Raw genomic sequence first — 54522 nt, forward strand, 5'->3', positions numbered from 1 at the left:
CCAACTAGATTTAAAGCCTATTGGAAGCACATACCCTCTTTTTTCTGCCTCTAATAAAAAATGTCCTGCGTAGGTTGTTCCCCAATCGTTGGCTTTATTTTGCCCTGGCCAGTAGCCTAAACCTCCATTGGATAATTGAAAACCTCCTAATCTTTTTATAGCACTTTCTACATTCTGTTGAATTCGTTTTTTCTTATTAGAATCTACATCAAATATGGTAGATAAAAACAACTGAGGGAAAGCCCCAGAAGTAGTCTGTTCTACACAACCATGAGGGTAACGAATAAGCTGTTGCATACGACCATTGAAATTCATGGCTGGTAATGTGGAAAACTCTAAATCTACCGAGTTACTTCCTTTAACTCCAAAAGATTCCAAAGAAACCGTTTGTTCTCCATTAGCGTCTAAAACAATATATTCCGTTTTAGAGGTCATAGGGTTTGGATTCACTACATCAATAGGAATTTCAAAAGATGCTTTTTCTCCGTTACCAGAAGCTTCTACAACGACTTTGCCTATTCCTTTAAAGTTGGACACATTTAAAGTAAAATAAGCCATCTTTTCATCTGGATCAGAGAAACTCAAAGATTGCGAATTTCCACCTTCTACTGTAAATGCTTTGTTTTGTTTTATTTTTAAAGTAACCTTTTTAATTTTCTTTTCCATAGCAAATACAGTAACAGGTAGTATTACTTTTTCGCCAGGTGTAATTTTTCTAGGTAAAGATGCCAATATCATTAGAGGCTTGCGAACTGGTGTTGTTTTTTCTGCTATTCCATACGCTTCTTTAGTTACATCACCTGCAACTAGCATAGTACGAACAGAGCCTACATATTTTGGAATCTTTATTTTATGCGATTTCGATTTTCCTGCCTTTAACTCGAACGGCCCTAAATGAACCACCATAGGCTCGAACCTATTCGCTTTCTTATTTTTTGCTCCTGCCAACTCATCATCTCCACCAATAGCGAATACCTGATTTATTTTTCCTCCAAAAGCTCCTATAACATCATCATACACATCCCAAGTTTTTACTCCTAATGCTTCCTTAGCATAAAAGGTGTTCCATGGGTTAGGGGTTTTAAATCTGGTTAAATCTAGCAGGCCTTCATCTACAATAGCAATACTATAGGTCATGGCTTTACCGTTAGTTTCTTTTACCGTTAGTTTTATTTCTTCCTCTGGTCTAAGAACATCTGGCATGGTAACAACAGGCTGTAATTTAGTTTCTGGGTTTTCTACACTAATTGGCACTAATCCATACAAACGAATAGGGTTATCATTCAATGTACTTGCATGCGGTTGTAATAACGTAATATGAATAAATACATTTGGCGTGTACAATTCTGTTATTGGCAAGGTAAACTTGGTTTCTCCTTCAGTAGCATCTACCCAAAGGGATTCTAAAACTTCACTTCCATTCTCTATAGTAACTAAAGCTCTACTACCCTCCGAACTTGGGAAAGAAACTATAGCATTTTCTCCTACTTTATAATTTTCTTTATCCGTAGAAAAAGATAACATAGTAGCTGCAGAAGGATCGTTCTTTTTAGATTTTCCTGCCCATCCTGGCCAATCTACATAAATAGTTTTCCCTGTGGCATGACCCCCTTTAGTATCTTCTACGCGTACCAAATAACGCCCCCAATCTGGGTATTTAAGTTCAAAATTAAAACTTCCTTTTCCCTTAGAATCTGTACTAATTGTTTTGGCGAAAATTTCTTCTCTATACTGGCTGCTACTATAGGAGGATAGGTTATCTGCCGATGTATCCCACCACCATCTCCAATTTACTTTATGGACTGTAACCTTAAGGTTTTTGGTTGCTTTTGGTTTTCCATTTTCATCAACAGAAACAACTTCGAATTTATGGGCGACATCTGTTAAAAGCATTCCTCTTGTTTTATCCCCTTTAGGAGAATTTAAACCAACATACGTAGCGTAAGGAGAGTAAGGCTTGGTAAAAACATCTGTACTAAAATCGCCTCCATTTTCGTAAACCTTAGTAATAAATGCGGCACTTAACATTCCTGGTGCTTTAGCATCTAATTGTGGGTTTACATTGAATTTTGCTTTTCCTTCTCCATCAATTTTACCATTATATATTACTTGCTCCTCGCTAGAAAAACTACGAGAAGGGTCATCGAAAATATAACCTGGAAAGGTTTTAAAAGTTGTGGTTTTAGAATTAAATTTTCCTGTAATATCTGCTTTTAAATTCTTTGCAATAGCTCCATGTAACCATTTTACTTCTATTTCCCCATCTACTGCAGATTTACTAGATAGAACTTCTTTATTAAACGCTGTTTTTATTTTTAACCGATTAGGTTTTATTGTCTCTATCTTAATAGTCTTGGTAAAAGAAGCCCCACCGACAGAAACCTTTGCCAACCAATTGCCTGTTACAGCATTCTCATCGGTCTTTAAATTAAAATGATAAAAATTTTGCGTACCGCCTGTTTTAACTTCTCTATGAACAACAGTATTATAAGGGTCTAAAAGTTCTAATTTTACAGGATGATTTTTAGGTAACTTATTAGCATTATCATTTAGCATAAAAGAAAGATAAATTTTATCTCCTGGACGCCAGACTCCTCTTTCGGCAAAAATAAATCCTTTAATACCCTTTTGTAATTGAGCTCCAGAAACATTAAACTTACTTACAGAAAGTGCATTACCATCATTAAGCTTTATATAGTTTTTTTGACCTTTGCTCTCTACAATAGCAAAAAATGGAAGTTTATCCGCATCGAAAAATGAAATACCCTCTTGGTCCGTAGTAACATTCCCTAATGGTTGTTGTTGGTAATTATAAAAAGTAACCTTAGCCCCAGCAATAGGGGTAGTGCTTACAATATCATTTACAGCAACAAAATAGCTTTTATTTAATCCTTTTTTTATGGTAACGCCTATATCGGTTGCTAATACATTTATACCCACCTTTTTATTATGATAATAGGACGTATTACATGGGTTCTCTCTCTCTGACCAATTATAGTCGTAGTAATAATTATCGTAGTAATCTTCTACGCCGTCCCAAGAACTATCCTCTTGCTCTTCATCAAAATTATCATTTGTATTTTCCTCATCCTCAAAATTGGTAGAACTACAGGTATATAAACTATACGCTCCTTTATAATTAAATTCTACTCTATAAATAGCACCTATTTCTGGAGAAATGATGGTCTTTAAATCCAAAGCATGGGCTGTCCATTTACCATGATTACCAGAAAGTTTACTTACAAGCTTTATCTTTTTAGTAATGATTGGCCTTGCAACACTCCTTAAATTACCTTGTCCGTTAAGGTTATTATTTTGTAGAAATTGTAAAATATTGTTTTCATAAATCTTAAGTATGGTAATGTCTACTGCTTTTAGATTTACCGCTTCAAAATTAATTTTAAGATTGCTAGAAGATGGTAAGATAGTTCCGTTAGATAATAGTCTTATTTGCGGTTTTAACTCTTCAAAAGCAATACGTTCTGTAAATTTAGATTTTAGCTTATAACCATCTGTACTTTGTATTCCATCAAAAACCTCTAACTGCGCTGTGCCATTCATTTCTTTGGAAGGGTAGACTTTTAAAGTATTACCATCCACAGCATATTTACTTTTATCATCCCCTTCTAGAACTACTAAACCTTTAAAGTTTTGTCCTTTTTTAATTGGGTCTGAAAAATTTACTAAGACAATTTGATTTTCGGAAGTATCTAACGTAGCATCTAGTATCGTAAAGTTATTTTTACCAGCTATAGTTATAGTGTTTTCTCCAGAACTCTCTATACCTAAATTTTCCCCGCTCCACGTAAATTGTAGTTCGCTATCGGCATCCAAACGTTGAATACTATCTACAATAAAAGAAAATTGAGTTCCTTCTTTTACTCCTTCTTCAAATTTTGGAATTATTTTTTTCCCTTCGTGGCTAATCGTTAATAAGGTTTTTGCTTTTTCTAAAGAAAGAACATCCGAACTTCTTAATTGCCCATTTATATATTGCAACTCCTTGGAATACGATTGTACCGCATTGGTATAAATATTAAACTGTTGTTTAAGCGTCTTTATACCAAAAGTCATTTGGCTTAATTCTTTTGGTAAATTGGGTAGTATGGTCTCTAAATCTAATGTAAAAGAATACTCCGTATCTTGCTTTAAAGCAGCTTCTGGTATAAAAGAAATAGTACGGTTGTCTAACACCATAACTTTACCAGGTACTTTTGGAGTAATTGTAAATACGTCTTTATCTAGCTCTAAACCATTTTCCCAACCTTCTATAGGCTCGTTGAAAACAACTCTAACATCTGATTTTACAGAAACTATACCATGACTAACTTCAGAGACATGTTCCTGATATATGCTTAAATCATCAAAATTAGACGAATCTACTTTCCCTTTAGGATTACATCCTATGAATAGCATTAAAAGACTTAAGGAAGGAATTACGAACCTGATTCTCATATGTTTAAATTTTATGTAAATGTAATAGTGTTCAAATTATAATGCATCCCTGTTTACCATGAAAAAATAAAATTTTACCGTTTCTTAAATTATAAGCAATACAGAGACTATGCAACAACGTGTTATTCGTCGCAAAAAGTATAAATTTTGACTAAAAGGTGGTATTTCATCGAAAAAAAACAAATTTTTACCTTGGCGACACAATAATTCTTTAATATTACGACCGTTGCATTCCCCAAAGCAATAATCAGAACAATAGAATCCCCATTCTTTCTACCTACTTATTAGAAAAACACCTACTTACAAATAGAACATTGTATGAAAATGAGTGTGCAAAAAGCATTCTTAGTTTTATTTGTATTTGTAGCTTTCTCTTGTAGTAAGGAAACCATTGCAGATACAAATATTGAAGCTGAGAATATTGAAGTAGTAGAATCGGAGTTACTAGAAATAGTAAACGAATATAGAGCGTCCTTAGGTCATAGTTCATTAGTATATAACAGCATAGCTTATGAGCAAGCGAATAAGCATAATGACTACATGATTTCTAAAGGTAATTTAAGCCACGATAACTTTAGCGCAAGAGCATCTACAATATCTGTAGAGTTAAACGCAGAATTTGTAGCCGAGAATGTAGCTAAAGATTATTTTACTGCCAATGACGCCTTTAAAGGTTGGCTGGCAAGTACTAGTCATAAGAAAACTATAGAAGGTGAATTTACACATACCGCAGTAAGTGTAAAAAAAGACAGTAATAACAAACTATATTTTACACAACTATTTTTTAGATAGTTACTATAAAGACATTTTGTTTAAATTTGAAAACATCAACCTTTGGTTGGTGTTTTTTTATATTTACAAAACAGTAAAAACAACACTTCATGGCTATAGCTCCTCCCTTTAACTTAACAAAATGGATTGCGGAAAACAGAAATTTCCTAAAACCACCAGTAGGAAATAAAAATTTATATAAAGAATCCGGAGATTATATTGTAATGATAGTTGCTGGCCCAAATGCAAGAAAAGATTATCATTATAATGAAACCGAAGAACTTTTCTACCAGTTAGAAGGGAATATAGAAGTTCATATTCAAGAAAATGGAGAAAAAAAAACTATGAAATTAGGCCCCGGAGATATGTATCTGCATCCTGCAAAAGTGCCACATTCCCCCGTAAGGTATAAAGATTCTATAGGATTAGTAATTGAACGGAAAAGAGTAGATTTAGAGGCAAATGACGGTCTTTTATGGTTTTGCGATACGTGCAACCACAAATTGTACGAGACCTATTTTAGGCTAAATGATATTGAAAAAGATTTTCTAGGTCATTTTAAACATTTTTATAGCTCTCCAGAATTACTTTGCTGTAACAATTGCGGCACAAAAATGCCAGTAGATGAAAGATTTACAAAAGAAGAATAAATGGGTCTTTCTATAAAAATTCTTATTGGGATAATTGCACTGCTACACTTCTATTTTTTATGGTTAGAGATGTTCGCTTGGACCACCAAAGGAAGAAAAGTATTCAAAAAATTTCCTCCCGATTTGTTTGAGTCGACCAAATCTATGGCAGCGAACCAAGGGCTATATAATGGTTTCTTAGCTTCAGGGCTTTTATGGACTTTTTTCATCTCGGACATGCAATGGGGGCATAACATTGCTCTTTTCTTTTTAAGCTGTATAGCTATTGCGGGTATATATGGGGCATTCTCTGTAAGCAAAAAAATATTTTATATACAGGCTCTACCAGCTATTGCAACTATACTACTTATTTTGATCTAGCTCCCATTTAAACACAAATAATTAACTTCTAGAATAAACCAGTTTTATTCGTAGATTTGCTAAAAAATACAACAATAAGTATTTAAAAAGTTATAAAATGTCAAAAACAGCAGAAGCATTCGGGATACAGGAAGCACTTAAACAATTAGGTGTAAAGGAAATTAATGAAGGAACTTCTACAGGTTCACATCATTTTTCTAATGGAGATTTAATTGAATCTTATTCCCCAGTCGATGGTAAATTAATTGGAAAAGTAAAAGCTACTACCCAAGAAGATTACAATAAAATGATGCAAACTGCAACTGCAGCATTTACGGAATGGAAAACAAAACCAGCGCCACTTAGAGGAGAAGTAGTGCGCCAATTTGGAGAAAAGTTAAGAGAAAAGAAAGAAGCTTTAGGTAAACTTGTTTCTTACGAGATGGGAAAAAGCTATCAAGAAGGCTTAGGGGAAGTGCAAGAAATGATAGATATCTGTGATTTTGCAGTTGGTCTTTCTCGTCAATTACACGGTTTAACCATGCATTCCGAACGTCCTGGACATAGAATGTACGAACAATATCATCCTCTTGGAGTAGTAGGGATTATTTCTGCTTTTAATTTTCCTGTTGCCGTATGGGCATGGAACACAGCATTAGCATGGATTTGTGGTGATGTTTGTGTTTGGAAACCATCTGAAAAAGCTCCTATTTGTGGAATTGCTTGCCAAAATATTGCTGCTGAAGTATTTAAAGAAAATGGCTTACCAGAAGGAATATGTAATCTAATAAATGGAGATTATAAAGTAGGAGAAATGATGACTAAAGATACTAGAGTACCATTAGTATCGGCTACAGGTTCTACCAGAATGGGTAAAATTGTAGCACAAGAAGTTGCAGGTAGATTAGGAAAATCATTATTAGAGTTAGGTGGTAATAATGCCATTATTGTAACTCCAGATGCGGATATAAAAATGACCGTAATCGGAGCCGTTTTTGGCGCTGTAGGTACAGCAGGACAACGTTGTACTTCTACACGTAGATTAATCATCCATGAAAGCATGTATGACACCGTTAAAGATGCCATAGTAAAAGCTTATGGTCAATTACGAATTGGTAACCCTTTAGATGAAAATAATCATGTAGGTCCTATTATAGATAAGGATGCTGTAAAAATGTATGAAAATGCATTAGAACAAGTGGTTGCAGAAGGCGGAAATATAATTGTCGAAGGTGGCGTTCTTTCTGGTGAAGGTTACGAGTCTGGATGTTATGTAAAACCAGCAATTGCGGAAGCGAAACCAAACTATAAAATTGTACAACACGAGACTTTTGCACCTATACTTTACTTATTAAAGTATTCTGGAGATGTTCATAATGCTCTTGCAATACAGAATAACGTTGCACAAGGGTTAAGCTCTGCTATAATGACTAACAATTTAAGAGAAGCAGAAGCTTTCTTATCGGTACAAGGTTCCGATTGTGGTATTGCTAATGTAAACATAGGAACTTCTGGAGCAGAAATAGGTGGTGCTTTTGGTGGTGAAAAAGAAACTGGCGGCGGTAGAGAAAGTGGCTCTGATGCTTGGAAAGTATATATGAGACGCCAAACCAATACTATTAATTATACTACTGAGTTACCTTTAGCTCAAGGTATAAAGTTCGATTTATAGACTAACAAAAAACAATTCATTTTTAAAGACCCTAATGTTTCAAAGCATTAGGGTCTTTTAGTAACTAAACAAATTTATTTAGAATATTTTATGCTTAACCCAATGCCAGAACTTAGTTGGGAGAGTCAAAGACTTAAAAATAATTCCATTATAAAATTACTTACTCTAACCATAAAAAGTATGCAAATTTATATAGTTAGATAGAAAATCTGTGTATTTAGTTAATCTTACCCTACAAATAGCAAATCCTTACTCCCTTGATTTTTAGTGTTTAATAAGAATATTTTAAGATATTTTTAATACATTGTAGTCTAAACACTAAATGATTATTAACAATGACAAAAACAACTACGAATCTGCTAGGGATTCTTATAACCATTCTAGCAGGCACTTATTTTTACATTACGTACTGTAGCGAATGCGGTGCAGTTGTAAAAGAAGAACCTGTCACAGAAGCCGTAATCACAAAAGAACCAAACGTTACGTCTTATCCTTTTGCTTTTAGCGATGGAGATTATACGTACAGCAACAATGACAATTACAACTTTAAAATAGCAACATCTTCCATTCTTATGCCAATATCAGGTAAAATAGAGGAAGGTATTACCAGTCTTAAATCTTTTTTAGGAAACAATACCTCTAAAGTTATAAATATCACTGGATATTATAAAAGTGATGAAACCAATGCTTCTGCCTTTCCTAATTTGGGTTTGGCAAGAGCAAATTCTGTTAAGAACCATTTAGTAGCTAATGGAATATCTTCCACCCAAATAAATACTATTGGTAACCTAAGAGATGAAATGGTTGCTAAGGACGAAATTTATTTAGGCCCCATTACTTATAGATTAGATAGTAAAGCTGAAAACGCTGATGATGAACTACAAGCTCTTTATGAAAAACTAAAGGCTAATCCTTTAGTTTTTCATTTTAATACCGCACAGACCTCTATTAACCTTAATGCAGAGCAACGACAAAAGGTTGCTGATATCTCTAGATACTTAGATAAGGTAGATGGTGCTTCTGCCAATGTTATTGGGTATACAGATAATACCGGAAATCGTAATACCAATATTACTCTAGGGCAAGAACGTGCTGATTTTGGAAAAGCCTATTTGGTAAGAAACGGAATTTCTGCAAATAAAATAAATGCATCTTCCAAAGGTCCTGATAGCCCCGTTACAACTAATGCAACTGAGGAAGGTAGGGCAGAAAATAGAAGAACAGTAATTACACTAAACTAAATAATTAACACTAAAAAAAATAAAAAATATGGATTTTGCAAATATGAATATCTGGTGCTGGCTAATTCCTTTATTAGTAGGAGCAATTTGTGCTTACTTAGGATATCTTATCGGAAAAGGGAAAACAACTACAATAGATAACAGTGCAGATTTAAAATTACTAGAAAATAAAAACGCAAAATTACAAGCAGATTTAGATACTTGTAACGGCAAACTATCCATGAAAATTACCGCTCCTGTAGCATCCTTTGCTACTGGTGCCGTCGTTGCTTCTATCCCCTTTGACTCTGCTGCTGTAAAAGCTGCATTTGGCAAAACTGTAAAAGAAAATGATTTAAAAATAGTGGAGGGTATTGGTCCAAAAATTTCAGGAATGTTTATTGATTCTGGTATTAAAACATGGAAAGCATTATCTGAAGCTACTGTTGCAGAATGCCAGAAAGTTTTAGATGGTGGCGGAGACCGCTATAAAATACACGACCCAGCATCTTGGCCTATGCAATCTAAAATGGCTTATGAAGGTAAATGGAAAGAGCTTGCTAAGTGGCAAGATAAGCATGATCACGGAAAATTATAATACAACCCAACCATACCTAAAAAAACCCAATCTAAATAAATAGATTGGGTTTTTTACTTTTATAATACTTTTCTATAACCTTCCGTTTGCTTGTACCCACTTAAAAGTAAACTCGTCTTCTGGTAATTTCATTCTTTCAGAAATACGTGTTAAACGCGCTGGTAATTTCAATAAATAATCACGAGCTTTTTCTGCCTCTTCATTCAATGAACGAATACTTTCTAGGTCCCAGAATTTATTTAGTTTAGCAAGTATCTCCACATAATCATTAGCGGTATATACTCCTAAACGCTGTGCACAATTAGAGAAATTTTCAAAAGCAACTCCCATACTTTCTCCAGACTCTCTTAAGAAGTGTGCTGGCATAACAATTTTCTTTTTCATCATATCCGCAAAAGCAAGCATCATACCTGATGGGTCTTCCACAAAAATATTCTTTACAAATTCTCTATACGCTAAATGGTGCCTCATTTCGTCACCAGCAATAATAGTACACATTTTCCCTAATAAAGCATTACCTTTTTTCTTAGCCATTTGCCCCACACGTTTATGTGAAACTTGTGTTGCTAGCTCCTGAAAAGAAGTGTACACAAAATTCTTATAAGGGTCTCTGTCCGTTCCAATATCAAAACCATCCGAAATTAAATGTTGCGTGGTAATTTCTATTTCGCGCATATTTACACGTCCAGAAAGATATAAGTATTTGTTTAAAACATCTCCATGTCTATTTTCTTCTGCTGTCCAAGCTCTTACCCATTTAGACCAACCATTATTCTTGCCTTCTTGTTGGTTTATACCTTCTACATCCATTAACCAAGATTCGTAAGTTGGCAATGCTTCTTCCGTAATCATATCGGCAACCATAGTTACCCAAAAATCATAACCTAAGTCTTTAGATTCTTCTCTTAGTTGTTCTACATCTTGTAAAAAAGTATCAGATTCAGAATCTGGTAAAAAATCTGACGGCTGCCAAATTTTTTCAACAGGAACAAGAAAGGATTCCATAAAGCTATCTACTTTATGTTCCAAAGCTTGCATTACTTCTAATCTAATGTTCTTGATAACCATAATATATAATTATTTTTTTGCAAAGTTCGGTAATAATATAGTCTTTTTAAGATTAAAACTACATCTATTTTTAATTTCTTCCTTTTTCTTTAGGGTAAAAAGTGTAAACTGGCTCACTTTGCCAGGTTTTTTTACTGTCTACATCTAAAATAGTTAGCGGACCTTTGAAAGCTGCTCCAGTATCAATATTCCATACGTTGGCAAAATTTTGAGGTGTTGTTTTTCCCATTTTTGTAACTGGTGTATGGCCAATATATATTTCTTTATAATGCTTTAAACGCATAGGATAGTTTGCATCCTCTGGGCTTAAATTTGGATTTAAACAAACCGCCAATTCCCAAAGAGTACGGTCCCAATAAAGCGTCTTAGTAAAATACTCGCTTTCTATTCCTTTTAAACTTGTAAATCCCGCATGAAGAAAAAGCCTATTCTTTTCCTCTAAATAATAGTTCTTTAATTCTTTGTAAAACTGTATATGCCTTTTTTTAGTTTCATCACTAACCTCCGCATAGGAATTAGCCGTTGCTCTTCCTCCATGTTGTAACCATACAGAGTTATGTTCTTCTTTCACAAGCCAATCCGAGCAAAGTTCATCGTGATTTCCTCTTAAAAAAATGCAATTATGTGTCTTTTGCAGGTCTAATAAAAATTCTACCGTTTCTACAGCCTCACTCCAACCGTCTACATAATCTCCTAAAAAGATTAATTGGTCCTTAGGAGTGACCTCAGCTCTTTTTAATACCTGCTGCAATGCCTTTAATCCGGAATGAATATCTCCAACAACTAATGTTCTCATTGCGCAAAAATCGCAATTACTACAATGATTGCAATAATAAAAAGCGTTAAAAAAAATATTTTCCAAAAAGAATAAGGTCTCGTACCGCTTAACACCCCTGTTTGTCCATTAATATAAAAACGATATTCTTGACCATTATAACTATATGAACTTATATAAACTGGTAATAAAATATGTTTAAAAGTTTCATTAGACAGCTTAATATCGGCATGAGCAATACGTTGGGTATCCCCACCAATATCTCGACGAATCCAACTATAAGCTACCTGTTTTGCTTCTTTAAAAGATTGATGATGCCCCTCTTTTAAAGAAATCGTATATTTTTCAGTAACAAAACCAGAAAGGTATTTAGAATTAAAAGGAACTAATTCTTTTAGATTCCAAAACGTAATTTTTTTAGGAATGTCTCTCCTCTTTTTTTGAGATGCATTTATTAATATATCATCCACAAAACCATTTACAGAACCATTTACAGAAGACCATCTTGTTTTTCTAACTCTTCTATTTTGAGTTCCGTTTTTTGTTCTTATCCTTTGGTTTTCGTAATAATAATCTCCTCTTTGTCCTTGGTATGATGCTTCTAAATTGCTGTCAAATGTCCAATAGGGGATATACAAACCATGCAACCCCTCTGGATCCAGAGCTGCTCTTTTTAGCTTATTAGGGGCGAACCAAATACTGCCAACCCATTGTTTAAAAATTATTCTTGCCTTTTTAGTATCTAACTGAAAAGGAACCAAGGCTCCTGGTAAAATCCAACCTTCCTTTTCAATATCTTCTCGAATTAAAGGCTCACTACAATAAATACAATCGAGGGACTTATAATTTTCCTCTACATGCTGATTAGCACCACAGTTTTTACAATGCAACAGATCTATAGTTTCTGTATAAGCATTTTCACCAACAACTTTTAAATAGTGTTGTAGCTCTAGCTCCTCAAAACTACTTTTGGCTTGCTCAATAAATTCCTCGTAACCGCAATACTCACATTTTAATTGATTAGAGCCTGCCTTAAATTTAAGCTCGGCTCCACAATTTGCACAAGATTTTTTATGTTCTGTTTTAAGCGTATCCTCCATATAAAATTTGGTATTTCCTAAAAGCGGGAAGTACTATTCTAAAATTAATGAATATGCCTCTAAGCTATTGGTAATGGTGGCGGTGTACTACCTCCAAGAAATGCTTTTAACTCCTCTACGTCTTTTAAGGAAGACCAATTAGCCATTCCTTGTTTCCAAACAAGGGAATCTTTATTGATAGTTCTACTTGCAAATAATTCTTTTAAACGATCCAAAGAAACGGGTCCCATTTGTTGATTATTTACAGCATAATGATACATAACTTGGGTAGGCATTGGCGGAGGAACCATAGCATTTTGTTGTGATTGCTGCACCCCTGTTTGCCCCATTAGGCCTCCCATTTGTTGTGCCAAGACAAAACCCATTCCCATTCCCATTCCTGCTCCTGCAGTTCCTCCTTCATTCTTTGCTGCTGCTTCCATAGCTTTTGCTGCCTTAAATTGAGCAAGTTTGGTCATATCTAACTTATCCAAACGGCTATATTCAAATATCTCTTTTTTTAGCTCTTCTGGCATAGAAACATTCTCTATGTAGAATTTTTCTAACTCTATACCAACCCTATCGAACTCTGGTTGCATTACTTCTTTGCAAGTTTCAGATAATTCTGTGGCATTTGCTGCATATAGTTCAATAGGAAGGTTGGCCTCGCCAACAGTATCTGTAAAACGAGTTACGATTAAGCTTTTAAGATGCTCATTAACTTCGTAGTTGGTAAAATGTCCATCTGTACCTACTATATCTACAACAAATTTTCCTGCATCATTAATTCTAAAACTATACGTTCCAAATGCCCTTATTTCGACCAATCCAAAACGCTCATCACTAAGCATGAACGGATTTTTAGTTCCCCATTTTTCATCTGTAAATAAATGTGTATTTACAAAGTATACTTCCGCCTTAAATGGACTGTTAAATCCATATTTCCACCCTTTAAGGGTGGTTAATATAGGAAGGTTTTTAGTGTCCAAAGTATAGGTTCCTGGAGTAAAGACATCGGCTAATTGACCCTCACTAATGAATACTGCTGTTTGTCCTTCTCTAACGATAAGTTTAGCGCCGTTTTTAATTTCATTCTGATACCTTTCAAATCTATAAACAATAGTATCATTGGTATTATCTAGCCACTCAACTATATCAATAAATTCATGACTTAGTTTATTTTTTATCTCTTCAAATAAATTCATATTTTCTCTTCTTTAATTGTAAAAAGGTAAGCATTTCCTAATAAGATAACAAAGTAGTTTCGATAATTTATCCGATTCAAAAAAATTATCACTTTTTATCAAAAGCCATCATAAAATCTTCTTATTTTTAAATACCTGAAATAAATAACACCCGAAAAACATAGGCTGTCTATATAATACTTTTTTTCCGATCAAGTCTATGATTTTTATCATACAATTCACTTTGCTCTATTAGATAATTTTACACTTTCATAATACATTTCTTAACAATAACCCACACAAAATGGCTACAACAAAAACTTCCCAAAAGACAAAAATATACACCCAAAAACAAGCTTTTGAAGCTAGCCAAAAATATTTTAAAGGAGATGATCTAGCAGCTCAGGTCTGGGTAAATAAATATGCTTTAAAAGACTCTGATGGCAACATATATGAGCAATCTCCAAACGATATGCATAGGCGTATAGCTAAGGAAATAGGTAGAATAGAAAATAAATATGCCAATCCTTTAACAGAAGAAGAAGTTTTTAACCTTATTAAAAATTTTAAATATATAGTTCCGCAAGGAAGCCCTATGGCTGGTATTGGCAATCCGTACCAAATCGCTTCTCTTTCTAATTGTTTTGTTGTCGGGAATGAAGGCACATCGGATTCTTATGGAGGCATATTAAAAACAGACCAAGAGCAAGTACAATTAATGAAACGTAGAGGTGGCGTTGGTCATGACCTTTCGGGTATACGCCCTAAAGGGTCTGCTGTTAAAAACTCCGCACTTACGTCTACAGGGTTGGTTCCTTTTATGGAGCGTTATTCTAATTCTACAAGAGAGGTGGCGCAAGATGGCCGTAGAGGCGCATTGATGTTATCCGTATCTATAAACCACCCAGATGCAGAAGATTTTATTGACGCAAAAATGGAGCCAGGGAAAATTACTGGCGCAAATGTTTCTGTTCGGATAGATGATGATTTTATGAATACGGTGTCTAATGAAACTAATTACACTCAAAAATTTCCGGTTCATAGCAAAACACCTAAAATTACTAAAGAGATAAAAGCAAAATCGCTTTGGGATAAAATTGTGCATAATGCTTGGCAATCTGCCGAACCAGGAATTCTATTTTGGGATACTATAATTAAAGAATCTATACCCGATTGTTATGCAGATTTAGGATATAAAACGGTATCCACAAACCCTTGTGGAGAAATACCTCTTTGCCCTTATGATTCTTGTAGATTATTAGCCATAAACTTATTCTCCTATGTAGAAACCCCTTTTACCAAAAATGCGACTTTTAATTTTGAATTATTCCATAAACATATTGCTGCTGCACAACGCATTATGGATGACATTATAGATTTAGAATTAGAAAAAATAGATGGTATTTTACACAAAATACAATCGGATCCAGAGTTAGAAGAAACCAAAGCTGTGGAAATTCGACTTTGGGAAAAAATAAAAGAAAAAGCTACATTAGGAAGACGTACTGGTATTGGCATAACAGCAGAAGGCGATATGCTTGCTGCATTAGGCTTACAATACGGTAGTGAAATTGCTAACGAATTTTCTATCCAAGTACACAAAACAATGGCTATTGAAGCTTATAGAGCCTCTGTGCAAACCGCCAAAGAAAGAGGTGCTTTTCCAATTTTTGATTTAGAAAGAGAAAAAAATAACCCTTTTATTCTCCGATTAAAAAAAGCAGATAAAAAACTATACCATGAAATGCTAGAGCATGGTAGAAGAAATATAGCACTACTTACTATTGCACCAACAGGAAGTACAAGTTTAATGACGCAAACATCTTCTGGGATAGAACCTGTTTTTATGCCTGTGTACAAAAGGCGCAGAAAAGTAAATCCTAATGACAAAGATGTACATGTAGATTTTGTAGATGAAATTGGCGATTCTTGGGAAGAGTACCAAGTGTTCCATCATAGGTTTAAACAATGGATGGAAGTAAACAGATATGATATATCTAAAAAATATAGTAATGAAGAATTAGATAAATTAGTAAAAAAATCTCCTTACTACAAGGCAACCTCTAACGATGTAAATTGGCTAAGTAAAGTACAATTACAAGGGGCTGTTCAAAAATGGATAGATCATTCTATTAGTGTTACTGTAAACCTACCAAACCAAGCCACAGAAAAACTAGTAGGACAGCTATATTTAGAAGCCTGGAAAGCTGGTTGTAAAGGAGTTACTGTTTACCGAGATGGCTCAAGGTCAGGAGTTTTACTTGCCAATGATGATACCAAAACCGAAACTAATTTCCCTACCAAACGGCCACAAACTTTAGAGGCTGATGTAATACGTTTTCAGAATAACAAAGAAAAATGGATTGCTGTAATTGGCTTAATTGATGAAAAACCTTATGAGATTTTTACAGGATTAGCAGATGATGAAGATGGCTTAGTAATTCCGCGCTGGGTAAATGAAGGGCTAATTATTAAGGATAGCGATGAAAATGGCACCTCTAGATATGATTTTCAGTATAAAAATAAAAGAGGGTACAAAACCACCATTGAAGGATTATCGCATAAATTTAATCCAGAATACTGGAATTACGCCAAGCTCATATCTAGTACTCTGAGGCATGGAATGCCTATTGAAAATGTGGTAGAATTAATAAACAGTCTACAATTAGACGGAGAATCTATAAATACATGGAAAAACGGAGTTGCAAGAGCCCTTAAAGGCTACGTACAAGATGGCACCAAAGCGGAAGGTCAAAAATGTACTAGTTGCCAGTCTATCAATATTATTTATCAAGAAGGTTGTTTAACCTGTACAGATTGCGGATCTTCTAAATGCGGGTAATTCCACAAATTAAGAATAAGAATCCTCTTTCAATTATTGAAAGAGGATTTTTTTTAAACCCTGTTTTCTACGCTATCTAAGCCAATTTTTTACACAAATACATTGAATATCAGTACTATATAATTCAATAAAAAATTACAATTGGATTACATTTTTAACTTTTTATTCTTATTTTGTAGACGACTAATTAAATAAACTATATGAAAACAAAACTACTCAAAAAACCTACTTCTTCTTTTTTAACATGCATGCTCCTATTTTCGGTTACATTTTATTCTTACTCCCAACAATTAAAAAAATCTCATGATGATGCTCCTCAAAAAGGACATGCCCTTTACAAACAATCTAAAATTTACGACAACAAAACGGGTCCTGTGGGCATAAAGCCCAGAGCTACGGGGGATCGCGCTATGGATCGCTGGAACTATGAACAAAAAATGCTAAGGAATCCTTTTACTAAAACTATTCCTGCAAGTATTATTAAACTAGAAGCCGAGTTTGCTAAAAATATTAAAGAAAGAAATTTAGCAACGGAAGCAACTAATAAATCGAGCGAAACAGCACTTAATAGTAAATACTCTAAATGGAAAAATCGAGGTCCTGGAAATGTTGGAGGACGAACTAGAGCGCTAGCAATAGATCGTAATAATGAGAACATCATATTTGCAGGCGGTGTTTCTGGGGGACTATGGCGGTCTACAAACCAAGGTAAAACTTGGAACAAAGTGACTAAAAAAAGGCATTCTCCTAGTATTACCTCTATTGTACAAGACCCAAGACAGGGCAAAGGTCATATTTGGTATTACGCATCTGGAGAAAGGTTTGGAAATTCAGCATCTGCTGGTGGCGCATTTTATACTGGTACAGGGATTTTTAAATCGACTAATAACGGACGCTCTTGGTCTAATTTAAAAAACTCTAATGACCAAGACCTAACCACCATAACCTCATTAGATATAATTAACAGCATTGCGGTGGATCCTAAAAACGGAGAATTATATGCCGCAACTTTTGATGGTTTATATAAACTTGAAAAAAGGAAACGTAAATTCTCCGAAGTACTACCAAGTGCTAGAGACAGTCAAACAGAAGTTATGATTACTCCAAACGGTAAAATTTATGCTACTGTTGATATTTACGGTGCTGAAAATGCTGGCTTCTATACCTCCGATGATGGTATCACATGGACCAACATTACCCCATCAGAAATAATTCCTAGTTGGGGAAGAACAGTAATGGCATACGACCCATCCGACGAAAATAAAGTTTATTTCTTTTCGCATAATGCTGCTATTCCTACACAACCATTTCTTTGGAAATACCAAGCAAATGCTGAAGCGCCAGCAGGTCTATGGGAAGATTTAAGTTCTAATTTACCCATTAATATCGGCGGTAGAGCAGGAAACTTAAATTTACAAGGAGCCTATAATATGATTATAAAAGTACATCCAACTAATCCTGATATTGTTTTCTTAGGCGGAACCAACTTATACCGATCAACTACAGGATTCACTACTCCAACTGGATATGAAGGTTGGATTGGGGGTTATACGAACCTTAGTGATAGTTATGCTTTATACCCAAACCATCATCCAGACCAACACAATTTAGTCTTTTTACCTTCTGACCCTAACAAAGCTATTTCCTCTAATGATGGCGGAGTACAATGGACTGATGATATAACAACAACAGAACAATTTGTTGCTTGGAATTCTTTAAACAATGGTTACATAACTACACAACCTTATGCTATTTCTTTTGATCCCGAAGGGAATAGTGATGATCTATTAGCTGGTTTTCAAGATAACGGCACCTGGTATACTAATTCTAAGGATGTAAACATTCCTTGGATTGAAGATTTTAGTGGAGATGGCTCTTATAATGCTATTGCAGATGGTGGGCTTACACGCTATGTATCCTCTCAATTCGGTAATCTTTATCGATTAAATTTTGATGAAAATGGAGAGTTTTCAACATTTACAAGAATTACCCCAGCCGGAGCTAGCAATTTCGATTTTGTTGCTCCATTCCTATTAGATCCAATAAATGATAACGTAATGTACATGCCTGCTGGGGATCGTATATGGAGAAATAACAATTTAGATGAAATACCTCTTTTCTCAAATGCTCCCGCTTCTGTAAATTGGGTAGAGCAAAACCAAACAGCAACTACAGATGGGTCTTATATAACATCTTTAGATATTTCTAAATTCCCAATTGCTAGTAGATTATATTATGGCACAGATACTGGAAAAATATACAAAGTAGATCATGCCAATTTAGATGATCAAGAAGCCGTAGACATTTCAACAGGTAAAGGCTTACCAGAAGGGAATATTAATAATATTTATGTGGATCCTAAAAACCCGGATAGAGTATTTGCTGTATTTTCTAACTACGGAATACCAAGTTTATTTATGACTAAAAATGCAGGAGATTCCTGGAAAAATATCAGCGGAAATTTAGAAGAGAATAAAGACGGGTCTGGCAATGGCCCATCCCTTAGATGGTTTGCTATGAACGGTAAAAATGATGGTTACTTTGTGGGCACAAGTACCGGTTTATACTTTACGGACCAAATACAAGGTAAAAGAACGTATTGGTATAAAGAACCTATAAAAATAGGTAGTGGTGTTGTCGCTCAAGTAAAAACTAGAGCAGACGGTTTCGTTGCCGCAGCAATCCATGGTAACGGTGTTTATAGTGCTAACTATTATGTAAGACCTCGACCAGAACCAAGATTAAGCGTAGCCTACCTATTAGCAGACCAAACTGTTGCAATTAATACAGAATCTTTTGAAATAGACATTACAGATTTATTTGTAAGCACTAAAAAAAGAGCAGAAATTAATATAGAATTAACCAATAGTAATCCAAGCCTTATTTCAGCTGTATTAGATGGCAACATCCTTATCATGTCTGTATTACAAGCAGATACCAAAGGCAAAACCGCAATAGGCCTTATTGCTACATCTGGTAGAGAGGAAGTATCCGAAGGTTTCACAGTTAACGTAATTGAACCTGCCATTTATCAGCAAAATGATGTAGTCTCTGGAAGTAGTCCTTCTCAAAATTTTATTGATTTTGGTGGTGCTACGGCGCAATCTGCAGATGATTTTTATATTCCTGAAGGGTATAGTTGGAAAATAAAAAGTATAATTGCTAGTGGTGCGGCAAACAGTGCTCCTTCCATAACAGATGCAACTATTGTATTTTTTGAAGACAATAATGGCATTCCTGGGCAGGAAATCTACAACAGTGGTTCCATTACTCCAACATCCGAACCAGATGATTATACTTTAAACTTAGAACTGGCAGAAGAAGTTACTTTAAATAGTGGCAATTATTGGCTATCTGTTTATACTAATTTAGAATTTGGTAGCACACAACAACAGTGGTTTTGGTTTACACAAACTAATATTGTTGGTAATGAATCTATTTTTAAGGATAATGCCGATTTATTTGGAACAGGCGCTACCGATTGGACACCACATTCTTTAGCTCTAGGCGGAGAAGCTGAAGATTTAGTATTTCAAATCTTTGGAAACGTAGAAGATGCTAACAATACTTCTACCCCAGAAGAAACTATGATTTCTGATATTAAAATGACCAATGAAAATCTATTAGAAGTTAAGCCAAATGTGGTTACTTCTGTTTGGCCAAACCCATCTATATCCTCCTTCAATTTTTCTATTATAGAAGAGTCTAAAGAACCCGTTTCTATTTCTGTTTATAATTTAATGGGACAATTAATTTATACTAAAAGCAATGTAGATGCGAATAAACCTATCTCATGGGATGCCTCATTATGTCCTTCGGGAATGTATGTTGTAAAAATTATGAACACAACAAGCACCAAGAATTTCACTGTTGTAAAAAAATAAATAAAATCCATTTACTAAAAGAGGAGCAAGTATATTTGCTCCTCTTCTATTATAAAAAATAATGAAATATATTATTTTAATATCCCTATTATTTTTTAGCACTCAATGTAAAACAATACATGCTAAATCTTATCCTAAAAATAACGCCAAAGAATCTTCTTTATTTTTGGAAGAAAATAAGATTGCAGAAAATTCAATGCCCTTACAAGGGCGTGATGATATTAAACTGAAATTAAAAATTATAGAATCCTACAGCGAAAATCATGAAGTTTGCGGTACTCAAAAAAAAAACACCTCTTTAGTTAAGGTTATTAAAATTATCTCTAGAGGAAAAAACCGAGGTAGCACCCCTCATATAAATGATGAAATTTTAGTTACTTTTCTTATTCTTCCAAAGGGCCTAAAAAAAGGAGTTGTTTATATGGTTTCTGCCCGCGAATCTTTGTGCTCAAACTCTTCTAAAACTTATTTTACAATCCATTCCTCTAAAATTTCCGAATGATTTTAATATTCTAATTATTTTAGTCATTCATAACCCCATAGAATATTATGCAAAATGTTTTTTGTATTGGAGAAGTACTCATTGATTTTATTGCAGAAAAGCAAAAAAATGATTTAAGTAATGCCCAAAATTTTACCAAAAAACCAGGTGGAGCACCTGCAAATGTAGCTTGTGCTATTGCCAAACTAGGCGGAAATAGTAAATTTATTGGTTGTGTTGGTAACGACTCTTTTGGCAAATATCTACTAAAGGTTTTAAAAGAAAATAACGTAGACATTTCTCTTACCCAGACAAGTAAAGCATTTACGACTTTGGCTTTTGTTTCTTTAGATACAAATGGTGAACGCGATTTTATTTTTAATCGTGGGGCAGATAAAAAATTAACGTACGATTGTACAATAAAAAAAGATTTTAATACCAATATAGTGCACTTTGGTGCTGCCACAGCTTTCTTGGGTGGTAGGCTAGAAGACGCATATAATCGCTATTTTTTTGATGCACTAACTCAAAATGCATTCATCTGTTTTGACCCCAATTATAGGGAAGATCTTTGGTCTGATAACAAAGCTATTTTTACAAAAAAATGTATGCCATTTATTCAAAAATCGCATCTCTGTAAATTTAGTTTAGAAGAGGCACAACTACTTTCTGGAGAAACGAATGCTATTGACTGTTGTATTAAATTACATGACGTTGGCGCAGAAGTTATTGCTATAACTTTGGGTAGTAAAGGTACTCTATTAAGCACTCCTCAAAAGCAACAAATAATACCAAGCATTTTAGTAAATACGGTAGACACTACAGGTGCAGGCGATTCTTTTATTGGGTGTTTGCTATACCAATTAGCATCTACAAGGAACCCTTTTAATGTAATTAAAGATTTTAATTTACTAGTAAAAATGGTTGCCAAAGCAAATATTGCTGGTGCTTTTACAACCACTGGGTATGGAGCAATTCCTTCCTTACCAACTTACAAACAGGTTTTTTAATTATACTTCACTTTTCGTAAAATTCTAAGGGAGGCTTTTAGCACCCCATATATTTTTTTATCCGCATTTTTAAGCAATGGTCTAGCGTCTTCCATTTTTTCTTTAGCTTCTTCGAAACCATTTAAATAGCAAATAAGATACGTTGCTGGCAAAAGTTCTAAATCTTTTTTTTCTTGTGCAGCTAACAGGGTCTTCTTTTTTATTTTCTGTAATAAGACATTGTTCGCATTTAAAATATGATGTAAATCTTCCTTATTATACTGAGGAGGATTAAAAATTAACTCGCTCTCGATTATATACTGACCATTAGCATCAAAATTAATGACCACCTTTTCTAATGGGTAATACTTGGTCTTCTTTGCTAATCCTAATTGCACATACTCTGTAATAGTAAAAGAATCGCTATCGGAACTTATGGTGACTTCATCTAAAGCTGAATAAAACAATTTTACTTGCTCATTTATTAACTCAATATCCACTCTAGAGAAATACGTTTCGCCTTTAACTTTTTTAATTTTACCAGCCCAACAGACCACAAATTGTTCTTTAAAAACTTTATAGTTACTCTCTAAATCCTTGTGTCTATGATTTATAAAATCTATTACACCATCTAAAGTGAACTCTATATTGTTTCTTGCATGTAGCTCAATGGTTGCTACCGTTTCTGAGTTTACATCCTTAAGCTCAATGCCGAAAGCTTTAGGGAGACTTATACTGCCTTCTCTAAAGAATACCGCTCCTCCATAATATTTCCAAATATTCTTACGTAAGGCACAAACTTTTCCATTAGATTTTATAGAAACCAAACCAACTACTTTGCCTTCTGGCAAATGTGGAAACGGAATATTTTCATAGGAAATTAAGGGAGGGTTGTCTAAATAAGCATTAACCAGATTCTGAATTTTACTATCGTCAAAAAAATCTACACCAACAATTTTGTTATCTTCATCCTCTACACCAACAACAATAAAAGAGTTATTGTTAGGATTGCTATTTGCTAGCGCGCAAACGTGTTTTAAAAATTTGCCTTTACCTTCTCTTTCTCCAATATTTATAAAACGCTTTTTATCATAAAAACTATTTTCATCATTATGGGCCAATAAGTTTTTAACTAGTAAGCGTTTGTTTATCATAGTTCTTTTTTAACCATAGTACTACTTGCCTGAGCAGTTGGCATAACTATTAAATCTGCAATATTTACATGATAAGGCCGTGTTACTGCAAAATGAATTATATCTGCAATATCTTCTGGTTTTAAAGGCTGAAATCCTTTATAGACCGTTTCTGCTTTTTCAGTATCTCCTTTAAAACGTACCTCACTAAACTCGGTTTCTACAAGACCTGGATTTACTGCGCCTACTTTAATCCCGTATTTATTTAAGTCCATTCGCATTCCTTGGTTAACCGCATCTACTGCATGTTTACTTGCACAATACACATTTCCGTTAGGGTAAACCTCTTTCCCTGCTGTAGAACCAATATTTATAATATGTCCAGAATTATTGGCTATCATTTTTGGTATTATTGCTTTGGATACATAGAGTAATCCTTTGACATTAATATCTATCATTGCATCCCAATCGTCTATATCTCCATTTTCAATGGAGTCTAATCCATGTGCATTTCCAGCATTATTAATTAAAATATCAATATTATTAAAATTTTCTGGCAAAGAATTTATTTTCTCCTGTACGGCATTTTTATCGCGAATATCAAAAGATAGGGTATGCACCTTAACTTTTTCAGACAAAGCCTGTTGCATTTCATTTAAACGCTCTTTACGTCTTCCACAAATAATTAAATCTATTCCGTTATCAGCAAAAAGAAAAGCTGTTGCTCTACCTATTCCACTAGTTGCTCCTGTAATTAAAGCGGTTTTATTCATTTTTAATTTTATATTTAAGGATTAAATTGCTGAATTGAAATTACAGTAAAATTATTAATTAAAGAAAAAAAGAGACGCTCCTCCTAATAAGGACGTAAAATTAAAAAGAAATGACTTAAAATGTTCTTAAAAATAGGGTATTACATCATTTTTTAACCAATTGTTAACAGGGATACAATGAATAAATCTTCAATTTGCACCTCTGTTAAAAGTAAAACCAGTTAATACCAAAAATATACCATTATATGGAAGAAAATACCACGGTAGACATTAGCGCAGTGAATGAGAAAATTGCCCAAGAAAGCGCTTTTATTGACCTTCTTATTGCAGAAATGAATAAGGTAATTATAGGGCAAAAACATATGATAGAAAGACTACTTATTGGTCTTTTGGGTCAGGGGCATATTTTATTAGAAGGTGTTCCAGGGCTTGCAAAAACATTAGCTATTAATACCTTGTCCAAGGCTGTTAAAGGTAGTTTTAGTAGAATACAGTTTACGCCAGACTTATTGCCCGCAGATGTTGTTGGTACCATGATTTATAATATGAAAGTGAATGACTTTTCTATTAAAAAAGGCCCCATATTCGCCAATTTTGTTTTGGCAGATGAGATTAACCGTGCACCTGCAAAGGTACAATCGGCTCTTTTAGAAGCTATGCAAGAAAAGCAAGTTACTATTGGGGATACAACTTTTGTATTAGATAAGCCTTTTTTAGTAATGGCAACACAAAACCCTGTAGAACAAGAAGGAACATACCCATTACCAGAAGCTCAGGTTGACCGTTTTATGCTAAAAACAGTAATAGATTATCCTAAAATGAATGAGGAGCAAATGGTAATGCGCCAAAATCTTTTAGGAAAATATGAAGAGGTAAACCCTGTGGTAAGCGTAGAGCAAATTTTAAGTGCTCAAAAAGCAGTTAGAGAAGTTTACATGGATGAAAAAATTGAAAAATATATTTTAGATATAGTTTTTGCAACACGTTACCCAGAAAAATACAACTTAGAAAGTCTTAAACCATTAATTAATTTTGGTGCTTCTCCAAGGGGTAGTATAAATCTTGGTATTGCTTCTAAATGTTATGCTTTTATTAAAAGAAGAGGATATGTGGTACCTGAGGATGTAAGAGCAGTAGTCCATGATGTATTAAGACATCGTATTGGACTTACCTATGAGGCAGAAGCAGAAAATATTACTTCTGAAGAAATAATTAATAAAATTATAAACGAGGTTGAGGTACCTTAAAACCCTCTTTTAATTCCTTAAAAAGGAAATATGAGTTAAGAATATAGGTAATTATTTTCAAAAAAATAAAAGTTATAACTATAAAAAGTCCTTCTCTCTGGGAAGGATTTAGATGGGAATGGATACTAAAGAATTACTAAAAAAAGTTCGTAAAATTGAGATAAAGACCAGGCGTCTTTCTGATAATCTTTTCGGAGGAGAATACCACTCTACCTTTAAAGGTCGCGGTATGACGTTTAGTGAAGTTCGCCAATACCAGTTTGGCGATGATGTTCGTAGTATTGATTGGAATGTAACTGCTCGATATAACGAGCCTTTTGTAAAAATATTTGAAGAAGAAAGAGAGCTAACCATGATGCTTATGGTAGATGTGAGTGGCTCTGAGCATTTTGGTTCTAACAACCAATTTAAGAAAGAGATTATCACAGAAATATCTGCCACACTAGCGTTTTCTGCTCTTCAAAATAACGATAAAATTGGAGTTCTTTTATTTACGGATAAGGTAGAATTATTTATCCCTCCTAAAAAAGGAAAAACACACGTACTTCGTATTATTCGAGAATTGTTAGAGTTTCAGCCAAAAAGTACGAAAACCGATATTACAGAGGCTTTAAAATATTTAACCAATGTGTTAAAAAAGAAAGCCATTGTTTTTGTGCTTTCGGATTTTATAGCAGATGGGTACGAAAAAACATTAAAAATAACCGGAAATAAGCATGATGTAACGGGCATTAGAGTATATGACGAACGAGAAGAGACCATGCCAAATATAGGAATGGTACAAATGCAAGATGCCGAGACTGGAGATATACAATATGTAAATACTCAATCTAAAAAAGTACGTTCTGCTTATGCAAAATATCATCGCGAACAAGTAGCCTACTTCACGAATACTTTTACAAAATCTGGATGTGGAATTTTAAGCTGTAGAGTCGATGAAAGTTATGTAAAAAAATTATTGGGATATTTTAAACGAAGAGGATAAGCCCCTATTTGGGTAATTGTTTTTAGAACAGATTTCGTCGTTGAAAGAATTCTAAAATTAGGAAATTAAAAAAATGAAAAGTATCGCTTTCTTTATAAAAAATAAATTATCGCAGCATATGCGATTACCCTTTTTGTGTCTACTTTTTACAAGTAGCTTTTTAGGGTTTTCACAAACAGAACCCTCCTTAAAATCTGAAGTAGATGCTACAAATTTAAAAATAGGGGAACAAATACATTTTAAAGTTACGGTAGATGTAGATTCTACTGCGCAAGTAATTTTTCCTGAAGGTCAAACTTTTTCTCCTTTAGAAACGGTGGAGGCATTTAAAACCGACACTACCCGAAAAAAAGACCGAATCACATTACAAAAAATATATGCCCTAACACAGTTCGATTCTGGCTCTTATAAATTACCCCAACAACGAATAGAAATTAACGGTAAAGGCTTCTTTACAGACTCTCTGCGTATTGAAGTCTCTAATATAAAGGTAGATACCATTGCCCAGAAAATGTTCGATATTAAGCCACTTATTGGAGTGCAAAAAAACAATAACAATATTTGGAAAATTATCCTTGCCATACTTTTTGTAGCCATAATTGGCGGTCTTGTATATTGGTTCTTATATCGAAAAAAACCACTAACCGAGGAAGAAAAAGTAGCGCTATTACCTCCTTATGACAGAGCGCTATTAGAACTTAAAAAATTAGAAAATTCTAAGTATTTAATACAAGACGAATACAAGCAATACTATTCCGAACTTACCGATATTGTCCGTTCCTATTTACACGAAGATGCCAATGTATCTGCGCTAGAAAGTACTACGGACGAGCTAATATCAAAATTAGAACTTAGAAAAGACGCTGGAGAGTTAGATTTAGATGAGGAAACTATCTCTCAATTTAAAAAGATACTTCAAACGGCCGATTTGGTGAAGTTTGCTAAATCTAAACCTCCTGTTGCCACAGCAGAAAATGACCGTAAAGCAGTAGAACAGATTGTTGTTAAAACACATGACGCTATTCCCGAACCTACAGAAGAAGAGCTTTTAGAACAGGCAGAGTACCAAGAGGAATTAGCCCGTAAACAAAAAAAGAAAAAGACCTTAATAGTCATAAGCGCTGCCATAGGTGCTATTCTTATAGGTATTACAGCTTTCACAATTTACCACGGGCCTACTAAGGTTTGGGATACCATAACCGCTCATCCTTCTAAAAAAATGTTAGATAGTAAAGAATGGATATCTAGTTCTTATGGCTATCCTCCTATAAGTTTAGAAACCCCTGAAGTTCTTGTTAGGCAAAAAACTAAAATTCCTGCAGAGGCACAAGCAAAAATTAAAGAAGTACAGACTTTTATGTACAGAAACAAAGCTTCTCTCTTTACTATAGCCACAACCTCTACAACATTTAATGGGCAAGAAGAACCAGACCACGCAAAATCAGTAGAGCACTTAATTGAAAATTTTGAGAAGAAAGGCGCAAAAAATATAATAACAAAAAACGAAGAATTTACTACTATTTCTGGGGTAAAAGGACTTAAAACATACGGTAGTGGTAAATTCAAGATTCCCAATTCTAAAGAATTAGGAAAGGGAAAATATATCATTCTAAGTTTTGGCGGCAAAGGTTTTCAACAACAAGTATTATTTACTTGGTTAGAAGAAGATACATACGCCCAACAAATTATAGACCGCGTTGTAACCAGTGTAGAAGTTAAAACAGAATCCTAAATGTTAGAGAATATATCATTTGCAAATCCTGAGTTCTTTTGGTTGCTACTTTTGCTTCCTATTGCTCTATTGTGGTATTTTTTTAAACGTAAAGAACAATCTGCAACTTTAAAAATATCGAGTATACAAGGATTTAAAACATCTAGTATTTTACCAAAACTAAGGCCTATATTACTTTTATTGCGTTTACTTGCCTTAGCCGCAATAATTGTTGCTATGGCAAGACCACAGACCGAAGATATTTCTACCAGAACCAAAACAACTAAAGGTATAGATATTGTTATGGCTATTGATGTTTCTTCTAGTATGCTTGCTCGCGATTTAAAACCGAATAGGCTAGCCGCCCTTAAAGAAGTAGCTGCAGATTTTATTAAAAAACGCCCTAACGATCGTATTGGTATTGTTGCTTATGCAGGAGAAGCATTTACTAAAACGCCTATTACTAGTGATAAATCTATTGTTTTAAGCTCGCTTAGAGAAATTACTTATGGGCAATTAAATGATGGTACTGCAATTGGTATGGGATTAGCAACTTCCGTAAACCGACTAAAAGAAAGTAAGGCAGTAAGTAAAATAATAATTCTATTAACAGATGGTGTAAATAACTCTGGATTTATAGAACCCCAAACAGCAGCAGATTTAGCTATAGAATTTGGTATAAAAACATATACTATTGGTTTAGGAACTAATGGTAATGCCTTATCTCCAATTTCATATAACCCAGATGGTTCTTTTAGATACGGTATGCGGCAAGTAGAAATTGATGAGGAGCTACTAAAAGATATTGCAAAAGTTACCGGAGGAAAATACTTTAGAGCGACTAATAATGAAAAATTAGAAGCCATTTATGACGAGATAAACAAACTCGAAAAAACAGAAATAGAAGAATTTAAATATTACAAGTACGAAGAAAAATTTAGGGCTTGGATACTTTTAGCAGGTGCTCTGCTTTTACTAGAATGGCTATTAAAAAATACTTTATTTAGAAGTTTTGTATAAACTATGATTCAGTTCGACGAAAAAATATATTTCTATCTGTTATTTATCATTCCTGTGATAATTACCCTATTTCTATTGGTAATTCTTTGGAAAAGAAAAACGCAGAAAAAATTTGGCAATCCTATATTGCTAAAAAAACTAACACCCAATAAATCGCATTTTAAATCTACCTTAAAATTAATTCTTTTTCTTTTGGGTCTTGCGTTACTAATTATTGGTTTGGTAAACCCTAAAATTGGAACAAAATTAGAAACAGTAAAAAGAGAAGGGGTAGATATTGTATTTGCCGTTGACGTTTCTAAAAGTATGTTAGCAGAAGATATTGCTCCTAATAGGCTAGAAAAAGCCAAAAGATTGGTTTCCGAGATAATAAATCAACTAGGAAGCGATCGTATTGGTATTATAGCGTATGCAGGGCAAGCGTATCCGCAGTTACCAATAACAACAGATTACGGCGCTGCAAAAATGTTCTTACAAAGCATGAACACCAATATGCTTACTTCTCAAGGTACAGCAATTAATGAAGCTATTGAACTAGCTACAACCTATTATGATGATGATGAACAAACCAATAGAGTTCTCTTTATTATATCGGATGGGGAAGATCACTCTGAAGGATTAACATCAGATGCGGTTGATGAAGCTATAGAAGAAGGCATACAAATATTTACCATTGGTGTAGGTAATGCAAAAGGAGCTCCAATTCCGATAAAACGAAATGGTGTTGTAGAAACATTAAAAAAAGATTCCCAAGGCGAAGTTGTTATTACCAAACTAAATAAAAAAGTACTTGTCGATATTGCCGATGATGGTAATGGAGAGTATATAGATGGCACCAATACGGAAATAGCAGTTGAATTTATTAAAGAACAGCTATTAAAAATGGACAAAACAGAATTCGAAGCCAAACAATTTGCTGAATACAAAGACCAGTTTCAATGGTTCTTAGCGGCTGGACTTTTATTTCTGTTTTTAGATGTTTTTGTGTTAGATAAAAAAACCAAATGGTTGAAAAAACTAAACTTGTTTAACGAAAAAGAAGAAAAATAAAATGAAAAAACATACTCTACTTGCTATTTTTCTTCTAGGTTATATGGGTATCTCTCAAGAAGAGGAGAAAGAAAAAGTAAAGGCTTTAGAAACTTCTAATAATTATACCTGGGATGCAAACAAAAATTTATCCGAAGATAAATTTGTAGATGCCGAAGTAGATTATAGAAAAGCAATTTCTAAAAGTTCTGAAAATGCTACTGCCCCTTATAACTTAGGAAACGCTTATTACAAGAAAGAAACCTATAGTGAAGCATTTGGTCGTTTTAAACAAGCTGGTGAAATTGCTACTAGTAAAGCAGACAAACATAAAGCATACCATAACATGGGTAATGTTTTTATGAAACGAAAGGAGTATGAAAAAGCGGTAGAGGCATATAAAGAAGCTTTACGTAATAATTCTAAGGATGAAGAAACTCGTTATAATTTAGCATTAGCAAAAGAAATGCTTAAAAAAGAACAAGACGAGCAGAAAAAAGACGAGAACAAAGATAAGAAAGACCAAGATAAAAAAGATAAGAAAGACAAAAACGAAGATAAAAAAGACGGGGACGAAGGGGATAAAGGAGACAAAGACAAGAAAGAAGAGGATAAGAAAGAAGAAGGAGACAAAGGCGATAAGGGAGAGGAAAAAAAGGAAGACAATAAAGAAGGAGATGGCGATGAAAAGAAAGAAGAGAAAAAACAGCCAAATCAAGGAGATAAACCAGAAAAACAACAACCTAGGCCTAACCAATTATCCAAGCAACAAGTTCAGAATTTGTTAGAAGCTATGCAAAATGAGGAGAAAAAGGTAAAAGATAAAATAGACGCAAAAAAAGTAAAAGGAGTTAAAGTTAAAAACGAAAAAGACTGGTAATGCCTAAACTATTTAAAATAAATATCCCCCTATTATTTATAGTGTTCTTTAGCCTTATGTTAAGGGCTCAAGATAAGGGTGCCGTTACTTTTGAAATGAAACTTAGTAAAGAAAAACTAGGTATCAACGAACGCTTACGGGTGGATTTTGCCATGAACAAAGATGGTGATAATTTTACCCCGCCAGATTTTAATGGTTTTAGAGTACTCATGGGGCCGTCACAATCCATAAGTTCTTCCTGGGTAAATGGTGTGCGTAGTTATTCTAAAACGTATTCCTATACCCTTGCGCCAACAGCAAGAGGTAAATTTCTTATTAAACAAGCTTCTATCGTTATAGATGGCAAAACCTATAAATCTCTTGCAAAAAAAATAGAAGTAACTGCAGCCGTAGATAAACCTAATGGTGAAAGATCTCCAGATTCTATTGCAGATGACAATTTGCATTTAGTCGCAGAAATCTCTAAGACTAATCCCTTTTTAAACGAGGCAATTAGCGTTGTTTATAAACTATATGTAAGTCCGCAAATAAGTGTATCTAATTACCGTCCATTAGATAACCCAAAGTATAATAATTTTTGGAGTCAAGATATGCAAGTATCTAGACTCAATGCCCAGAATGGAACTTACAAAGGAAAATCCTATCGTTATGTAGTTTTAAAGCGTGTTGTTCTATATCCACAAAAATCAGGGAACCTAGAAATAGAACCTCTCTCTTTAGAGGTAACTGTAGATGTCCCTACTAATAAAAGAGACTTTTTCGGCAGTCGTGTATACACACAAACAAATAAAACAGTTTCCGCGGGTAACCGAACTATAAAAGTCCAGGCGTTACCAGAAAAAGGAAAACCTGCAGATTTTAGCGGTGCTGTTGGTGACTTTGATTTTTCTGTAACCACGAGTAAAACAGAATTAAATGCGTCCGAATCCCTACAAGCTAAAGTAGAAGTTAGTGGAAAAGGAAATTTAAAACTTTTTCAACTACCCAAGCCTAATTTACCGAGTTCTTTAGAAGTATATGAACCCGAATTTAATGAAGGAATAAGAACCACTTTAACTGGCATGCAAGGAAAAGTTAGCGATAGTTATACCGTTGTACCAGCGTACAAAGGAAAATACCCTATTCCCTCTATTTCTTTTAGCTATTTCAACCCTAAAACAAAACAATATATTACGGCACATTCAAACGAAATATTGATAAACGTAATAGAAGGACCAACTAATTCTACAAGCAGCACTACCCAAAATAATACAAATAGTAAACAAGTAGTGGTTTCGACTGGAAATGCTTTCCATTTCATTAAAACCAAAACAAATCTGCAGGCGATTGGTGGTCATTACTTTTTTGGCTCTACTTCCTTTTATTTATGGTTATTACTGCCTCTTTTATTAATCCCTATTTACATTTTATTCCGTAAAAAAAGAGATGCCATTTCTAATGATGTTATTGGTAATAAAATTAGAAAAGCTAATAAACTTGCAAAAAAATACCTTTCTACAGCTAAAGGGCAATTAGGCAACAAAGATGCATTCTATGTAGCGTTAGAAAAAGCATTACACAATTACTTAAAGGCAAAACTAAAAATCGAAACATCTGAGTTTAGTAAAGATAAAATTCAAGTTTTGTTGAATGAGAAAGAAGTAGACTCCTCCTCCATCGAACGGTTTATACATCTACTCACAAATTGTGAATCTGCTCGCTACAGTCCGTTCTCTAATGTGCAAATGCAACAAGATTATGATAAAGCAAGTGAGGTAATTTCATTAATGGATAAACAATTATAGGTATGCTAAAAAAAATAATATTCCTATTTGTTCTTTGTGTAAGTACTTTAGGAAATGCACAAAACATCTCCTTATTTAATAACGCCACCACCGCATACAATGATGGTGACTATAATACAGCAATTGAAAATTACCTAAAAATAGTTGAAAATGGGGAACATTCTGCGGCACTTTATTTTAATCTTGGTAACGCATATTACAAATTAAACCAAATTGCACCAAGTATTTATTATTACGAAAAAGCCTTGTTATTAAAACCAAATGATAGTGAGGTTTTAAACAACCTGGGGTATGCCCAAAACATGACATTAGATGCCTTTGAAACATTGCCAGAAACAGATTTTTCGAAATTTTACAAATCTTTAATAGGCATGTTTTCTTTTGATCAGTGGAGCTATATAGCAATAGTATTTATGTTTCTATTTGTATTATTATACATTGCTTTTAAGTACTTTAATTATTCCACTAGAAAACGGATTGCTTTTATTGGTAGTTTTGTTTCTTTATTTATAGCCGCATTAACTCTAATTTTTGCTTTTCTACAATATAAAGAATTTAATGCCAAACAACCTGCAATTGTATTTTCCGAAGAAATAGCTATTACATCGGATCCTAATATTAATAGTCAAGAGGTTTTTCGCTTACATTCTGGCACAAAAGTAAATGTCATAGAAGAACTTAAGGATTGGCGAAAAATAAGCCTTATAGATGGACAAACAGGTTGGGTACTTGCCGAGAATATTAAACTTCTTAAAGATTTTTAAATTTTCTTTGTCTTTTTTAACTGTTTTTACTATTATATTTACGCCAAATCAAAAAGAAAAATGAAACGGTCTTATATCCTTTCTATATTATCATTTTTTTTAATGGTTGCCATCTTATCTCCAACGATTGTTCGTTTACTAGATGATGGTGACAACACTATTGTTACCGTAGAGCTTAGTGAGGAAGACAATAAGAAAGAAGGGACAAAGGAAGGAAAAAAAGAAATAGACGGAGAAGACTTTATTTTTTATAATTTATCTAGCGATATTTCCTCTTCCAACATAACCAACTTAGACGCTAACAATACTTACCTAATAAACTACTATACTAGTTCTTTAGAAGTTTTTCTTCCTCCTCCTAAGGAGATATCTTAATTTTAGTCCGCCATAGTATATTTATTTGCTTTGAACAAGTTCAAAGCAAATAAATATACTTGGGTATTCAACTTTAATTAAATTAACTATTAATACTAATTAACGGCATTAATTATATTAGTTTTAATAACAATTGACAATAATTTATTACAAAATATATAATAATGAAAGCACACACAAAAGAAACACAAGCGACAATGACCCCTGAAAAGGCGCTTCAATTTTTAAAAGAAGGAAACCAAAGATTTAAAAATAATTTAAAAGCAAACCGTAACCTTTTAGAACAAGTTAATGACACGAGTGAAGGTCAATTTCCTTTCGCAACAATCTTAAGCTGTATAGATTCTAGAGTATCTGCCGAATTAGTTTTTGACCAAGGTCTTGGAGACATCTTTAGTATTAGAATTGCTGGTAACTTTGTTAATGAAGATATATTAGGAAGTATGGAATTCGCTAGCAAGCTAGCAGGAACTAAACTAATTGTAGTTCTTGGACATACAAGTTGTGGAGCAATAAAAGGTGCCTGTGATCATGCAAGAATGGGTAATTTAACTGCATTAATAAATAAAATTGAACCAGCCGTTGCTGCTGTAAAAGAACCTACAGATGAAAACCTTAGAAATTCTAAAAACTTAGATTTTGTAGACGATGTGTCTACAAAAAATGTTTTGTTAACCATTGAAAATATTCGTGAAAGAAGTAAAATATTATCAGAAATGGAAGATAATAAAGAAATAATGATAACCGGCGCTATGTATGATATCTCTACTGGTAATGTAGATTTCTATTAACATTATTTTACTTAAAAACAGTTTACATGAAAAATTTATTCTCTAATTTAAAAGGGGACCTTTTTGGCGGTATTACTGCCGGAATAGTAGCTCTTCCTCTAGCCCTTGCCTTTGGTGTATCCTCTGGCTTAGGTCCAAGTGCTGGTTTATACGGCGCTATATTTATTAGTTTTTTTGCTGCATTATTTGGCGGCACAAATACTCAAATTTCTGGGCCAACGGCACCAATGACTGCTGTAAGTATGGTCGTAATTGCAGGAATTATAGCTGTTAATGATGGTGACGTTTCCAAAGCACTCCCTGCTATTCTAACCGTATTCCTACTTTCAGGAATATTTCAAATAATTTTAGGAGTTCTGGGTATTGGTAAATACATAAGATATATTCCCTATCCAGTAGTTTCTGGTTTTATGACTGCTATTGGGTTAATCATTTTAATAACGCAAATTCTTCCTGCTATTGGCTATTATCCAAAAGAAGATACCGATTATGTAAACGGGTTTAAAGCTAATGCAGAGGAGATAATTTTAGATAATATTCTAAAAGAAGAAGCTGGTGAAGGTATATTGGTTCTAGAAAATTTTGAGGAAACCATTGTAAGGGCAAAAAAAATAACAGAGAACGATATTCTAAGAGAAGCCCAAACATTAGCTGGATCAGAAGCTAAAGGGGTTTTAGGGACTCTTAAAATTTTATCTAGAGCGTTGCAAAATATTAACTGGCTAGAATTGGGATTGGCAATAGCCACTATCCTAATCATTTTTGGCTTTAAACGTATTACAACTACAATACCCAGTACACTAGTTGCTTTGATTGTAGTATCTGGAGTTGCTTATGGATTTAATCTACCATATAGACCTATTGAAGAAATTCCTCAAGGTTTTCCTATACCTAATCTAGAAATACTAACCGAATTTAAAATAAGCTCTATTACACCATATATTTTTACAGCCCTTACTTTAGCTTTATTAGGAGCTATAGATTCTCTTTTAACATCTGTAGTTGCAGATAACATGACAAAAACCAAACACCAACCAAATAAAGAACTTATTGGTCAGGGGATTGGTAATAGTGTTGCTGCTATTTTTGGCGGAATTCCAGGTGCTGGAGCTACTATACGTACCGTTGTTAACATAAACTCTGGTGGTAAAACAAAATTATCTGGTATGGTTGCTGGCGTTTTATTATTAATTGTAATGTTAGCACTATCTCCTGTGGCCTCACAAATTCCGGCTGCAGTATTAGCAGGTATATTAATTACTGTAGGTATCGGCGTTATGGATTATAAAGGTCTAAGAGCTATACCTAGCTTACCAAGAGACATGAAAATTGGCCCTATAAAACTTAGTTCTGAAGTATTGATAATGCTTTTAGTAATGGTTCTTTCTAGTGTTTGGAATTTAGTTTATGCGGTTGGTATTGGTCTTGTAATTGCCTCTTTAATGTTTATGAAAAAAATTGGTGATCTTACGGCTACAAGGTCTGATGTTAAAACTTTACTGAAAGAAAAAGCTTGGTCTGATGAAGTTGGACTCCCTAAACATTTACAAGAAAAGGTATTTATTAAGCACTTAAAAGGACCCCTATTTTTTGGTTCTACAAGTGAATTTCAACGTTTGGCGGGCCAAATACCAGAAACTGCTTCCACGGTGATTATCCGTCTTGGAAGAACGCAATACATGGATCAATCTGGACTATATGCAATGGAAGATGTTCTAATAGATTTAGAGAAATCTAATATAACTGTATTATTAATTGATGTTCTAGATCAGCCAAAATATATGATGGAACGTGTAGATATTATTCCAGACCTTATTCCTAGAGAACATATTTTTAATACGTTTGAAGAATGTTTAGCCTGGGTTAAAGAAAATGTAAAGGAATAGTTCCTTTTTTATAATAATACTAGAGCAGTAGCATATTTGGATAAAAACCTATTGCTACTGCTTTAAATGTTTTAAATTTGCTGATTTAGCAAAGAATCATGATTGATAAGATTAAAGAGCATATTGCCGAAGTAGAAAAATTCGCTACAGAATCTAAAGAAGCTGCTGAAGATTTTCGTATAAAATATTTAGGCAAAAAAGGGTTGTTAAATGACTTTTTTGCAGAGTTTAAAAATGTTCCAAATGAACAAAAAAAAGAGTTTGGTCAAACCATAAATAAACTTAAAAAAGCAGCAGAAGAAAAAGTAGCTTCAATCAAAAATTCGCTAGAAAAAGCTTCCGATGAAACAGGAAGTTTTAGAGATTTAACCCGTCCTGGTGAAACTGTAAATTTAGGTTCTCGTCATCCTATCTCTATTGTAAAAAATCAAATTATAGATATATTTTCTAGAATAGGTTTCAATGTATCTGAAGGACCAGAAATTGAAGATGATTGGCACAATTTCACCGCTTTAAATTTACCAGAATATCATCCTGCTAGAGATATGCAAGATACTTTCTTTGTGCAAACAAATCCCGATATTTTATTACGTACACACACCTCTTCGGTGCAAGTGCGTTATATGGAAAACAACAAACCTCCTATACGTACTATTTCACCAGGAAGAGTGTATAGAAACGAAGCCATATCTGCTCGTTCCCATTGTTTCTTTCATCAAATAGAAGGTTTATATATTGATAAAAATGTTTCTTTTGCTGATCTAAAACAAACCTTACAGTTCTTTACTACCGAGCTTTTTGGCAAGTCTAAAATTAGATTGCGCCCATCCTATTTTCCTTTTACAGAACCTAGTGCAGAAGTAGATGTGTATTGGGGCCTAGAAACAGAAGCAGATTATAAAATTACAAAAGGAACTGGTTGGTTAGAAATTGGCGGATGCGGCATGGTAGACCCTAATGTACTAACTAATTGTGGTATAGACCCCGAAGAATACTCTGGCTTTGCTTTTGGTGTTGGTATAGACCGTATAGCAATGCTTTTATATCAAATTACAGATATACGTTTGCTTAGTGAAAATGATGTTCGCTTTTTAGAGCAATTTAAAAGTGCATTATAAAACTTTTCCCTTTTGAAAAAAGATATTGAAATTCCGGAAGTAAAAGATATTCATATAGCATTACTATACGAGTATAATAAAGACTTTAGAACAAAGGAATGGAATGCTTATATAGTAAATAATAAAAGTACTCCTATTGAGTTAATTTTTGTTGTCTCTAAAGGATATGATGGCGATATAAAAACCGCCACAATGCGTCATAGTATGGCGGGTTTAGAAGCCAAATCTTTTGCAAAATTAGAATTTGTTGAAGATGAAGTTTTAAAACTAAACAATGAATTTTTTGTTACTTTTTACCTAAATGGCACGTTATACGAAAAATGCTTCGTATTTAAAAAAGGTACGGTTTCAGAAAAAAACACAATAGAAATTCCGCTACTTGGAACTAAAGGGGTTCTCGCCTCTTAAATTTCTAAATTACCACTCTTTATATGGGTACTTACTTAACTGCGAGTTATAATATTTTACTTGCCCCGTAACCTCTGCTCCCAGCCACTCTGGTTTCTCGTAAGATTCGTTTTCCGAAGACAATTCTACCTCAGCTACAACCAAACCTTTATTCTCACCAAAAAACTCATCTACCTCAAAAACATGACCCCCTAAAGGAACTTCATATCGTATTTTCTCTAAGACTCCTTTTTCACACAATTGCAATAATTCTTGCGCTTCTTCTACTGGAATTTCTTTTTCCCATTCAAATCTAGTTGTACCTTCTTCATTAGATTTACCCTTTACTGTAAAAAACCCTTGCTCGCCTTTGATACGAACCCGGACAGTACGCTCTGGATCTGTATTTAAAAACCCTTGAACAATACGTTTTTTTGAGCTTGCTTCTTTCTTATAGTTATCCGATTGCACTAAAAACTTACGCTCTATTTCTACCATTTAAAGAATGAATTTTTATTTCTGTAAAAGTATATAAAGTTTACATTTGTTTATGTCCTCTAATCTGCCTTTACGAAAAATAATTCATGTAGATATGGATGCCTTTTATGCATCTGTAGAGGAATTAGACAACCCTAGCTTAAAAGGAAAACCTTTAGCTGTTGGTGGTAATGAAATAAGAGGTGTGGTTTCTGCTGCCAATTACGAAGCTCGGAAATTTGGTGTCCGTAGCGCTATGAGCGGGTTTATGGCCAAAAAAAACTGCCCACATATTACCTTTGTAAAACCCCGATATGACCGCTACAAAGAGATTTCTAAAAAAATTAGAACTATCTTTTATGATTATACAGATTTGGTGGAACCTCTTTCTTTAGATGAAGCCTACCTAGACGTTACAACGAACAAAAAAGGAAACCCATCTGCTTCTTTAATTGCTAAAGAAATTAGACAACGAATTTTTGACGAACTTGGCTTGGCGGCTTCCGCAGGAATATCTATTAATAAATTTATAGCAAAAGTTGCCAGTGATATAAACAAACCCAATGGGCAAAAAACGGTAAACCCAGAAGAGGTTCTTTCTTTTTTAGAAAATCTTGAAATAAGAAAATTTTATGGCGTAGGTAAAGTTACTACCCAAAAAATGTACAAACTAGGTATTTTTACAGGGAAAGACTTAAAAACCAAAACTTTAGAGTTTTTAGAAAATAATTTTGGTAAAGGTGGTTCTTACTATTATAATGTGGTTCGCGGAATTCATACCAGTGACGTTAAGCCACATAGAATTCCAAAGTCCTTAGGAGCCGAACGGACTTTTAACGAAAATTTAAGTAGCGAAATCTTTATGTTAGAACGCTTAGAAAACATTGCTGTTGAATTAGAAAAGCGCTTAAAAAAGTCTAAAATTGCAGGAAAAACAATTACCTTAAAAATAAAGTATAGCGACTTTACATTACAAACTCGTAGTAAAACACTACCCTATTTTATAGCCAATAACGATCTAATTTTAGAAAATGCAAAGGAACTCTTATACCAAGAAAAACTGCAAAACTCTGTACGTTTATTAGGAATATCTTTAACCAACCTTAACACCGAGGTTAAAGAAAAACCCAAAGAAAAGAGCATCAATGTTCAATTACGATTTGATTTTTAAGCAAAAGAAAACCCCAGTAATAATTTATTTTATTCATCGGGACTTTTTAAACACAAATACTTAACTACTACTTTACAATTAAAGCAGTATTGGTTGCTGTTGAGTTCATAGCGCAGAAATACACATATTCTCCTTTTTCTTTTTTATATGACAAGCTAAGTGCGTAAATTTTAGTGTTAATTAAAAGGATATAAAGGGTTTCTCAGCATCACAATAGAAATCATGATGGTGTTTTTGTTCGCAATGATTTTTAACTATAAGTTGTTCTTTAGCAAGTCTTGTAATAATCTTTATTGAACTTAAAATCTATTTTTAAAATATTATTCCTTTTTAAATTTATCATAGTAATAACTAGCTGCCGTTAAATCTTCCAAAGCATGCCCTACAGATTTAAAAAGCGTAATTTCTTTTTCAGAATTTCTACCTGTTTTTTGATTAGAACAGAGTTGAAATAAATCAGCCTTTATGTCTTCTTTTAATAACGTTCCATTTTCTAAAGGAATAACAATATCTCCACTTTCTTTTAACCCTCCTTGAAAAGTATCTAAAAAGACCGCTGCTTTTAAAATGGCTTCGTTATCTGCTTCTCGCATATTTTTTTTATAAGCTCCTACTAAATCTACATGTTGTCCTTCTTTTAAGAATTTGCCTAAAACTAAAGGAGTTATAGATAAAGTAGCACAAGAAATAATAGCAACCTCCGATATTTTTTCTTCAATAGATGCTATAGCTGTAATAGAAAAATTTTCATTTTCTAAATGCTTGCAAATAGCTTTTGCTTTGTCAAAATTTCGACCCCAAACAAATACATTTTTTATAGGACGGACAGCAATATGTGCTTTTATTAAATTTATAGCTAACGCCCCTGTACCAATCATTAATAAAGAATCTGAATTTTTTCTCGACAAGAAGGATGAAGCCAATGCAGAAGCTGCGGCTGTACGTTTAGCTGTTAAACTTTTTGCATCTAAAATAGCTCTAATAGTTCCTTTTGTAGCGTCTAAATAAATATAGACCCCGTTTATTGAAGGTAGGTTAAACTTACTATTTTCTGGGCTCACGGTTACTATTTTTACACCTGCATTTTTACTAGGGTTCCATGCAGGCATTAACAGTAAGGTAGAATCTGTGTTTACTTTCGGATTCGGAAAATCATGGTGATGTCTCATAGGTACGATTGTTTCTTTAGCAGAAAAAGCCGTTTTTAATTCCGATATTAACTCAGAGAAAATCGTGTTTTCTTCAATGAAATTCTCGTTTATTTGTTCAATTTTATCCATGCCACTAAAGTAGTGTTTCTTTAAAAGTTAACTTCAGAATTATTCATATGATATTATGAATGGGTAATATTATATGAATATTCCCTTTTCATTAAAGTCTCTTTCAATAGAATTTAAATCCTAAAAATCTTCTCAGAAGACATCTTTTACACATTCTTTAATTGGTTGTATTCTGATTATAAAAAAACACCTGTTTTTATAACAGGAGGTTATAATACGCGACCAAAAACGTATGAATTGAGCAATGGCAGAATACAGAATGCATGGTAAGTCATGATCAAATTCTAATATTTAACGAACGACAATGCCATTCAAGGTTATCATAGGATACTCACAAAATTGAAAAAACGATATAAAGAAAAATAGATCTCAACAGGTATTAGTAAAGGAATAGAAACTACTTCTTAAAAGTGTGTTTTATCCAAAGAATATAAAAATAAATTGTAATAAAAATTACAGAAAATTAGTGTGTGATTATGTAGAAAATAAAAGGATATTATATATTCACGGAGAAAATAATTTTTGGACAGCTTGCGCGCATGCAGCAAAACCAGAAGTTGGCGCATTAAAAACGGTTCCCACGGTAACACAAATCAAGTATTTTTCAAAAAAAAATCAACATAAAAAATATAGAAAATGACAGGAATTGGAGGCTCAACGATAGCAGAAGAATTACAAATAATTACACCTAGCTTACATAATATACAACCTATTAAAAAAGAAGAATTTAAAAAAAGAATAGAACGAGTTAGTAAATTAATGAAAGTAAAAAAAGCACAAGCAGTTTATGTACATGCGGGTACAAATTTGTTTTATTTTACAGGAACTAAATGGAGTGCAAGCGAACGAATGGTTGGGGCGATTATATTTCCTAACGGAAAAGTGGCATATATAGCACCAACATTCGAAAAAGGAACTGTTTTAGATTTTATGCTTATAAAAGGAGACGTTCATTGTTGGGAAGAGCATGAGTCACCTTATGAGTTATTTATTAAAATTCTTAAAGAGAATAATGTAAAATCAGGAGAAGTAATGATTGATGAAGCTACTCCTTTTTTTATTACTGATGGAATAGCGAAAGTTCAATCTAGTTATATTTTAGTAAATGCTAAGCCAATTATTGCAGGCTGTAGAATGATAAAATCTAAAAATGAAATAGCCATTATGCAAGGGGTAATGGATGTTACTTTAAAGGTGCAGAAAGCGGCAGCAAGAATTTTACATGTAGGTATAAGTGCTAAAGAAGTAACAGATTTTATAAACGAAGCACATAAAAGATATGGTGCTCCTTCGGGGTCTTATTTTTGTATTGTTTTATTTGGAGTAGATTCCTCATTCCCACACGGCGTAAAATCACCAAAGAATTTAGAGATGAATGAAATGGTATTGATTGATACAGGTTGTATGTTTCACGATTACATGTCAGATATAACAAGAACATATGTTTTTGGAGAAGCAAATGAGTTGCAACGCGATATATGGAACATAGAAAAAGAAGCACAACAAGGAGCGTTTAAAGAAGCTCAATTAGGAAATTCCTGTGAAGATATTGATATCGCTTCAAGAAAAGTATTAGAATCTCATAATTTAGGGCCAGATTATAAGTTGCCAGGATTGCCACATAGAGTAGGCCATGGAATAGGGTTAGAAATTCACGAGCACCCATACATTGTTAAAAATGATAAAACTGTTTTACAACCAGGAATGACTTTTAGTGTAGAGCCTATGATTTGTGTCCCAAATAAGTTTGGTATTAGACACGAAGATCATATTTATATGACTTCAGAAGGCCCTAAATGGTTTACAGAGCCAATGTACTCTATTGATAATCCATTTGGCATAAAAATATAGAGTTGCTAAAAGAAATACTATCTAGCACTGTCTCATAAAGTATGTAAAAATATAAAGCCCAAACATTATAATGTTTGGGCTTTATATTTAAGGTTTTGATTAAGCATAACAGCATTGTTATATTCCTTTAAAAGAGCCTTTGCAATAGGGTCTTCTTTTATCGTTCTGTCTGGGTTTAATATCATATTCATTACCCATTCTGGACTTCTTCTTTCATAAACACCTTTTAATGCAGAGCCAATTAAACGTTTGTCTGTTAAATGACAAGCGGTACAAATAGCTTTATATTTTGCAGCACCGACTTCGGCCATATCTTTATCAATATCAGTCTCAAAATTTTAAAGATGTAATTGGGCCAACGCCTTTGTTATTTAGGTCTACAGGAACGGCTTCCTTTTCTGTTGAAAATTTTACTTCTTTTTTTCGCCACAGTTTACTATTAAAGCTCCGAGAGCTAAAATGGTGAATATTTTCTTCATTTTTTATTTGAGTTTAATACTACTAAGATAAGAAATAGAAAATTTTAAAACACCTCCTTTAAGAAGCTTGCAGCTCTTTTCTCGGTATATGTAATATTTTTTTTGCCATAGAATCCAACATGTCCTCCATATGTGGGCACTTCTAAATGTAAATAGTCGTGGTTTTTGGCTATCTCTATAGGGAAACATTCTTCCCCTAGAAAGGAATCGTTTTTTGCATTTACAAGTAGTGTTGGGATGGTAATATTAGGTAAAAATTGCAGACAGCTACTTTTTTTGTAATAATCCAAGGCATTTGCAAACCCATGTGCTTTACTGGTATAAACATCATCAAAATCTAATAAAGTATGAATGGTATTTATATCCTCATCTAAAATTTTGTTCGGAAACAACTTTTGTTTGGCTTCTAATTTCTCTATCAAATGTTTTTTAAACCTAGCTGCGTATAATGCATTTTTAGGTTTTAATAATTGTTGTAAAGAATTATGTAAGTCGCAGGGTACTGAAATGGCAACAGCTCCTTTTATTTCTTTAGGTATATTGTTCTTTTTGCCTAGATATTTTAAAGCTATATTTCCTCCAAGGCTAAAACCTTTAATGTATATGTCAGGGTAATTCTTGGTCTCTAGAATATGATGTATAACGGCTTCTAAATCTTCTGTAGCCCCAGAATGATAAGAGCGATATAAAAGATTAGGTTCTCCGCTACACCCCCTTAAATTAATTGCACAAGCATCAAAACCTTGATTATTAAACTCTTTTACACTTCCAGTAATGTATACACGTTGCCCATTGCCTTCTAATCCATGGATTAAGAGTACTACTTTGGAGGAAGTTCTTTTAGAATAACTCCAATCTAAATCTAGAAAATCTCCATCAGAAAGTTTTATTCTTTCCCGTTTTTGAGATACATTTTTTATACTTCTGAAAATCCCATAATAAACAGTGGAGAAGTGACCATTTTTAAATAGAAGTGGCGGGTTATATTTAGAGGTAACTATAGGCATTTTTATTTAGGGTAAATTTCTAAATATTTTGTTTGTTCTTCGATAGCTGACTTAAATTCCGTTTTTAGGCTAGAAACCAATTCAGATACAGATGTAGTATTATCTATAGTAGCTACTCCTTGCCCAGCAGACCAAATAGTTTTCCAGGCTTTAGCTTCGGTATCCATTTCTTTGCCAAAATCAATTTTTGTATCCTTTTTTAGATCTTCTTCCGTAATACCTGCAGCTTGTAAACTAGCACCTAAAAAATTGGCATGTACTCCAGAGATAGAGGCAGTATAAACTACATCACTTGCCCCAGCATCAACAATCATTTTTCTATAGTCTTCCGTAGCTTTACTTTCATTAGTATTAATAAAACGAGTGCCCATGTATGCTAAATCTGCTCCCATTTGTAAAGCAGAAGCGATATCTCTTCCTGTACTAATACATCCAGAAAGTAGTATAGTTTTGTCAAAAAATTGTTTTATTTCTGAAACTAGAGTCATAGGGTTTATGGTTCCTCCATGGCCTCCAGCACCAGCAGCTACTAATATTAAACCATCTACACCAGCACCTGCTGCTTTTTTTGCATGTCGTTTTTTTATTACGTCATGAAAAACTAAGCCACCATAGCTATGAATAGCATCTACGACCTGAGAAACCGCTCCTAAAGAAGTTATTATTAGTGGAACTTTATGCTTTATACATAGTTTTATGTCTGCTTCTAGTCTTGGGTTGGTAGGGTGTACAATAAGATTAACACCAAACGGAGCTGCTTTTTTGCCTGTTTCTTTTTCAAAAGCTGTTAAAGCTGTCTGTATTTCTATAAGCCATTCTTCAAAACCTTCACTTGTACGTTGGTTAAGAGCAGGAAAAGTGCCAACAATTCCGTTTTTACAGCATTCTATCACAAGTTGAGGTCCAGATATTAAGAACATAGGAGCAGCAACAGCAGGCAATGAAAGCTTATTTATAAAAGAAGGTTTATGAGTCATAATATTAGGCTTTTAGAAGTGAAATAAAATTAAGTATAAAATTTATCGAAAAAAAATGCTCGTTTATCCAAAACTATGGTATTTTTATCAAGTATTATGCATGCATAGCAAAAAAATACCAAATGTATTTAAAAGAATTTGAAATTCGATGGAGTGATTTAGACCCAAATAGGCATTTAGCAAACTCTGCATACCTAAATTTTATGAGTCATACTCGTATGGCCTTTTTAATGGAATTAGGATTTACGCATAAAACTATGGAAGAAGAGAGTATTGGTCCTGTAGTTTTTTATGAGCATATATATTACTTTAAAGAAGCTTTTCCTGGTAGACCAGTGAAAGTATCTATGGAAGTGGTTGGTATGAGTGAAGATGGTAAATTTTTTGAATTTCACCATAATTTCTATGATTATAAAGGAAGAAACTTTGCGCACTGCGAGATGATGGGCGCATGGATGGATTTAAAAACCAGAGTTCTAAGAGGTCTTTCGGAAGACTTTTTAAAAGCGTTTAATAATATTGAAAAGCCAGATAATTTTAGGGTTCTTACAAAAGAGCAGACAAGAAAGTTTGCAAAACTTCCTAAGGACTTGGTTTAGGTTTTTTGGTAGTTAAGTACACGCCAAACATTATTAAGAGTGTCGCTATTATTTTTAATTCATTTAATTGATCTTTGCCTACTAATAATGCAAATAGAATACCAATAATAGGTTGTAAATAGACAAAGGAACTTAACGTAGATGCTTTTAATTTGGTTAGAGCATATACATTGAAGAGATAGGTAAAAAAAGTAGTAAAAACGATTACAAATAGTATGGAGCCAACAGCTTCAGTAGGGATTTCTTTCCACTGTATTTCTAAAAATTCGGGTAAAGTAATAGGGAAACAAATAATAAACCCAATAGAAAATAGCCATTTCATTAATGTAAAAGGATGGTATTTTTCGGTTAGTTTTTTTACCAAAATAAGATAAACCCCAAAGCTCACAGCATTTACTATAAAAAGTAGATTTCCTAATGGAATATTAGGAGCATCTTGGCTTGTCTTTGTTCCAAATAATATTAAGGTAACAGCACCAATAAAACCTAAAATAATACCAGTAACTTTTAAGAGAGTTATTTTTTCTTTGATTAGGATTGCAGATAGTATAACTACTAATATTGGTGTTATAGTAATTAAAACAGCACTATTTATAGGAGTAGATAAAGCCAAACCTTTAAAAAAGGTGAGCATGTTAATTCCCATGCCTAAGATTGCACATAAAAGAATTCTTCCCCAATCTTTTTTTTCAATACGTTCTTTAGGAGTAAAACAAGAAACACCCCAAAATAATAAAGAAGCACCTGCCAATCGTAGCATAATGAAACCATAGGGTTTTATGTATGTTGGCATTACACCTTTAGCGATTGTATGGTTTATTCCGTAAATGGTTGCTGCACCAATAGCAGCTATTATGGCAAGAGTTCTCTGGTTCAAGAATGAATATTTTGTTTAGCGTTTTCTACTACTTTTTTACTATTTCCTATAAATATTTGGTTATCATTTATTAAAACAGGCCTTTTAAGAAAGGTATACTGTTCTAAAATAAGTTCTTTATAATCGTTCTCGGTTAAAGTCTTTTCTTTTAAATTTCTTTCTTTATACAATCTTGCTCTTTTACTAAATAACGCTTCGTAGGAACCAGAAAGAGTATACATTTCTGCAAGCTGTTCTGGGGTAATGTTTTCCGTTTTAATATCTTGAAAAAGAAAACCATCCATAGGTTTTAATTCTTTAATTATTCTTTGGCAGGTATCGCAAGTGCTTAAGTGATATATTTTTTTCATATCGAAAATCTGTTAAGATATTTTAAGAGATATTTATTCGACAAAGAAACTATAATAAAAGGTAATGTTCTATTTTTGATATAGTAAAATATAATCCTTTTAACCAAAAAAATAATCTTTATGGAAAAGCTTTTTGATATCACCCTAAAGAATAGAAAAATCTTATATAGAATATTAGAAAATACACCTAAAGAGCAATTGGTTAAAATTCCGGCAGGTTTTAGGAATAGCATCTGGTGGAATATAGCACATGTGGTAGTAACGCAACAGTTGTTAGTTTATAAGATGAGTAATTTGGAGATGAAAATGGAGGATGCCATTATTAATAAATTTAAAAAAGGAACAGTGCCAGATGGGACTGCTACAGATGAGGAAATAGAATTAATGTCTGCCTTTTTGTTTTCTACTGCGGAGTGGGTAGAGGAGGATTATAATAATGGAATTTTTAAAGAATTTAATGAATATACCACAACTCCGAAAATTACATTATCCAATGTAGAAGATGCTATAGCCTTTAATGTATTCCACGAGGGACTGCATTTAGGTGTTATTCTTTCTCTAGAAAAAGCATTGTTGGGTAGTTAGAGTTTTGGTTTTATAAACAGATATTTTTTTGCTTCGGGATAAGAAATAGTAAGGGAGATAGAACCATCTGCATAAGAAGCTATTTCATATTGGTTATATAAGAGCTGCAACCCTTCTTTAGTGTAACCAATGTTTTCTGGTAGATTATAAGAATCCTCTTCAAACATAAATCCGGTGCTATTAATAGGGGCGTTTTGCGGAATATCTTCTTGAATTCTAAATTTAAGCTCGGCAAATTTATTAAAGTCGAAATCTGGATTAAAAAGCTCCCAATTCTCTAGTTCAACTCCTTTTTTCTTATTAAAATTTAAAAATCTAGAGGAAGAATAACCATGTGCGCCACCTGTAAATAAGTAAGAGTTAAGCGTAATAGAAATTACATTTTTGTCTTCATAAGAAATTTCTCCGGTAATAGATGCTTCCCACTTAGTAGATTCTTCAGGGAATTTTTTCATAAGGTCCGAATATCCATTTTTAAAAGAAGATATCGCCGTTTCTATAGTATTTATTTCTACAGATTCATCAAAATTAAGTAACGTAATAATTTCTTCGCGTATAGCTGTGTTTATGGTTTTATCTATTTTGGAATCTTCCAAAGCTTTAGGAATGCTAATTTTTACAATGGGGCAAGTGTCGCATTCTACTTCTTCAATTACAATAGGTTCAAAGGATAATAGAGATTCATTTTTACAACTAATAGTAATTGTTAAAAAAAGAAATGCGATATAAAGAGGTTTCATAAATAAGGGGTAATTATTTTTTTGATAGTACAAAAATACACCTTCATTATTATCCTCAAAGAGAATAGTGTAAATTTAAAAGGTGTAAAACTTAAAATATTTGGAAGCAAAATTAATTTTATGGGCAAAGAAGGTTTAAAATTTAATAGTAGAACAATACATGGAGGGCAAGAGCTAGAAAAAGGGTATGGAGCAGTTATGCCTCCAATTTATCAGACCTCTACATTTGCGCAAGTGGCCCCAGGGGAACATAAAGGTTATGTTTACGCTAGGAGTGCAAACCCAACACGTACCGCTTTGGAAAACTCTTTAGCAAGTATTGAAAACGGAAAATATGGTTTAGCTTTTGCGAGCGGTCTTGCGGCTATTGATGCCATAATGAAATTGTTTAATCCAGGGGATGAAATTCTATCTAATTATGATTTATATGGAGGTGCTTTTAGGTTGTTTAAGCATATTTTTGAGAAGTACGGATTAGTTTTTTGTTTTATAGATATGCAAGATGCGAGGTCTATTGAAAATCATATTACAAAGAATACCAAACTTATATGGATGGAAACCCCAACCAATCCTATGCTAAATATATTAGATATTAAAGCCATAACTAAGATTGCTAAGGAGCATAAACTATTAGTCGCTGTAGATAATACTTTTGCATCACCATATTTGCAAACCCCTTTAGATTTAGGGGCAGATATAGTGATGCATTCTGCAACTAAGTATTTAGGCGGTCATAGCGATACCGTAGTTGGGGGTATTGTGGTTAAAGATAAAGGGTTGGCAGATAAGCTATATTTTATCCAAAATACCAGTGGAGCAATTTGCGGACCTATGGATAGTTTTTTGGTTCTTAGAGGTATTAAAACGTTGCATGTAAGAATGCAACGGCATTGCGAAAATGGAAAAGCAATAGCGTTATTTCTTAAACAACATGACCAAGTAGAAGAGGTATATTGGCCTGGTCTTACAGATCATCCTAATCATGAAATAGCTAAAAACCAGATGAAAGATTTTGGGGCAATGTTATCTTTTGTGCCTAAGGGAGGAAATTATAATAAGGCTATAGAAATTATAAAAAAGCTATCTCTTTTTACATTAGCAGAATCCCTTGGTGGTGTAGAGAGTTTGGTAGGGCACCCAGCAAGTATGTCTCATGGAAGTATACCCAAAAAAGAGCGTGAAAAAATAGGAATTAAAGATGCATTAATAAGGATTAGTGTAGGGATAGAAGATGTGCAAGATTTAATAACGGATTTAGAGAATGCTTTAAGCTAATTTGTAAAGGTTTAATGGAATCCTAGTTTTTATAAAGGATTGTTATAAAAAGAGTAAATAATACTACCTCATAAAATATAGGAAACATCTAGCTTTATTAGTTTTTCGATAATTTAATGGAAAAATATAACGATATAATTATAGTAATGTCATAATTTCGTCGTTATATTTTCAAATTGTCAATATTAATAAGATATTAAATTAGCTTTATGGAAGCAAAAATTAAAGATTTTATGGATGAGGTTACGGCTAGAAACGGCCACGAACCTGAGTTTATCCAAGCAGTACAAGAGGTAGCAGAAACTGTTATACCATATATTGCTAAAAATGAGATATATAATGGTAAAAACATTCTTTTAAGAATGGTAGAACCAGAACGATTAATTTCGTTCAGAGTTGCTTGGGTAGATGACAAAGGAGAGATACATGTAAATAGAGGATACCGTATACAAATGAATTCCGCAATAGGGCCGTATAAAGGTGGTTTGCGTTTTCATCCTTCTGTAAATGCAAGTATCTTAAAATTCTTAGCTTTTGAGCAAGTATTTAAAAATAGTTTAACAACATTACCTATGGGTGGTGGTAAAGGAGGTTCCGATTTTGACCCTAAAGGAAAATCTGATGATGAGGTAATGCGTTTTTGCCATGCCTTTATGTTAGAGTTAAACAGACATATTGGTCCTAATACAGATGTTCCTGCTGGTGATATTGGTGTTGGTGCAAGAGAAATAGGTTTCCTTTTTGGAATGTACAAGAGAATAAGAAATGAATTTACAGGTGTTTTAACGGGAAAAGGACTTTCTTGGGGAGGTTCTAAAATACGTCCTGAAGCTACTGGTTATGGTACAGTATATTTTGCACAAAGTATGCTTAAAACTAATGGACAAGATATTGATGGAAAAACAGTGGTTATTTCTGGATCTGGTAATGTTGCGCAATTTGCTGCCGAAAAAGTAATTCAATTGGGAGGTAAAGTAGTTACTCTATCAGATTCTGCAGGGTATATTCATGATAAAGATGGTATTGACGCTGAGAAACTGGCCTTTGTTATGGATTTAAAGAATAATAAAAGAGCTCGTATTTCGGAATACACTAAAAAGTATAGTTCCGCAACATACCATGCAGGAGAAAAACCGTGGAATGTTTCTTGTGATATTGCTTTGCCATGTGCAACGCAAAACGAATTAAATGCAGAGCAAGCAAAACAGTTAATAGCTAATGGTTGCCTTTGCGTTGCGGAAGGAGCAAATATGCCTTCTACAGCAGATGCTATTCATGCATTCCATGATGCTAAAATACTTTTTGCTCCAGGAAAAGCTTCTAATGCAGGTGGTGTTGCAACCTCTGGTTTAGAAATGTCTCAGAATTCACTTAGAATTAGCTGGACAAGAGAAGAGGTGGACCAAAGATTAAAAGGTATTATGGAAGAAATTCATAATTCTTGTATCGAATTTGGTAAGGAGAAAGATGGGTATTGCAACTATGTAAAAGGAGCAAATATCGCTGGTTTTGTTAAAGTAGCAGATGCTATGTTAGCACAGGGTGTTATTTAATTGCATTTTAGTAGATGATAATAAAAGGCTTTCTAGTTTCTAGAAGGCCTTTTTGTTTTATTACAATTACCTTTGAGAAGATTTAAGAGTATACATGCAGGTAACAACCAAAGCCATAGTTTTATCTTCGTTAAAATATGGAGATACAAGTTTAATCGTCAAAGCATTCACGGCTTCAGACGGTCTTAAATCGTATCTACTAAAAGGGGTTTTAGCATCTAAAAAAGGGAAATTGAAAACGGCTTATTTTCAACCTTTAATGCAACTAGAAATAGTTGCTAATCATAAAAACAAGGGTACTTTAGAAAGTATAAGAGAGGCGAAAGTAAATTACCATTATCAAACTCTTCATTCGCAAATAGCAAAAAATGCGATGACCCTTTTTTTAGCCGAAATGTTAGGTAACAGCATTCATGAAGAAGAATGTAATGAAGACCTTTTTTTGTATCTAGAAACGGCATTACAATGGTTAGATACTAATGATAAAATTGCTAATTTTCATCTCTATTTTTTATTGCATTTAACCAAGTATTTAGGGGTGTATCCAGATACGACAAATAGCCATGCGAGCTATTTCGATTTGCTAGAAGGGGAGTTTATAAACAGGCCTTCTTTAAACCCCAACTTGCAAAATGAAAATTTATCTAATTTTAAAACCTTATTGGGCATAAATTTTGATGCATTACATTCTATTACCCTAAATAAGGCAGGTAGACAAGAGTTGTTAAAGTCGCTTATTCTGTATTTTGAATTACATTTGCAAGGATTTAGAAAACCCAAATCGTTAGAGGTCTTAAATGAAGTTTTTAGTTAGTATGAAAAATATAGGTTGCCTAATACTATTCTTTCTTTTTAATCTTATTTCTGCTCAAGAAATTAGGGTGGTAGATGGTATCACTAATGAGCCCATTGTTAATGTGGCAGTATATAATGGAAACAAAACAAAAACTACTATTACAGATTTTAATGGGTATTGTAATCTTGAGAAATTTAGTTCTAATGAGCGTATAATTTTTAAGCATATTAGTTACGAAATTTATAAGAATACTAAGGCGCAAATTTTACGGCATAACCGTAAAATTTCTATGGTTTTAAAACCCAATGAATTAGATGAAGTTGTTATGTCTATTTCTAAATGGGAACAGCAGAAAAAAGATATTCCTAATAAAATAGCTTCTATTGACGCTAAAAGTATTGCTTTTGCAACACCACAAACGGCTGCAGATGTTTTACAAAAAAGCGGAAAAATATTTGTACAAAAAAGCCAATTAGGTGGTGGTAGCCCTATGATTAGAGGCTTTGCAACAAATAGATTATTACTTTCTGTAGATGGTGTTCGTATGAACAACGCTATTTTTAGAGGAGGTAATGTACAAAATGTTATATCTGTAGACCCTTTTACCATACAAAACACAGAAATTATATTTGGACCTGGTTCCGTAATCTATGGTAGTGATGCTATTGGTGGGGTAATGAATTTTTATACTAAAAAGCCAGTCCTTTCTAATACCGATAGTTTGGTTGTTTCTGGGAATGCAAATTATCGTTTTGCAACTGTCAATATGGAAAATACCATACATGCAGATATTAACCTAGGAAAGAAGAAATGGGGATTATTAACAAGTGTTTCTTATAATGATTTTCAAGATTTGCAAATGGGTAATTCTGGTCCAGATTCTTATTTAAGGAATTCCTACGTAGAAAGAGTTGATAATCAAGATGTATTAGTATCCAATAATAATCCTAAAAAGCAAGTTACCAGTGGTTATAGTCAGATAAACATCATGCAGAAAGTGCTGTTTAAGCCTAATCGTAATTGGGATTTAAATTTGGGAACCTATTATTCAGAAACTTCCGATTATTCCAGATATGATCGTTTAATTAGGCCCTCGAGTGACGGTGCTGGTCTGCGTTATGGAGATTGGTATTATGGACCACAAAAATGGTTCATGGCTAATATGCAATTGCATAAAAAAGGGAATGGAAAGTTTTACGATGGATTAAAGATTACAACAGCGTATCAATATTTTGAAGAAAGTAGAAATAACAGAAATTTCGGAGATACTAATTTGTATTCTACTAAAGAAAAAGTAGACGCGTTATCTACAAACTTAGATTTTGAAAATAAAAAAATTGGAAATTTACGTTTGTATTACGGAGCCGAATTTATCTTTAACAAAGTGTATTCAAACGGAATAGGAACGAATATAGGGACTAGAGAAACAGAGATAGTGGCTTCAAGATACCCAGATAATTCTAGTTGGAAAACAGTAGCAGGGTATATTAATGGGGAATATAAAGCAAAACCAAATTTTACTTTTTTATCAGGGTTACGATATAGCCATGTGTGGATAAATGCCATTTTTGACAAAAGATTTTATCCTTTTCCATTTGATAATGCAAATTTAAGTACAGGAGCTCTAACTGGTAGCTTAGGATTAAGTTGGTTTCCGAAGAAAGATCTACAGGTTACTTTTAATGGTTCTACAGGTTTTAGATCCCCAAATATAGATGATGTAGGTAAAATTTTCGATTCAGAACCAGGGTCGGTAGTAGTCCCGAACCCAGATTTAGAACCAGAATACGCTTATAATGTAGAATTAGGAATTCATAAAAATATTAAAGATAAATTAGTTTTAAAAGGAGCTGCATTTTATACCTATTTAGTAGATGCATTGGTGCGTAGAGATTTTGAGTTTAATGGAGAATCGGAGATTCTGTATAATGGAGAGTTAAGCAATGTACAGGCCATGCAGAATGCTGCAAAAGCATATGTTTATGGTTTTGAATTTGGGTTAGATGCCGCTTTGACAGATAATTTTTCTCTCTCTGGTAATTTAACAATTACAGAGGGTATTGAGGAAGAGGAAGATGGCACAGATACGCCAGCAAGGCATGTTTCCCCAATGTTTGGAGATTTTCACTTAGTATGGAAAAATCAAAAATTAAAAACAGATTTGTTTGTTAATTATAATGGAGAAATTGAGTATAGTGATTTAGCAACCTCAGAGAGAAGTAAGGAATATATTTATGCTGCGGATGCGGATGGTAATCCATATTCCCCGTCTTGGTATACTCTTAATTTTCGTTCCCAGTATGCGGTTTCTTCTGCATTGAAGATGACCGCGAGTTTAGAAAATATAACCAACCAGCGATACCGAACCTATTCTTCGGGGATTGTTTCTCCAGGAATAAACCTTATTTTAGGTGTTGCATATCAATTTTAAAAGAATAATGTCCCGTCCTGAAATAGCGATACACTAAAACTTTAGTGTAATGAAAACATCATTAAATATTGGCATTACCAAGCGCACCCAAAAAGATTACTCGCTCTCATTTAAACTCCAATTAGTTGAAGAAGTTGAGCAGGGTCAGTTAACAAAATCGCAGGCAAAGCTCAAATATGGTATT

46 protein-coding genes and 1 pseudogene are annotated in these 54522 nt (G+C 33.6%); 32 read left to right on the forward strand and 15 right to left on the reverse strand.

Annotation, left to right across the window (positions count from 1 at the left end; translation table 11 throughout):
- Nucleotides 1-4455, reverse strand: a 4455-nt coding sequence (locus QZZ51_RS02420; protein WP_291865372.1) for an Ig-like domain-containing alpha-2-macroglobulin family protein, incomplete at its 3' end; no start/stop codon positions are given.
- Nucleotides 4456-4773: 318 nt separating this feature from the next.
- On the opposite strand from QZZ51_RS02420, the gene QZZ51_RS02425 reads away from it, so the two are divergent.
- The 6 genes from QZZ51_RS02425 (at nucleotide 4774) to QZZ51_RS02450 (ending at nucleotide 9705) form a co-directional block, all read left to right on the forward strand.
- Nucleotides 4774-5247, forward strand: coding sequence for a CAP domain-containing protein (locus tag QZZ51_RS02425; protein ID WP_291865376.1), 474 nt, complete (start codon nucleotides 4774-4776; stop codon nucleotides 5245-5247).
- Between the two features lie 89 nt (nucleotides 5248-5336).
- Entirely contained in the window at nucleotides 5337-5876 is a 540-nt protein-coding gene (locus QZZ51_RS02430; RefSeq protein ID WP_291865379.1) for a 3-hydroxyanthranilate 3,4-dioxygenase, read from the forward strand.
- Nucleotides 5877-6236, forward strand: coding sequence for a DUF1304 domain-containing protein (locus QZZ51_RS02435; RefSeq protein ID WP_291865383.1), 360 nt, complete (start codon nucleotides 5877-5879; stop codon nucleotides 6234-6236).
- 97 nt (nucleotides 6237-6333) lie between these two features.
- Nucleotides 6334-7887 carry an aldehyde dehydrogenase family protein gene (locus QZZ51_RS02440; protein ID WP_291865386.1) on the forward strand — a complete coding sequence of 518 codons (1554 nt, stop codon included), beginning with the start codon at nucleotides 6334-6336 and terminating at the stop codon, nucleotides 7885-7887.
- A 335-nt stretch (nucleotides 7888-8222) separates the two neighbouring features.
- Nucleotides 8223-9128: an OmpA family protein gene (locus tag QZZ51_RS02445; protein WP_291865389.1), complete on the forward strand. Its 906-nt coding sequence runs from the start codon at nucleotides 8223-8225 to the stop codon at nucleotides 9126-9128.
- Between the two features lie 28 nt (nucleotides 9129-9156).
- The gene (locus QZZ51_RS02450; protein ID WP_291865392.1) at nucleotides 9157-9705 is read left to right on the forward strand and encodes a hypothetical protein; all 549 of its coding nucleotides are present in this window, start codon (nucleotides 9157-9159) and stop codon (nucleotides 9703-9705) included.
- Between the two features lie 72 nt (nucleotides 9706-9777).
- Here the strand turns inward: QZZ51_RS02450 and QZZ51_RS02455 are convergent, their stop codons facing one another.
- The 4 genes from QZZ51_RS02455 to QZZ51_RS02470 all read right to left on the reverse strand — a co-directional run bounded on the left by QZZ51_RS02455 (nucleotide 9778) and on the right by QZZ51_RS02470 (nucleotide 13832).
- On the reverse strand, nucleotides 9778-10773 hold the full coding sequence (locus QZZ51_RS02455) for an acyl-ACP desaturase (RefSeq protein WP_291865395.1): 996 nt from the start codon (nucleotides 10771-10773) through the stop codon (nucleotides 9778-9780).
- Between the two features lie 70 nt (nucleotides 10774-10843).
- The gene (locus tag QZZ51_RS02460; protein ID WP_291865398.1) at nucleotides 10844-11569 is read right to left on the reverse strand and encodes a metallophosphoesterase family protein; all 726 of its coding nucleotides are present in this window, start codon (nucleotides 11567-11569) and stop codon (nucleotides 10844-10846) included.
- Entirely contained in the window at nucleotides 11566-12648 is a 1083-nt protein-coding gene (locus QZZ51_RS02465; RefSeq protein WP_291865401.1) for a DNA helicase PriA, read from the reverse strand. The genes QZZ51_RS02460 and QZZ51_RS02465 overlap by 4 nt, the downstream gene beginning before the upstream one ends.
- A gap of 59 nt (nucleotides 12649-12707) precedes the next feature.
- Nucleotides 12708-13832, reverse strand: coding sequence for an SPFH domain-containing protein (locus tag QZZ51_RS02470; RefSeq protein WP_291865403.1), 1125 nt, complete (start codon nucleotides 13830-13832; stop codon nucleotides 12708-12710).
- A gap of 283 nt (nucleotides 13833-14115) precedes the next feature.
- Between QZZ51_RS02470 and QZZ51_RS02475 the strand changes: the two genes are divergently transcribed.
- The 4 genes from QZZ51_RS02475 (at nucleotide 14116) to QZZ51_RS02490 (ending at nucleotide 22028) form a co-directional block, all read left to right on the forward strand.
- Nucleotides 14116-16653, forward strand: a complete 2538-nt coding sequence (locus tag QZZ51_RS02475; RefSeq protein WP_291865406.1) for an adenosylcobalamin-dependent ribonucleoside-diphosphate reductase — start codon at nucleotides 14116-14118, stop codon at nucleotides 16651-16653.
- 200 nt (nucleotides 16654-16853) lie between these two features.
- Nucleotides 16854-20537, forward strand: a complete 3684-nt coding sequence (locus QZZ51_RS02480) for a T9SS type A sorting domain-containing protein (RefSeq protein ID WP_291865411.1) — start codon at nucleotides 16854-16856, stop codon at nucleotides 20535-20537.
- Between the two features lie 61 nt (nucleotides 20538-20598).
- The gene (locus tag QZZ51_RS02485; RefSeq protein ID WP_291865414.1) at nucleotides 20599-21039 is read left to right on the forward strand and encodes a hypothetical protein; all 441 of its coding nucleotides are present in this window, start codon (nucleotides 20599-20601) and stop codon (nucleotides 21037-21039) included.
- A gap of 47 nt (nucleotides 21040-21086) precedes the next feature.
- Nucleotides 21087-22028 carry a carbohydrate kinase gene (locus QZZ51_RS02490; protein WP_291865416.1) on the forward strand — a complete coding sequence of 314 codons (942 nt, stop codon included), beginning with the start codon at nucleotides 21087-21089 and terminating at the stop codon, nucleotides 22026-22028.
- On the opposite strand, the gene QZZ51_RS02495 is transcribed toward QZZ51_RS02490, so the two are convergent.
- Nucleotides 22025-23161: an ATP-binding protein gene (locus tag QZZ51_RS02495; RefSeq protein ID WP_291865418.1), complete on the reverse strand. Its 1137-nt coding sequence runs from the start codon at nucleotides 23159-23161 to the stop codon at nucleotides 22025-22027. The genes QZZ51_RS02490 and QZZ51_RS02495 overlap by 4 nt on opposite strands.
- On the reverse strand, nucleotides 23158-23913 hold the full coding sequence (locus QZZ51_RS02500; protein WP_291865421.1) for an SDR family NAD(P)-dependent oxidoreductase: 756 nt from the start codon (nucleotides 23911-23913) through the stop codon (nucleotides 23158-23160). The genes QZZ51_RS02495 and QZZ51_RS02500 overlap by 4 nt, the downstream gene beginning before the upstream one ends.
- A 245-nt stretch (nucleotides 23914-24158) precedes the next feature.
- Between QZZ51_RS02500 and QZZ51_RS02505 the strand changes: the two genes are divergently transcribed.
- The 13 genes from QZZ51_RS02505 to QZZ51_RS02565 all read left to right on the forward strand — a co-directional run bounded on the left by QZZ51_RS02505 (nucleotide 24159) and on the right by QZZ51_RS02565 (nucleotide 37911).
- Nucleotides 24159-25160 (forward strand): MoxR family ATPase, encoded by a 1002-nt coding sequence (locus QZZ51_RS02505; protein ID WP_291865424.1) that lies wholly within the window; start codon nucleotides 24159-24161, stop codon nucleotides 25158-25160.
- 118 nt (nucleotides 25161-25278) lie between these two features.
- Nucleotides 25279-26145, forward strand: coding sequence for a DUF58 domain-containing protein (locus tag QZZ51_RS02510; RefSeq protein ID WP_291865428.1), 867 nt, complete (start codon nucleotides 25279-25281; stop codon nucleotides 26143-26145).
- Between the two features lie 73 nt (nucleotides 26146-26218).
- Entirely contained in the window at nucleotides 26219-27877 is a 1659-nt protein-coding gene (locus QZZ51_RS02515; RefSeq protein WP_291865430.1) for a hypothetical protein, read from the forward strand.
- A complete protein-coding gene (locus QZZ51_RS02520) occupies nucleotides 27878-28876 on the forward strand; it encodes a VWA domain-containing protein (protein ID WP_291865434.1) in 999 nt (332 codons plus the stop codon).
- Nucleotides 28877-28879: 3 nt separating this feature from the next.
- A complete protein-coding gene (locus QZZ51_RS02525) occupies nucleotides 28880-29926 on the forward strand; it encodes a VWA domain-containing protein (protein ID WP_291865436.1) in 1047 nt (348 codons plus the stop codon).
- Nucleotide 29927: 1 nt separating this feature from the next.
- Nucleotides 29928-30785 carry a tetratricopeptide repeat protein gene (locus QZZ51_RS02530; protein WP_291865439.1) on the forward strand — a complete coding sequence of 286 codons (858 nt, stop codon included), beginning with the start codon at nucleotides 29928-29930 and terminating at the stop codon, nucleotides 30783-30785.
- Nucleotides 30785-32569 carry a BatD family protein gene (locus QZZ51_RS02535; protein ID WP_291865442.1) on the forward strand — a complete coding sequence of 595 codons (1785 nt, stop codon included), beginning with the start codon at nucleotides 30785-30787 and terminating at the stop codon, nucleotides 32567-32569. Before QZZ51_RS02530 ends, QZZ51_RS02535 begins: the two co-directional genes overlap by 1 nt.
- 2 nt (nucleotides 32570-32571) lie before the next feature.
- Entirely contained in the window at nucleotides 32572-33333 is a 762-nt protein-coding gene (locus QZZ51_RS02540; protein ID WP_291865445.1) for a tetratricopeptide repeat protein, read from the forward strand.
- A gap of 60 nt (nucleotides 33334-33393) precedes the next feature.
- Nucleotides 33394-33708 (forward strand): hypothetical protein, encoded by a 315-nt coding sequence (locus QZZ51_RS02545; protein WP_291865447.1) that lies wholly within the window; start codon nucleotides 33394-33396, stop codon nucleotides 33706-33708.
- A gap of 164 nt (nucleotides 33709-33872) precedes the next feature.
- Complete coding sequence (locus tag QZZ51_RS02550) at nucleotides 33873-34499, forward strand: carbonic anhydrase family protein (RefSeq protein WP_291865450.1); 627 nt, start codon at nucleotides 33873-33875, stop codon at nucleotides 34497-34499.
- Nucleotides 34500-34525: 26 nt separating this feature from the next.
- Nucleotides 34526-36385 (forward strand): SulP family inorganic anion transporter, encoded by a 1860-nt coding sequence (locus QZZ51_RS02555; RefSeq protein WP_291865453.1) that lies wholly within the window; start codon nucleotides 34526-34528, stop codon nucleotides 36383-36385.
- Between the two features lie 98 nt (nucleotides 36386-36483).
- Complete coding sequence (gene pheS / locus QZZ51_RS02560) at nucleotides 36484-37503, forward strand: phenylalanine--tRNA ligase subunit alpha (RefSeq protein WP_291865455.1); 1020 nt, start codon at nucleotides 36484-36486, stop codon at nucleotides 37501-37503.
- Nucleotides 37504-37515: 12 nt separating this feature from the next.
- Nucleotides 37516-37911: a hypothetical protein gene (locus QZZ51_RS02565; RefSeq protein WP_291865456.1), complete on the forward strand. Its 396-nt coding sequence runs from the start codon at nucleotides 37516-37518 to the stop codon at nucleotides 37909-37911.
- A 9-nt stretch (nucleotides 37912-37920) separates the two neighbouring features.
- Here QZZ51_RS02565 and QZZ51_RS02570 read toward each other — a convergent pair whose 3' ends face one another.
- Complete coding sequence (locus tag QZZ51_RS02570; RefSeq protein WP_291865458.1) at nucleotides 37921-38388, reverse strand: CYTH domain-containing protein; 468 nt, start codon at nucleotides 38386-38388, stop codon at nucleotides 37921-37923.
- A gap of 52 nt (nucleotides 38389-38440) precedes the next feature.
- On the opposite strand from QZZ51_RS02570, the gene dinB reads away from it, so the two are divergent.
- Nucleotides 38441-39538, forward strand: a complete 1098-nt coding sequence (dinB, locus tag QZZ51_RS02575) for a DNA polymerase IV (protein ID WP_291865461.1) — start codon at nucleotides 38441-38443, stop codon at nucleotides 39536-39538.
- Between the two features lie 320 nt (nucleotides 39539-39858).
- Here the strand turns inward: dinB and QZZ51_RS02580 are convergent, their stop codons facing one another.
- A complete protein-coding gene (locus QZZ51_RS02580; protein WP_291865464.1) occupies nucleotides 39859-40818 on the reverse strand; it encodes an ornithine cyclodeaminase family protein in 960 nt (319 codons plus the stop codon).
- A 636-nt stretch (nucleotides 40819-41454) separates the two neighbouring features.
- Between QZZ51_RS02580 and QZZ51_RS02585 the strand changes: the two genes are divergently transcribed.
- On the forward strand, nucleotides 41455-42669 hold the full coding sequence (locus QZZ51_RS02585) for a Xaa-Pro peptidase family protein (RefSeq protein WP_291865466.1): 1215 nt from the start codon (nucleotides 41455-41457) through the stop codon (nucleotides 42667-42669).
- A gap of 65 nt (nucleotides 42670-42734) precedes the next feature.
- Here the strand turns inward: QZZ51_RS02585 and QZZ51_RS16620 are convergent, their stop codons facing one another.
- The 3 genes from QZZ51_RS16620 to QZZ51_RS02600 all read right to left on the reverse strand — a co-directional run bounded on the left by QZZ51_RS16620 (nucleotide 42735) and on the right by QZZ51_RS02600 (nucleotide 45132).
- Nucleotides 42735-42980, reverse strand: a complete 246-nt coding sequence (locus QZZ51_RS16620) for a hypothetical protein (RefSeq protein ID WP_366511938.1) — start codon at nucleotides 42978-42980, stop codon at nucleotides 42735-42737.
- 212 nt (nucleotides 42981-43192) lie between these two features.
- A complete protein-coding gene (locus tag QZZ51_RS02595; RefSeq protein WP_291865469.1) occupies nucleotides 43193-44155 on the reverse strand; it encodes an alpha/beta fold hydrolase in 963 nt (320 codons plus the stop codon).
- Between the two features lie 2 nt (nucleotides 44156-44157).
- Nucleotides 44158-45132 (reverse strand): nitronate monooxygenase, encoded by a 975-nt coding sequence (locus QZZ51_RS02600; RefSeq protein ID WP_291865471.1) that lies wholly within the window; start codon nucleotides 45130-45132, stop codon nucleotides 44158-44160.
- A gap of 122 nt (nucleotides 45133-45254) precedes the next feature.
- Here QZZ51_RS02600 and QZZ51_RS02605 point away from each other — a divergent pair, with 122 nt between their 5' ends.
- A complete protein-coding gene (locus QZZ51_RS02605; RefSeq protein ID WP_366511939.1) occupies nucleotides 45255-45731 on the forward strand; it encodes an acyl-CoA thioesterase in 477 nt (158 codons plus the stop codon).
- On the opposite strand, the gene QZZ51_RS02610 is transcribed toward QZZ51_RS02605, so the two are convergent.
- Nucleotides 45715-46608 (reverse strand): DMT family transporter, encoded by an 894-nt coding sequence (locus QZZ51_RS02610; RefSeq protein ID WP_291865473.1) that lies wholly within the window; start codon nucleotides 46606-46608, stop codon nucleotides 45715-45717. The two genes, QZZ51_RS02605 and QZZ51_RS02610, sit on opposite strands and share 17 nt — an antisense overlap.
- Nucleotides 46605-46958, reverse strand: coding sequence for an ArsC/Spx/MgsR family protein (locus tag QZZ51_RS02615; protein ID WP_291865476.1), 354 nt, complete (start codon nucleotides 46956-46958; stop codon nucleotides 46605-46607). The genes QZZ51_RS02610 and QZZ51_RS02615 overlap by 4 nt, the downstream gene beginning before the upstream one ends.
- Nucleotides 46959-47078: 120 nt before the next feature.
- Between QZZ51_RS02615 and QZZ51_RS02620 the strand changes: the two genes are divergently transcribed.
- Nucleotides 47079-47543, forward strand: coding sequence for a DinB family protein (locus tag QZZ51_RS02620; protein ID WP_291865478.1), 465 nt, complete (start codon nucleotides 47079-47081; stop codon nucleotides 47541-47543).
- Here the strand turns inward: QZZ51_RS02620 and QZZ51_RS02625 are convergent.
- Entirely contained in the window at nucleotides 47540-48283 is a 744-nt protein-coding gene (locus QZZ51_RS02625; RefSeq protein WP_291865481.1) for a DUF3298 and DUF4163 domain-containing protein, read from the reverse strand. The two genes, QZZ51_RS02620 and QZZ51_RS02625, sit on opposite strands and share 4 nt — an antisense overlap.
- Nucleotides 48284-48403: 120 nt before the next feature.
- Here QZZ51_RS02625 and QZZ51_RS02630 point away from each other — a divergent pair, with 120 nt between their 5' ends.
- From QZZ51_RS02630 to QZZ51_RS02650, 5 genes and pseudogenes are all read left to right on the forward strand, one after another.
- Nucleotides 48404-49558, forward strand: a complete 1155-nt coding sequence (locus QZZ51_RS02630) for a PLP-dependent aspartate aminotransferase family protein (RefSeq protein ID WP_291865483.1) — start codon at nucleotides 48404-48406, stop codon at nucleotides 49556-49558.
- 209 nt (nucleotides 49559-49767) lie between these two features.
- Nucleotides 49768-51111 carry an NADP-specific glutamate dehydrogenase gene (gene gdhA / locus QZZ51_RS02635; RefSeq protein WP_291865484.1) on the forward strand — a complete coding sequence of 448 codons (1344 nt, stop codon included), beginning with the start codon at nucleotides 49768-49770 and terminating at the stop codon, nucleotides 51109-51111.
- A gap of 94 nt (nucleotides 51112-51205) precedes the next feature.
- Nucleotides 51206-51925: a DNA repair protein RecO gene (gene recO / locus QZZ51_RS02640; protein ID WP_291865487.1), complete on the forward strand. Its 720-nt coding sequence runs from the start codon at nucleotides 51206-51208 to the stop codon at nucleotides 51923-51925.
- The gene (locus QZZ51_RS02645) at nucleotides 51909-54338 is read left to right on the forward strand and encodes a TonB-dependent receptor (RefSeq protein WP_291865490.1); all 2430 of its coding nucleotides are present in this window, start codon (nucleotides 51909-51911) and stop codon (nucleotides 54336-54338) included. The genes recO and QZZ51_RS02645 overlap by 17 nt, the downstream gene beginning before the upstream one ends.
- Nucleotides 54339-54387: 49 nt before the next feature.
- Nucleotides 54388-54522: pseudogene (locus tag QZZ51_RS02650) on the forward strand (IS3 family transposase); the annotation flags it as partial.

Source organism: Maribacter sp. (assembly GCF_016744255.1).
Classification (GTDB): domain Bacteria; phylum Bacteroidota; class Bacteroidia; order Flavobacteriales; family Flavobacteriaceae; genus Maribacter_B.

Coding starts and splice junctions, on each gene's coding strand:
- QZZ51_RS02425 (WP_291865376.1), top strand. CDS start 4,774: ATGAAAATGAGTGTGCAAAAAGCATTCTTAGTTTTATTTGTATTTGTA.
- QZZ51_RS02430 (WP_291865379.1), top strand. CDS start 5,337: ATGGCTATAGCTCCTCCCTTTAACTTAACAAAATGGATTGCGGAAAAC.
- QZZ51_RS02435 (WP_291865383.1), top strand. CDS start 5,877: ATGGGTCTTTCTATAAAAATTCTTATTGGGATAATTGCACTGCTACAC.
- QZZ51_RS02440 (WP_291865386.1), top strand. CDS start 6,334: ATGTCAAAAACAGCAGAAGCATTCGGGATACAGGAAGCACTTAAACAA.
- QZZ51_RS02445 (WP_291865389.1), top strand. CDS start 8,223: ATGACAAAAACAACTACGAATCTGCTAGGGATTCTTATAACCATTCTA.
- QZZ51_RS02450 (WP_291865392.1), top strand. CDS start 9,157: ATGGATTTTGCAAATATGAATATCTGGTGCTGGCTAATTCCTTTATTA.
- QZZ51_RS02455 (WP_291865395.1), bottom strand. CDS start 10,773: ATGGTTATCAAGAACATTAGATTAGAAGTAATGCAAGCTTTGGAACAT.
- QZZ51_RS02460 (WP_291865398.1), bottom strand. CDS start 11,569: ATGAGAACATTAGTTGTTGGAGATATTCATTCCGGATTAAAGGCATTG.
- QZZ51_RS02465 (WP_291865401.1), bottom strand. CDS start 12,648: ATGGAGGATACGCTTAAAACAGAACATAAAAAATCTTGTGCAAATTGT.
- QZZ51_RS02470 (WP_291865403.1), bottom strand. CDS start 13,832: ATGAATTTATTTGAAGAGATAAAAAATAAACTAAGTCATGAATTTATT.
- QZZ51_RS02475 (WP_291865406.1), top strand. CDS start 14,116: ATGGCTACAACAAAAACTTCCCAAAAGACAAAAATATACACCCAAAAA.
- QZZ51_RS02480 (WP_291865411.1), top strand. CDS start 16,854: ATGAAAACAAAACTACTCAAAAAACCTACTTCTTCTTTTTTAACATGC.
- QZZ51_RS02485 (WP_291865414.1), top strand. CDS start 20,599: ATGAAATATATTATTTTAATATCCCTATTATTTTTTAGCACTCAATGT.
- QZZ51_RS02490 (WP_291865416.1), top strand. CDS start 21,087: ATGCAAAATGTTTTTTGTATTGGAGAAGTACTCATTGATTTTATTGCA.
- QZZ51_RS02495 (WP_291865418.1), bottom strand. CDS start 23,161: ATGATAAACAAACGCTTACTAGTTAAAAACTTATTGGCCCATAATGAT.
- QZZ51_RS02500 (WP_291865421.1), bottom strand. CDS start 23,913: ATGAATAAAACCGCTTTAATTACAGGAGCAACTAGTGGAATAGGTAGA.
- QZZ51_RS02505 (WP_291865424.1), top strand. CDS start 24,159: ATGGAAGAAAATACCACGGTAGACATTAGCGCAGTGAATGAGAAAATT.
- QZZ51_RS02510 (WP_291865428.1), top strand. CDS start 25,279: ATGGATACTAAAGAATTACTAAAAAAAGTTCGTAAAATTGAGATAAAG.
- QZZ51_RS02515 (WP_291865430.1), top strand. CDS start 26,219: ATGAAAAGTATCGCTTTCTTTATAAAAAATAAATTATCGCAGCATATG.
- QZZ51_RS02520 (WP_291865434.1), top strand. CDS start 27,878: ATGTTAGAGAATATATCATTTGCAAATCCTGAGTTCTTTTGGTTGCTA.
- QZZ51_RS02525 (WP_291865436.1), top strand. CDS start 28,880: ATGATTCAGTTCGACGAAAAAATATATTTCTATCTGTTATTTATCATT.
- QZZ51_RS02530 (WP_291865439.1), top strand. CDS start 29,928: ATGAAAAAACATACTCTACTTGCTATTTTTCTTCTAGGTTATATGGGT.
- QZZ51_RS02535 (WP_291865442.1), top strand. CDS start 30,785: ATGCCTAAACTATTTAAAATAAATATCCCCCTATTATTTATAGTGTTC.
- QZZ51_RS02540 (WP_291865445.1), top strand. CDS start 32,572: ATGCTAAAAAAAATAATATTCCTATTTGTTCTTTGTGTAAGTACTTTA.
- QZZ51_RS02545 (WP_291865447.1), top strand. CDS start 33,394: ATGAAACGGTCTTATATCCTTTCTATATTATCATTTTTTTTAATGGTT.
- QZZ51_RS02550 (WP_291865450.1), top strand. CDS start 33,873: ATGAAAGCACACACAAAAGAAACACAAGCGACAATGACCCCTGAAAAG.
- QZZ51_RS02555 (WP_291865453.1), top strand. CDS start 34,526: ATGAAAAATTTATTCTCTAATTTAAAAGGGGACCTTTTTGGCGGTATT.
- pheS (WP_291865455.1), top strand. CDS start 36,484: ATGATTGATAAGATTAAAGAGCATATTGCCGAAGTAGAAAAATTCGCT.
- QZZ51_RS02570 (WP_291865458.1), bottom strand. CDS start 38,388: ATGGTAGAAATAGAGCGTAAGTTTTTAGTGCAATCGGATAACTATAAG.
- dinB (WP_291865461.1), top strand. CDS start 38,441: ATGTCCTCTAATCTGCCTTTACGAAAAATAATTCATGTAGATATGGAT.
- QZZ51_RS02580 (WP_291865464.1), bottom strand. CDS start 40,818: ATGGATAAAATTGAACAAATAAACGAGAATTTCATTGAAGAAAACACG.
- QZZ51_RS02585 (WP_291865466.1), top strand. CDS start 41,455: ATGACAGGAATTGGAGGCTCAACGATAGCAGAAGAATTACAAATAATT.
- QZZ51_RS16620 (WP_366511938.1), bottom strand. CDS start 42,980: ATGGCCGAAGTCGGTGCTGCAAAATATAAAGCTATTTGTACCGCTTGT.
- QZZ51_RS02595 (WP_291865469.1), bottom strand. CDS start 44,155: ATGCCTATAGTTACCTCTAAATATAACCCGCCACTTCTATTTAAAAAT.
- QZZ51_RS02600 (WP_291865471.1), bottom strand. CDS start 45,132: ATGACTCATAAACCTTCTTTTATAAATAAGCTTTCATTGCCTGCTGTT.
- QZZ51_RS02605 (WP_366511939.1), top strand. CDS start 45,255: ATGTATTTAAAAGAATTTGAAATTCGATGGAGTGATTTAGACCCAAAT.
- QZZ51_RS02615 (WP_291865476.1), bottom strand. CDS start 46,958: ATGAAAAAAATATATCACTTAAGCACTTGCGATACCTGCCAAAGAATA.
- QZZ51_RS02620 (WP_291865478.1), top strand. CDS start 47,079: ATGGAAAAGCTTTTTGATATCACCCTAAAGAATAGAAAAATCTTATAT.
- QZZ51_RS02625 (WP_291865481.1), bottom strand. CDS start 48,283: ATGAAACCTCTTTATATCGCATTTCTTTTTTTAACAATTACTATTAGT.
- QZZ51_RS02630 (WP_291865483.1), top strand. CDS start 48,404: ATGGGCAAAGAAGGTTTAAAATTTAATAGTAGAACAATACATGGAGGG.
- gdhA (WP_291865484.1), top strand. CDS start 49,768: ATGGAAGCAAAAATTAAAGATTTTATGGATGAGGTTACGGCTAGAAAC.
- recO (WP_291865487.1), top strand. CDS start 51,206: ATGCAGGTAACAACCAAAGCCATAGTTTTATCTTCGTTAAAATATGGA.
- QZZ51_RS02645 (WP_291865490.1), top strand. CDS start 51,909: ATGAAGTTTTTAGTTAGTATGAAAAATATAGGTTGCCTAATACTATTC.